General features: G+C 64.1%; 44 protein-coding genes, 3 tRNA genes and 1 other RNA gene (1 of these 48 only partly in view). 26 read left to right on the plus strand and 22 right to left on the minus strand.

The features are described 5' to 3' along the window. On the plus strand, positions 1–467 hold the final stretch of the coding sequence (gene dnaG, locus RHODMAR_RS13825) for a DNA primase (RefSeq protein WP_008715531.1). The gene continues 1,450 nt to the left of window position 1, outside the view; the window shows 467 of its 1,917 coding nt (coding positions 1,451–1,917); the start codon falls outside the window, past its left edge; the stop codon is at positions 465–467. On the opposite strand, the gene RHODMAR_RS13830 is transcribed toward dnaG, so the two are convergent. Further along, positions 464–709, minus strand: coding sequence for a hypothetical protein (locus RHODMAR_RS13830; RefSeq protein ID WP_042939211.1), 246 nt, complete (start codon positions 707–709; stop codon positions 464–466). The genes dnaG and RHODMAR_RS13830 overlap by 4 nt on opposite strands. A 138-nt stretch (positions 710–847) precedes the next feature. On the opposite strand from RHODMAR_RS13830, the gene RHODMAR_RS13835 reads away from it, so the two are divergent. Both RHODMAR_RS13835 and RHODMAR_RS13840 read left to right on the plus strand, forming a co-directional pair. Then, positions 848–920 (plus strand) — tRNA-Asn (locus tag RHODMAR_RS13835). 225 nt (positions 921–1,145) lie between these two features. Further along, positions 1,146–2,060: an AfsA-related hotdog domain-containing protein gene (locus RHODMAR_RS13840; protein WP_081605997.1), complete on the plus strand. Its 915-nt coding sequence runs from the start codon at positions 1,146–1,148 to the stop codon at positions 2,058–2,060. On the opposite strand, the gene RHODMAR_RS13845 is transcribed toward RHODMAR_RS13840, so the two are convergent. Further along, a complete protein-coding gene (locus tag RHODMAR_RS13845) occupies positions 2,038–2,679 on the minus strand; it encodes a ScbR family autoregulator-binding transcription factor (protein WP_008715539.1) in 642 nt (213 codons plus the stop codon). The two genes, RHODMAR_RS13840 and RHODMAR_RS13845, sit on opposite strands and share 23 nt — an antisense overlap. A 183-nt stretch (positions 2,680–2,862) precedes the next feature. Between RHODMAR_RS13845 and RHODMAR_RS13850 the strand changes: the two genes are divergently transcribed. Beyond that, complete coding sequence (locus tag RHODMAR_RS13850; RefSeq protein ID WP_008715542.1) at positions 2,863–3,453, plus strand: VOC family protein; 591 nt, start codon at positions 2,863–2,865, stop codon at positions 3,451–3,453. A 1-nt stretch (position 3,454) separates the two neighbouring features. Here the strand turns inward: RHODMAR_RS13850 and RHODMAR_RS13855 are convergent, their stop codons facing one another. Next, on the minus strand, positions 3,455–4,288 hold the full coding sequence (locus tag RHODMAR_RS13855) for an oxidoreductase (RefSeq protein ID WP_008715543.1): 834 nt from the start codon (positions 4,286–4,288) through the stop codon (positions 3,455–3,457). 98 nt (positions 4,289–4,386) lie between these two features. Between RHODMAR_RS13855 and RHODMAR_RS13860 the strand changes: the two genes are divergently transcribed. The 3 genes from RHODMAR_RS13860 to RHODMAR_RS13865 all read left to right on the plus strand — a co-directional run bounded on the left by RHODMAR_RS13860 (position 4,387) and on the right by RHODMAR_RS13865 (position 6,600). Then, positions 4,387–4,854 (plus strand): NUDIX domain-containing protein, encoded by a 468-nt coding sequence (locus RHODMAR_RS13860; RefSeq protein WP_008715545.1) that lies wholly within the window; start codon positions 4,387–4,389, stop codon positions 4,852–4,854. A gap of 74 nt (positions 4,855–4,928) precedes the next feature. Beyond that, on the plus strand, positions 4,929–5,078 hold the full coding sequence (locus RHODMAR_RS28280) for a hypothetical protein (RefSeq protein ID WP_157226100.1): 150 nt from the start codon (positions 4,929–4,931) through the stop codon (positions 5,076–5,078). A gap of 55 nt (positions 5,079–5,133) precedes the next feature. Further along, on the plus strand, positions 5,134–6,600 hold the full coding sequence (locus tag RHODMAR_RS13865) for an MFS transporter (RefSeq protein WP_008715549.1): 1,467 nt from the start codon (positions 5,134–5,136) through the stop codon (positions 6,598–6,600). Between the two features lie 26 nt (positions 6,601–6,626). Here the strand turns inward: RHODMAR_RS13865 and RHODMAR_RS13870 are convergent, their stop codons facing one another. Continuing rightward, positions 6,627–7,382 carry a GAF and ANTAR domain-containing protein gene (locus RHODMAR_RS13870; RefSeq protein WP_008715552.1) on the minus strand — a complete coding sequence of 252 codons (756 nt, stop codon included), beginning with the start codon at positions 7,380–7,382 and terminating at the stop codon, positions 6,627–6,629. A 116-nt stretch (positions 7,383–7,498) separates the two neighbouring features. On the opposite strand from RHODMAR_RS13870, the gene RHODMAR_RS13875 reads away from it, so the two are divergent. After that, positions 7,499–7,966 (plus strand): universal stress protein, encoded by a 468-nt coding sequence (locus tag RHODMAR_RS13875; protein ID WP_008715553.1) that lies wholly within the window; start codon positions 7,499–7,501, stop codon positions 7,964–7,966. Positions 7,967–7,985: 19 nt separating this feature from the next. Here the strand turns inward: RHODMAR_RS13875 and RHODMAR_RS29605 are convergent, their stop codons facing one another. Beyond that, complete coding sequence (locus tag RHODMAR_RS29605; RefSeq protein WP_081606001.1) at positions 7,986–8,186, minus strand: helix-turn-helix domain-containing protein; 201 nt, start codon at positions 8,184–8,186, stop codon at positions 7,986–7,988. Between RHODMAR_RS29605 and RHODMAR_RS29115 the strand changes: the two genes are divergently transcribed. Then, on the plus strand, positions 8,136–8,417 hold the full coding sequence (locus RHODMAR_RS29115; RefSeq protein ID WP_232433655.1) for a hypothetical protein: 282 nt from the start codon (positions 8,136–8,138) through the stop codon (positions 8,415–8,417). The genes RHODMAR_RS29605 and RHODMAR_RS29115 overlap by 51 nt on opposite strands. Positions 8,418–8,435: 18 nt before the next feature. Here RHODMAR_RS29115 and RHODMAR_RS13885 read toward each other — a convergent pair. Then, positions 8,436–8,509 (minus strand) — tRNA-Ile (locus tag RHODMAR_RS13885). A 69-nt stretch (positions 8,510–8,578) separates the two neighbouring features. Then, positions 8,579–10,714 carry a molybdopterin-dependent oxidoreductase gene (locus tag RHODMAR_RS13890; RefSeq protein WP_008715555.1) on the minus strand — a complete coding sequence of 712 codons (2,136 nt, stop codon included), beginning with the start codon at positions 10,712–10,714 and terminating at the stop codon, positions 8,579–8,581. An 85-nt stretch (positions 10,715–10,799) separates the two neighbouring features. Here RHODMAR_RS13890 and RHODMAR_RS13895 point away from each other — a divergent pair, with 85 nt between their 5' ends. From RHODMAR_RS13895 to RHODMAR_RS13905, 3 genes are all read left to right on the plus strand, one after another. Continuing rightward, a complete protein-coding gene (locus tag RHODMAR_RS13895; protein ID WP_008715558.1) occupies positions 10,800–11,603 on the plus strand; it encodes a serine hydrolase domain-containing protein in 804 nt (267 codons plus the stop codon). Between the two features lie 144 nt (positions 11,604–11,747). Further along, positions 11,748–12,260 (plus strand): DUF3145 domain-containing protein, encoded by a 513-nt coding sequence (locus tag RHODMAR_RS13900; protein WP_008715559.1) that lies wholly within the window; start codon positions 11,748–11,750, stop codon positions 12,258–12,260. Positions 12,261–12,350: 90 nt separating this feature from the next. Next, positions 12,351–12,800 (plus strand): cold-shock protein, encoded by a 450-nt coding sequence (locus RHODMAR_RS13905; protein WP_008715561.1) that lies wholly within the window; start codon positions 12,351–12,353, stop codon positions 12,798–12,800. A 108-nt stretch (positions 12,801–12,908) separates the two neighbouring features. Here the strand turns inward: RHODMAR_RS13905 and RHODMAR_RS13910 are convergent, their stop codons facing one another. From RHODMAR_RS13910 to aceE, 6 genes are all read right to left on the minus strand, one after another. Continuing rightward, entirely contained in the window at positions 12,909–14,342 is a 1,434-nt protein-coding gene (locus RHODMAR_RS13910; RefSeq protein WP_008715563.1) for an acyl-CoA carboxylase subunit beta, read from the minus strand. 130 nt (positions 14,343–14,472) lie between these two features. Beyond that, a complete protein-coding gene (locus RHODMAR_RS13915; protein ID WP_008715564.1) occupies positions 14,473–15,723 on the minus strand; it encodes a KasA/KasB family beta-ketoacyl-ACP synthase in 1,251 nt (416 codons plus the stop codon). Positions 15,724–15,731: 8 nt separating this feature from the next. Continuing rightward, a complete protein-coding gene (gene acpM / locus RHODMAR_RS13920) occupies positions 15,732–16,076 on the minus strand; it encodes a meromycolate extension acyl carrier protein AcpM (RefSeq protein ID WP_051048029.1) in 345 nt (114 codons plus the stop codon). 89 nt (positions 16,077–16,165) lie between these two features. Further along, positions 16,166–17,074: an ACP S-malonyltransferase gene (locus RHODMAR_RS13925; protein ID WP_008715568.1), complete on the minus strand. Its 909-nt coding sequence runs from the start codon at positions 17,072–17,074 to the stop codon at positions 16,166–16,168. A 128-nt stretch (positions 17,075–17,202) separates the two neighbouring features. After that, positions 17,203–18,612 (minus strand): PucR family transcriptional regulator, encoded by a 1,410-nt coding sequence (locus tag RHODMAR_RS13930; protein ID WP_008715571.1) that lies wholly within the window; start codon positions 18,610–18,612, stop codon positions 17,203–17,205. Positions 18,613–18,699: 87 nt separating this feature from the next. Further along, entirely contained in the window at positions 18,700–21,522 is a 2,823-nt protein-coding gene (gene aceE, locus RHODMAR_RS13935) for a pyruvate dehydrogenase (acetyl-transferring), homodimeric type (RefSeq protein ID WP_008715573.1), read from the minus strand. 258 nt (positions 21,523–21,780) lie between these two features. Here aceE and RHODMAR_RS13940 point away from each other — a divergent pair, with 258 nt between their 5' ends. The 4 genes from RHODMAR_RS13940 to RHODMAR_RS13955 all read left to right on the plus strand — a co-directional run bounded on the left by RHODMAR_RS13940 (position 21,781) and on the right by RHODMAR_RS13955 (position 23,751). After that, on the plus strand, positions 21,781–22,203 hold the full coding sequence (locus tag RHODMAR_RS13940; protein WP_008715575.1) for a DUF3052 domain-containing protein: 423 nt from the start codon (positions 21,781–21,783) through the stop codon (positions 22,201–22,203). A gap of 30 nt (positions 22,204–22,233) precedes the next feature. After that, positions 22,234–22,695, plus strand: coding sequence for a peroxiredoxin (locus RHODMAR_RS13945; protein ID WP_008715576.1), 462 nt, complete (start codon positions 22,234–22,236; stop codon positions 22,693–22,695). 87 nt (positions 22,696–22,782) lie between these two features. Then, positions 22,783–22,857 (plus strand) — tRNA-Val (locus tag RHODMAR_RS13950). Positions 22,858–23,079: 222 nt separating this feature from the next. Beyond that, on the plus strand, positions 23,080–23,751 hold the full coding sequence (locus RHODMAR_RS13955) for a nitroreductase (protein WP_008715578.1): 672 nt from the start codon (positions 23,080–23,082) through the stop codon (positions 23,749–23,751). 12 nt (positions 23,752–23,763) lie between these two features. On the opposite strand, the gene RHODMAR_RS13960 is transcribed toward RHODMAR_RS13955, so the two are convergent. Continuing rightward, positions 23,764–24,705 carry an NAD(P)/FAD-dependent oxidoreductase gene (locus RHODMAR_RS13960; protein WP_008715582.1) on the minus strand — a complete coding sequence of 314 codons (942 nt, stop codon included), beginning with the start codon at positions 24,703–24,705 and terminating at the stop codon, positions 23,764–23,766. A 106-nt stretch (positions 24,706–24,811) separates the two neighbouring features. Here RHODMAR_RS13960 and RHODMAR_RS13965 point away from each other — a divergent pair, with 106 nt between their 5' ends. After that, the gene (locus RHODMAR_RS13965) at positions 24,812–26,221 is read left to right on the plus strand and encodes an amino acid permease (protein WP_008715583.1); all 1,410 of its coding nucleotides are present in this window, start codon (positions 24,812–24,814) and stop codon (positions 26,219–26,221) included. Here RHODMAR_RS13965 and RHODMAR_RS13970 read toward each other — a convergent pair. Both RHODMAR_RS13970 and RHODMAR_RS13975 read right to left on the minus strand, forming a co-directional pair. After that, positions 26,218–27,384, minus strand: a complete 1,167-nt coding sequence (locus RHODMAR_RS13970; protein ID WP_008715585.1) for an iron-containing alcohol dehydrogenase — start codon at positions 27,382–27,384, stop codon at positions 26,218–26,220. The genes RHODMAR_RS13965 and RHODMAR_RS13970 overlap by 4 nt on opposite strands. Before the next feature lie 72 nt (positions 27,385–27,456). Then, on the minus strand, positions 27,457–28,950 hold the full coding sequence (locus tag RHODMAR_RS13975) for a CoA-acylating methylmalonate-semialdehyde dehydrogenase (RefSeq protein WP_008715586.1): 1,494 nt from the start codon (positions 28,948–28,950) through the stop codon (positions 27,457–27,459). 112 nt (positions 28,951–29,062) lie between these two features. On the opposite strand from RHODMAR_RS13975, the gene RHODMAR_RS13980 reads away from it, so the two are divergent. The 3 genes from RHODMAR_RS13980 to RHODMAR_RS13985 all read left to right on the plus strand — a co-directional run bounded on the left by RHODMAR_RS13980 (position 29,063) and on the right by RHODMAR_RS13985 (position 31,291). Then, positions 29,063–30,037 carry a LysR family transcriptional regulator gene (locus RHODMAR_RS13980; RefSeq protein WP_008715588.1) on the plus strand — a complete coding sequence of 325 codons (975 nt, stop codon included), beginning with the start codon at positions 29,063–29,065 and terminating at the stop codon, positions 30,035–30,037. A 113-nt stretch (positions 30,038–30,150) separates the two neighbouring features. Continuing rightward, the gene (locus tag RHODMAR_RS29415; RefSeq protein ID WP_269744627.1) at positions 30,151–30,276 is read left to right on the plus strand and encodes a hypothetical protein; all 126 of its coding nucleotides are present in this window, start codon (positions 30,151–30,153) and stop codon (positions 30,274–30,276) included. 46 nt (positions 30,277–30,322) lie between these two features. Next, entirely contained in the window at positions 30,323–31,291 is a 969-nt protein-coding gene (locus RHODMAR_RS13985) for a cobalamin biosynthesis protein (RefSeq protein ID WP_008715591.1), read from the plus strand. Here the strand turns inward: RHODMAR_RS13985 and RHODMAR_RS13990 are convergent. From RHODMAR_RS13990 to RHODMAR_RS14000, 3 genes are read right to left on the minus strand one after another with little or no spacing between them, the layout of a single operon-like run. Continuing rightward, on the minus strand, positions 31,232–32,155 hold the full coding sequence (locus RHODMAR_RS13990) for an SURF1 family cytochrome oxidase biogenesis protein (protein WP_042939158.1): 924 nt from the start codon (positions 32,153–32,155) through the stop codon (positions 31,232–31,234). The two genes, RHODMAR_RS13985 and RHODMAR_RS13990, sit on opposite strands and share 60 nt — an antisense overlap. A gap of 18 nt (positions 32,156–32,173) precedes the next feature. Beyond that, on the minus strand, positions 32,174–32,659 hold the full coding sequence (locus RHODMAR_RS13995; RefSeq protein WP_008715597.1) for a low molecular weight protein-tyrosine-phosphatase: 486 nt from the start codon (positions 32,657–32,659) through the stop codon (positions 32,174–32,176). Next, entirely contained in the window at positions 32,656–33,348 is a 693-nt protein-coding gene (locus tag RHODMAR_RS14000; RefSeq protein ID WP_008715599.1) for an HAD-IA family hydrolase, read from the minus strand. Before RHODMAR_RS14000 ends, RHODMAR_RS13995 begins: the two co-directional genes overlap by 4 nt. 42 nt (positions 33,349–33,390) lie before the next feature. On the opposite strand from RHODMAR_RS14000, the gene cobC reads away from it, so the two are divergent. The 4 genes from cobC to RHODMAR_RS14020 all read left to right on the plus strand — a co-directional run bounded on the left by cobC (position 33,391) and on the right by RHODMAR_RS14020 (position 37,538). Beyond that, positions 33,391–34,428, plus strand: coding sequence for an Rv2231c family pyridoxal phosphate-dependent protein CobC (cobC, locus tag RHODMAR_RS14005; protein WP_042939164.1), 1,038 nt, complete (start codon positions 33,391–33,393; stop codon positions 34,426–34,428). Between the two features lie 14 nt (positions 34,429–34,442). Further along, entirely contained in the window at positions 34,443–35,564 is a 1,122-nt protein-coding gene (locus RHODMAR_RS14010; RefSeq protein WP_008715603.1) for a Nif3-like dinuclear metal center hexameric protein, read from the plus strand. Positions 35,565–35,670: 106 nt separating this feature from the next. After that, on the plus strand, positions 35,671–36,408 hold the full coding sequence (locus tag RHODMAR_RS14015; RefSeq protein ID WP_008715606.1) for a zinc ribbon domain-containing protein: 738 nt from the start codon (positions 35,671–35,673) through the stop codon (positions 36,406–36,408). Between the two features lie 5 nt (positions 36,409–36,413). Beyond that, complete coding sequence (locus tag RHODMAR_RS14020; RefSeq protein WP_042939168.1) at positions 36,414–37,538, plus strand: bifunctional RNase H/acid phosphatase; 1,125 nt, start codon at positions 36,414–36,416, stop codon at positions 37,536–37,538. Between the two features lie 47 nt (positions 37,539–37,585). On the opposite strand, the gene RHODMAR_RS14025 is transcribed toward RHODMAR_RS14020, so the two are convergent. Beyond that, entirely contained in the window at positions 37,586–38,443 is an 858-nt protein-coding gene (locus RHODMAR_RS14025; RefSeq protein ID WP_081605998.1) for a helix-turn-helix domain-containing protein, read from the minus strand. Positions 38,444–38,562: 119 nt separating this feature from the next. Here RHODMAR_RS14025 and RHODMAR_RS14030 point away from each other — a divergent pair, with 119 nt between their 5' ends. Further along, on the plus strand, positions 38,563–39,261 hold the full coding sequence (locus tag RHODMAR_RS14030) for an SDR family NAD(P)-dependent oxidoreductase (protein ID WP_042939171.1): 699 nt from the start codon (positions 38,563–38,565) through the stop codon (positions 39,259–39,261). Positions 39,262–39,781: 520 nt separating this feature from the next. On the opposite strand, the gene RHODMAR_RS14035 is transcribed toward RHODMAR_RS14030, so the two are convergent. Both RHODMAR_RS14035 and RHODMAR_RS14040 read right to left on the minus strand, forming a co-directional pair. Next, complete coding sequence (locus RHODMAR_RS14035; protein WP_008715614.1) at positions 39,782–41,032, minus strand: ArsB/NhaD family transporter; 1,251 nt, start codon at positions 41,030–41,032, stop codon at positions 39,782–39,784. Further along, the gene (locus RHODMAR_RS14040) at positions 41,029–41,553 is read right to left on the minus strand and encodes a DUF1697 domain-containing protein (protein ID WP_008715616.1); all 525 of its coding nucleotides are present in this window, start codon (positions 41,551–41,553) and stop codon (positions 41,029–41,031) included. The genes RHODMAR_RS14035 and RHODMAR_RS14040 overlap by 4 nt, the downstream gene beginning before the upstream one ends. 168 nt (positions 41,554–41,721) lie before the next feature. On the opposite strand from RHODMAR_RS14040, the gene rnpB reads away from it, so the two are divergent. Then, an RNA gene (rnpB, locus tag RHODMAR_RS27025) (RNase P RNA component class A) lies at positions 41,722–42,162 on the plus strand. The last annotated feature ends 144 nt before the right edge of the window (positions 42,163–42,306 follow it).

Here is a 42,306-nt window from a genome sequence, read left to right on the forward strand (position 1 = left end):
CGCAGCGAGAAGCCCTCAAGGCGGTACTGCAGATGCCTGCGGTCGCGGGGACCGTGTTCGATTCACTTCCGCCGGAAAGCTTCCATCACCCGGCGTACTCGGCCGTGCGTGACGCGGTGGCCGCGGCCGGGGGCACTGTCGCAGGCTTGGGTGGAGGGGAGTGGGTGGATGCCGTGGCCAAACAGGCCAAGGACCCCGTGGTGGTGTCGTTGGTGACCGAGCTGGCCGTAGATCCGATGAGGGTGGCCGACGATGCCCTCACGCGCTACATCTCGGGCGTCCTGGCCCGACTGCAGGAAGTGTGGGTCGGCCAGCAGGTGGCCGAACTGAAGTCGAAGTTGCAGCGGATGTCGCCGGCCGAGAAGCCCGACGATTACAACGCGTTGTTCGGCGACCTCATCGCACTCGAGCAGTACCGCCGAAGTCTGCTCGAGCTCGCAGTCGGCAGTGTCGCCGAGGTCGGTTAGCGTCGGAGCTGATCGCGGGGAACGTAGACCTGGGTCTCGTCGTCGATCGGCTGCATCGGCTCCAGCCGCGGCTGGGTGTTGAGGGAGTCGGAGAGTTTCTGACGGCCGACGTCGATCGCCTTCTTGGTGGCCGGAGACGACGCGACGGCGCTGGCCGTCTTACGAATCTGCTCGTACCGGCCCCGGCCCGCCTTGGCACCGAGCACATATGCAGCTCCAGCCGCCAGTACCAAACGAATCATCAGTGGGTCCTTCCGTAGAGCGTGCGGCTGTTCGTCCATCTTGCCCGACGACGCTCGAGCAGGGCGATTTGGTAGTCACTAGGGGGTGTGCGCTATTGTTTCCAACGGCTCGCACGAGAGTGTGATGCCGCGAGGTAATCCCCCATAGCTCAATTGGCAGAGCATTCGACTGTTAATCGAAGGGTTCCTGGTTCGAGTCCAGGTGGGGGAGCGCAATCCCCGTCCGGTACGCCGGACGGGGATTTTTGTCTTTCGAGGGTGCGCTATCAGGCGTCCTGGTCGGTTATCAGTTCGCGACCGAGCTGGCTGTATATCGATTGAATGAATCCCTTCGGTGGATGCCAGTTTTGTCGGGGGTCCCCGGGATACTGAGCAAGCGATCCGGGTGGCTCAACAGTGCTATAAAAAACCGGTTCGGTCGGTTTTAAGGGGCTTCATGAGTTTGAGTTACGCAGCAACCGTGCCACGTCACCTCGTCCATCGGCGTTTGCCGGCAGACGTGTTGCTGACCGATTACGAAACCGTCGACGGTACTCACCGGGCGGCCGTGCAGTTGCAGACTTCGCATCGCATGTTCGCGCCGGTGCGCCGAACCCACGATTCGTTGATGGTGGCCGAGGCGCTGCGACAAGCAGTCAGTCTCTTCTGTCACGTCACCCACGGTGTGCCACTCGACCACGTCGTCTTCATCGAGCACTTTCGCTTCGAGATCCTGGAACCGTTGTCGGTCGACAACATCGACGATTCGCTTGTTGCCGAGTCGATCACGACCGATGTGACGTTCGACGACGCGTCGACGGACAACGTGAAGTTGTCGGCTCGGCTGCTCAACGGCACGCAACTCGTCGCGTTCGGTACGGCGTCCGTCCGGTCCATCGGTCCCGAGGTGTACTCGGCGTTTCGCACTGCGTCGATGGCCGACCCGCACTTCCGTTACCTGCCGGCCGGCACGGAAGTGGTCGAGGCCGCCGCCGTGGGACGTTTCGATCCGTCCGACGTCGTGCTGGCACGCCACACCTCGGATGGAACCCTCGTCGTCGCGCCCGATCCTCGCAACCTGGCGATGTTCGATCACTCGGTCGAGTACCTGCCGGGGGTGACGATGCTCGAAGCCGCCCGCCAGGCGTTGCGGCTGTCGACCGGAGTGCCGGAGCTGGATTTCACCTCGCTCGAGGTGAGGTTCATGGGTTTCGCCGAGTGGAGCAACCCATGCTCGGTGATAGTCGACACCGCGTCGAGGGACGGCGTGCACCGCATTCAATTCGAGCACAACGGAGCGGTGCTGTCGGCGATGTCGGTGACCGCGACATCGGAGCCGTGGCTGGCACCTACGGAGCGGTCCAGTCGATAAGTGGTCCCTCGACCAACGCCAGGACCCGAGGGAGCCGTCGGCGCGGTACCACCGACGGCAGCAGCAGCTGCCAGGTCTCGGCCATTCGCTGCTGTAGATCGGCCCGACCGGTGAGCATCTCGGACACGGTCTGCACACCGGTGAACGACGCCACGATCAGCCTCGCGAGCGCTGTGACGTCAACGCTGCCGGCGATGTCGCCTTCGCTCTGAGCGCGAGCGGTCAACTCCGCGATCATGTGGATCCAGAGGTCGAACGACTCAGCGTTCGGATTGTGCGCGGTGGTCGATTCCAGTGTCAGTCGCATACCGCCACGCGCGATCGATTCCGTTTGCAGCTGACGCGCCAGCTCCTTGGTGACGAGGACCAACGCGTCCAATGCCTTGGGGGTGCGCTCGATGATGACGGCAGTAGCCGTGGCCGCCATCGTCAACTGCGCATCGATCACCGCTTGCGCGAGCTCTTCCTTGGACGAAAAATGGAAGTACATCGCGCCCTTGCTGACCTTGGCGTGCTTGATGATGGTGCTCAAACTTGCTGTACCGTAACCGAACTTGTCGAAACTGGCCGCTGCTCCTTCGAGTACGGCCTGTCTGGTCGACGCTGCACGCTCTTGCATCGGTCGACCATAGCTGCTGGCTGGGTGCGTGGCACGGCGGCAGAAGGATGTTGGCGCTGAAAAATAGTCCTCGCCGGGTGCGTACTATCGGCGCAGTGTCTACAGCAAGATTCAAGGATCTGTGTATCGATGCAACGAATCTGGAGGCAATGGTGAGCTTCTGGTCGGCAACCATCGGACTCGATGTCGAGTCGTACGGGCTCGCCCGACATCGTGAAGCTCAGCGGGGTGGAGCCCACGCAGACCATCTGGATCAATCGGGTACCGGAGTTCAAGGCAGTCAAGAATCGTATCCGTCTGGACGTGCACGTGGCAATGACCGAACTTCCCGGTGCCACACCTGTTTCTGCCCCGGGCGAATTCGGTTGGCGCGTGATGGCCGATCCTGATGGAGGGGAGTTCTGCGCATTCGTCCGGCGGGAAGTCGGCCCCTACAGGATGTACGAACTAGTGGTCGACGCTCTCGACGCGAAGACTCTGGCCAGCTGGTGGGCACAGGTGCTCGGCGGAGCGACAGAGGTCAGCGAGGAAGGCTGGCACGCGATCGAGGGCGCTTCCGGAGTACCGTTCGAGTCGATAGTCTTCGCCCCGGTTCCCGAAGGCAAGACCGGCAAGAACCGTGTCCACTGGGATGTCGAGGTCGACTTCGTCGGCGCTGTCGCCGAACTGGAATCACTCGGCGCGCGGGTGCTACGGCGACCGGACTCGGACGTCGAGTGGACAGTCATGGCGGACCCGGAGGGAAACGAGTTCTGTGTGTTCGTGACTGTATGAGTCACCTGTAGTCGGTGTCGGAACCTACGGGGTGGACGTCGCGAACCTGATCAATTCGAGCCTGAAGATAGCTCTCGATCCACTCGAAGGACATCGAGCCCAGCGGTAGGCGCAGTGGGGGAGAGCCCGAGGAAATCGCCGCCAGGACGGCATCGGCTCCGCGGCGCGGGTCGCCCAGCTGCGTTCCATGAGTGGCCTCGAATACCGCTCTGGCCGGCCCGATCAGCGCGGCGTAGTCGTCCAACGGTGTTCCCCACTGCATCGACCGGCCACTGGCCTCGGTGCGAAACGGGCCCGGTTCAACGATCGTGACGCCGATACCGAGATGGCGCACCTCTGCGGCAAGGGCCTCGGAAAACCCTTCGAGCGCGAATTTGCTTCCAGCATATGCAGTTCCGCCTGGACCAGGTACCACTCCGATGACCGAAGACATCTGCACGATATGGCCGCTGCGGCGCGCCCGCATCGAGGGCAGCACTGCCCGAGTGACGGCCAACGCGCCGAAGAAGTTGACGTCGACGTTGTGGCGGAACCTGCGCTCGTCAATCTCCTCGAATGCGCCGAGCAGACCGTAACCGGCATTGTTGACCAGGACATCGATGCGTCCGAACCGGTCGAGAGCGTTAGCCACGGCAGAATCGATCGATTCCTGATCGGTCACGTCCAGCCGTGCGTGCAGCAACCGATCGCTCTCCGGACCTCCGAGATCGGTAGCGGTGCGGGCGGTGGCCACCACTCGATCACCCTGGTCGAGTGCTGCACGAACGAATTCGCGTCCGAATCCCGAGCTCGCTCCGGTAATCAACCAGACCCTGTCTGATCCCGTCCTGTTCATCACGGTCTCCTTCGAGAGGTGAAATCGGTTGTGAGGCGCGTTCACGTTAGTAATGACGAACCGCCACGAGCAAGCGATTTGATGGCACGCTGAAGGCCATGGTCGACACGAGTGCAGGAATTCTGTTGTATCGCGTCGGTGCCGACGGCCTCGATGTCCTGATCGCTCATCCCGGCGGACCGTTCTGGGCGCGCAAGGACGACGGCGCGTGGTCGATCGTCAAGGGGCTCTTCACCGACGGCGAGGATGCGTGGACGGCAGCCCGGCGGGAGTTTCGAGAAGAAACCGGTGCCGACGTGCCTGCCGGACCACGCGTGGAGCTCGGCTCGGTCACTCAGCGCGGTGGAAAGATCGTCACCGCGTTCGGCGTCGAAGCCGATCTCGATGTTTCGAATGCGGTGAGCAACACATTCGAGATCGAATGGCCGCCGAAATCCGGCCTCATGAAGTCGTTTCCCGAGGTAGACCGCATCGAGTGGTTTCCGTTGCAGCAGGCGAGAGAGAAGCTGCTGCCCTCGCAACTTCCGTTTCTCGACGCTGTGGAGGCGGTTGTCGATGCGAACTAGTTTCGTTGTGGCTTCCCGGGGTACCCAGCGGCAGGAAATTATGAGAGTCGCAGATGCAGGGTGGGAATCAAGCAATGACGCAAACGGACGCAACCGGCGCGAAGGCTGTAGCGGAGACGCCTCTTGTGGAGACACAGTGGGGCGGCCGCGTCGTCGCATCGTCGTTCGTGGTGCTGGCCACTGGGCTGTCGTGGGTGTTCGCCGCGACCGCGATGATCAACTAGTACCAGCAGACCGATTGGTCGGTACTGTTCAGCGACTACGACGAAGGGCCGCGCAGTGACCGACGGCATTGCCTCTACAACTCAGCCTGCGACCGAAGTACCCAAGCGTGCATGGCAGGCGCTCGTGGTTCTGCTGCTCGGCATGTTCATGGCGCTCCTCGACACCACGATCGTCAACGTGGCCTTGCCGACGATCCGCACCACCCTGGACGCGTCTGAGTCGGTTCTGTCGTGGATCATCTCGGGATACGCATTGGCGTTCGGGCTCGCCTTGATCCCGGCGGGCAAAGTGGGCGACCGCATAGGGCACAAGTGGGTGTTCTTCGCCGGGCTCGCGCTGTTCACCGTGGCGAGCTTTGCGTGTGGCCTGGCGCAGAACGATCTGCAGCTGGTTGTTGCCAGGGTGGTTCAGGGCCTGGCCGGCGGGATGTTCGTACCCGCAGTCACGGCGTTCATCCAGTTGCTGTTCCCGGGACCTGTGCGAGGTAAGGCCTTTGCCATCCTGGGTTCCGTCATCGGTGTGTCGACGGCGCTGGGCCCCATCATCGGAGGCTTGATCATTCAGGCATTCGGAGACGAGAACGGATGGCGTTTGGTCTTCTGGGTCAATCTGCCCATCGGAATAATCGGTCTCGTTGCAGCCGCAGTGCTCCTGCCGAAGAAAGACGAGTCTGCGCCGGCGGCTGTCCCCGGAATCGACTGGCTCGGACTGGTTCTCATATCGGGGGGCCTGATCGCTCTGCTCGTTCCGCTGATCGAAGGCCAGGAACTGGGCTGGCCGCTCTGGACCTACTTGACGATCGTGGCCGGACTGGGTCTGATTGCGCTGTTCGGCTGGTGGGAAGTGATCCATACCGGCCGTGGACACAATCCGCTCGTGCCACCTCGATTGTTCACCCACCCTGCATTCACCGGGGGCGTGATTCTCGCGCTCGTCTACTTCGCAGCCTTCACCAGCATCTTCTTCACCATTTCGTTGTTGTGGCAGACCGGACTCGGCAACACGGCACTATCGGCGGGACTGGTGTCGATACCGTTCGCGATCGGCAGCATCATCGCCTCCTCGCAGAGCAACAAGTTGACGGTCCGCCTCGGTCGCACCGTCCTGATCCTCGGCGCGGCACTTGTCGCCATCGGGCTGATCTGGCTGTGGATCATCCTGGCGACCAGCTCCGCCGAGACGATTTCGCATTGGACACTGCTGGTGCCACTGTTCGTGGCGGGCCTGGGCAACGGTGCGTTCATCGCACCCAACGCGCAGTTCATCGTCGCGACGGTGGACCCGAGCGACGCCGGCGCGGCAAGTGGGGTCATCTCGACCATGCAGCGCGTCGGTTCGGCGATCGGGATCGCCGTCATCGGCAGCGTGCTGTTCGGGTCTCTGAACATCACCGGCCCCGACACCGTCGGATCAGGCTTTCTGCACGGCGCGGCCATGGCGATGGCCGTCAGTGCTGCATTCAGTGTGGTGGCGCTGGCGTTGGTCTTCGCCCTCCCCAAGAAGGTTCAGGGCGCACACTGAGCCCTGTTGCCCAGCTCTTCAAGTGTTCAGCTCTTCAGGCCCTTGCTGTGTCGCTCGACGACGGTAGCCGCGAGGTCGGCAATCTTCACGTTCAAGTCCTGGGAGGACTTACGCAGCAACGCGAACGCCTCGTCGCCGGACACGTCGTGCAGCGCCATGATCAACCCGATCGCCTTGCCGATCTCCCGGTTGCTTTCGAGGCCGTCACGCAGCGTCGACGCTTCCTGTCCGTTCATCATCGCTGCGACCGCGACCGCTGTGAAGGCTGTCAGGATGATTGCTTTTTCGGCACTGTCGGAATCGAAGACGCCGGGAGTATCGGTGAACAGATTGAGCGCGCCCACCTTCTGCTCGTCGACCTTGAGCCGAAATCCCATTGCGCCGCGGACCGGAGTTCTGTTCAGCACGCCGCGAGCCATCGCAGGCCACTGAGTGGGCGTCCGTAAGTCTGCTTCGAGTTGCGCTGCTTCGTCGGTGATGGCGTCGAGACACGGACCTTCGCCGGTGGCGCGCTCGATGTCGTCGACGACTCGGGCAATGTCGTCCGAGGCCGCGACGGTGACGGCCTTGCCGTGCCGCATCAGCATCAAGCTCGCATGATCGCAGTGCGGCACCAGCAGGGTGGCCGCATTGCAGATGGCCGTGTAGACCTGCTCGGCGCTACTGCCGCCGTACACGATGTCGGCCAATGCGGCGAACACGGTGGCCGGGTCGGTCGTTGGGACAGGGTTTATGTCTGCGGGAACGACCGGAGTGGCGTCGAACTGCGAATCGTCGTTCATGTGCTGCTCCCGTCCAGGGTTTCGTCGTTCGAGTGACCGGGACTCGAGGTGTACCAACCGTACCGGTTGCCAGGTGGGGCGCTCGGACGGGCGGGTACCGGCAGTAGCCTCGACTCGTGAGCGATGCGCAGGAGTCCACCGGTTTCGAGTACGGACACGACGGGCCGAAGTCGATCGTGGTGGGGGTCGACGGTTCCGATTCGTCCTGGCGCGCTGCCGCCTACGCCGCAGGACTCGCCCGCAGACAACGATCGCTGCTGGTGCTCGTGTACGTGCAACCCATTGCGACGGCGTCCTGGGGCCAGGCCGGTATCTCGATGGTGGAAACCGGCAAGCAGATCGCCGACGAGCTACTCGACTACATCAGAACCTCGGCCGCCCGGTTCGGGGATCGGGAACAGGTGCGCTGGCAGTTCCGCACCGCGCAGGGCGATCCGTACAACGGTCTGATCGCCGTGGCTGAACAGTTGCGCACCGACGCCGTCGTCGTGGGAGCGTCCGAAAATGCTGGGCATCGAATCGCCGGCTCGGTGGCGGTGCGGTTGGTCAAAGCAGGACGCTGGCCGGTGACCGTCGTGCCCTGAGTGAGGCGGAACCGGGCTTTCAGGAGGTCGGGTCCGAAACAGCCGAGCGACGATAGTTGTCCGGCGAGACGCCGATGACACGTTTGAATGCCACCGAAAGGGCGCTGTCGGATCCGTACCCGACCTCGCGGGCAATCCTTGTCAGTGGTTCGTTGCCGACTCGCAGCTTGTGAGCGACCAGTTCCATGCGCCACGCCGTGCGGTAGGTCGACGGACCCATGCCGACGACGTCATTGCGCAGCTTTACTCGAAGACCCTCGCCGAAGGTGCCGCGCCGAGCGTGCTGCTCGCCGCATCGCCGCTCACCGAGGGAGTGACCGGTCGGTACTTCGAGGACAATCAGCCGGCCCCGACTGTCCGCTCCGGGCAGCGCGGAGTGGCGCAACACGCCGTTGATCCGGTTGCTGCACAACGACTGTGGGGAATGGCCGAAGCCGCGACAAGAAAGTAGAGGCCGACGACTTCTCGGTGGGGCGGGCGGGGCTCGAACCCGCGACCAATGGATTATGAGTCCACGGCTCTAACCGACTGAGCTACCGCCCCAATCCCGTACCAGGCACGGGCCAGCAGAATCGTACAGAATCCCGGCTTCGACGCGGTGCATCGGGGCGGCTATTTGGCCCGGACCTGCACCGGGACGCCGTTGAGGATCGCGTTGGCCGAGACGGCGTCGACGCGGCCGGGGTCGGTGATGTCGTTGACACTCGGCCCCGGGACCGTCGTCGCCACCGACAACTGCACACCGGGGCGTTGATGTCCGAAACCGTGCGGCATGCTCACCACGCCCGGCATCATCTTCTCGGACGCCGCTACCTCGATATCGACGGTTCCGGCGGCGGAGGTGACCGACACCAACGATCCGTCCTCGATCCCGCGCTGGGCAAGATCGTCCGGATGGGCCAGAAGCTGATGTCGCGCTTTGCCTTTGGTGAGCCTGGCGGTGTTGTGCATCCAGGAGTTGTTGCTGCGCAGGTGTCGCCGACCGATCAGCAGCAACTCGTCACCGCTCGGAACAGCACTGGAATTCATCAGATCCACCAACGCGGGAAGTTCGGAAACCACGACATCCTGGATCAACTGGACGCGCTTGTCGCGCGTCTTCAGCTTCTGCGGAAAGCCCGGACGCAACGGACCGAGATCGATCCCGTGCGGATTGGCGCGAAGCCGCCTCAGCGAGAGCCCTTTTCGCCGACTACGGAGCAGGATGTCCAGGGTACGTGCGGGGGACAGGCGCAGGCGGGCCTCGCCGATGATGTTCTTCGGGCTCAGGCGAGATTTCAGCCGATCGACCGTCGAACCGGCCAGTGCACTCTTGTAGCGCAGTGACAGGTCTCGGAAGATCTCCCAATCATGCTTGGCGTGAGCCTTCTTGGGTAGAACCGCGGGCGAGTATTTCGCGGTGTTGTGTACTGCGAAGGAACTGAAGATCAGGTCGTAGTGGTCGCGTTCGAGTGACATCGTCGGCGGCAGAATCACGTGCGCGTGACGCGAGGTCTCGTTGATGTAGAAATCGAAGGACACCATGAAATCCAGGTTCGCGAACGCGTCGTTCAGGGTGCTGCCGCCGGGCATCGACAACACCGGGTTGCCGGACAGCACCGCCATCGCACGAATCTGGTCCTTGCCCTCGGTGGTGATCTCGTCGACCAGCGTCGAACAGGGGTATTCGCCAGCGAACTCGGGCAGGTCGCGAACGCGACTGCGCCACTTGTCGAAATGGCCACGGCTGACGATGCCCTGTGAGATCAGATCGACAGCAGGATCGGTCACCATGGCACCACCCGGGCGATCGAGATTGCCCGTCACGATGTTCAATATCTGAATTGCCCACTGGCAGACCGTGCCGAACTGCTGGGTGGAGACCCCCATTCGCCCGTACGCCACCGCTGATTTCGCTGCGGCGAAATCATGGGCCAGGGTGGAGATCTCGTCCGCCGAGATACCCACGACAGGGGCCACGGACTCCGGGGTGAAATCGGCAACGAGATCTGCGAGTCGATCGGCCCCGTCGATGTAGTCGGCCACCCGAGAAGTGCCGTCGGCGACGATCGTGTGAATCATCGCGAGCAACAACAGCGCGTCGCTGCCGGGACGAACGAAGAAGTGGGTGTCGGCAATATCTGCGGTCTCCGTCTTGCGTGGATCGACCACGACCAGCCGGCCGCCCCGTTTACGCAGTGCCCGCGCTCTTTTGGCGAAATCGGGCACGGTCATCATGCTGCCGTTGGAGGCCATCGGGTTGCCGCCGAGAACGAGAAAGAAGTCGGTTCGATCGATATCGGGAATCGGCAGCAACAGCTGATGGCCGTAGAGGAGATGGTCGACGAGCTGATGCGGCAACTGATCCAGTGAGGTGGCCGAGTAGCGATTGCGCGTCCTGAGCAACGACGTGAACGGAATGCCGTGAGTCATCGCGCCCATCGAGTGAACGTTCGGATTTCCCTGGTAGAGACCGACTGCATTGCGGCCGTACTTCTTGCGCGTCGAGATCAGACCGTCGACGACGAGGTCGTACGCCTCGTCCCAGCCGATCTCGAGCCACTTCTCACCCACCCGCTTGACCGGCCTTGTGAGCCGATCGGTATCGGCGTGCAGATCGATCAGCGACAGTGCCTTGGGGCAGATGTGCCCGCGCGAAAGCGGGTCCTTCTCGTCGCCGCGGATCGACACCACCGCGTCGTTCTCCACGGTGAACTCGAGCCCACATATTGCCTCGCACAGATTGCACGATCCGAACACAACCGACATCGCATGTCTCCCATCCCTGTGGACCGAGAGTAGCCCGGCGGGGGACCGGGCCACGCCGTTCGAGCGACAATTAGGCTCTGCAGTCGTGCCTACCCTCGATCTCACCGCCTCGTGGCCCGTCGACCATGTCAGTGCCGCCGTCGTCACCGACTCCGGCGTTCGTGAGCAAGTCGGCGACACCGAGCGCGTCTACGAACTCGCATCGGTCACCAAGCTACTGAGCGCATACGCGGTGCTCGTTGCCCTCGAGGAGGGTGCGGTGGAGCTCGATCAGCCTGCAGGGCCGGAAGGGTCGACGGTGCGTCATCTGCTGGCACACGCGTCGGGATTGGCGTTCGCGGATCGGACGGTGCAAGCGCCGGCCGGCACCAAGCGAATTTATTCGAGCGCCGGGTTCGAGGTGTTGGCGGAGTTGATCGAAGCCGAAGCGGGAATTGCCTTTCCCGATTACCTCGACGAGGCCGTGTGCCGCCCGCTGCAGATGACGAACACCTCGCTCCCGGGATCGGCAGGGCATGGCGCGAGCTCGACGCTCGCAGACTTGCAGCGGTTCGCCTCGGAGTTGCTCGCGCCGACGCTTGTCGCGCCGCAAACGTCGGCGTCGGCGACAGCTGTTCAGTTTCCAGGTCTCAACGGAATCGTGCCCGGGTACGGATCCCACAAGCCCTGCGACTGGGGACTCGGGTTCGAGCTGCGTGGTGAGAAGACCCCGCACTGGACCGGAAGCAAGAACTCCTCGGCAACTTTCGGCCACTTCGGGCAGGCCGGAACGTTCCTCTGGGTGGATCCCACCGTGCAGACGGCGTGCGTGGTGTTGACCGATCGGGCGTTCGGAGACTGGGCGAAACCGCTGTGGCCCGAACTGTCCGACGCAGTGCTCGCAGAGTAAATCCCATCTGTCTACAGATTGCACTGGCGCAACAGGGGCAACTCGGGGCACACTAGTACACATACGCATTGATTCACTGCAGCCAGTCGAAGCATGTCGAGGTCGTTGGGGAAGACGTCCCTCGTCGAAGCTGGAGGTAGTGCAATGCGTGGATCGAATCAATTCGCAGAAGCGACGTCGGGTGTTGTGTACATCCACTCGTCGCCCGCTGCGCTGTGTCCGCATGTCGAATGGGCGTTGACCGACGCTCTCGACTGCCGGGCGAACTTGAAGTGGTCTGCGCAGCCCGCCTCCGATGGGCAGCTGCGCGCCACCACCGACTGGGTCGGCCCGGTCGGAACCGGAGCGAACCTCGCCGGCATTCTGCGCTCGTGGCAGATGCTGCGGTTCGAGGTGACCGAGGACGCCAGTGAAGGCGTCGACGGCGAACGGTTCTCACACGTGCCCGGGTTGGGCCTGTGGCGCGGAACGACGAGCGCCAACGGAGACGTGGTGCTCGGCGAGATGCGACTGCGCGCCCTGATGGAGAACAACCAGGGCAACTTCACCGCGGCCGTGGAGCACGCTCTCGGCTCGGACTGGGATGCGGCCCTCGAGCCGTACCGAACCGGCGGTGCCGGCGCAGAAGTGACGTGGCTGAGCCGTAACGTCGGCTAGACGTAGGGGTTGCTGGGGGTTGTCCATCGCGGTAGTTTCGCGAGCGTGCCTGGGTAGGCATGTGGGAACGACCGTGGAGTGGTGAGTTCGATGTTGTCGACCGGAAAAGTGATTCGATTCGACGAGTTCAAGGGGTACGGATTCGTAGCGCCGGACGAGGGCGGCGAGGACGTGTTCATTCACGTCAACGATCTGGACTTCGACAAACGTCTGTTGGCACCGGGGGTTCGAGTCGAATACGTCGCCGTCGAAGGCGATCGAGGCCTCAAGGCCACCCAGGTGCAAATCATCGACGGTCCGGCATCGACCGAACTGGTCACCCGGCACAAGCCGGACGTGCCGTATCGCAACACCGTTCCGGTCACCGAGCACCAGCAGTTCGAGGACGTCCTCTGTGACGTGCTGTCCGAAACGGACTTCACCGCCGAGCTGACCGACGCTCTCCTGACGTCCAACGGCAGCTTGACTGCGACGCAGATCCTCGACGTCCGATCAACGATGCTGCGACTGGCTCACGAACACAAGTGGATCGAGACCTGACCGGACTACTGTCGCCCGCCCCGGTCCGGATGAATGTGGCTTTGTTGCACTCTGAGCGCCTGAAAGCCACATTGATCCCAACGGGGGCGGGCGGTCGGAGCTCGACGATCAGAGCGGGATGTTCTTGTGGTTTCCGCGTGCCGCGGGAGCCGCTGCGAGAGCCTTCGCAACGGTGCTGCGAGTCTTGCTCGGCTCGATGACCTCGTCGACGACACCGATGGCCACGGCGCGCTCGACGCCGCCGGCGATGCTTTCGTGCTCGACGGTGAGGCGATCGTGCAAGGCCTCACGATCTTCCTCGGGCGCGGCTGCCAGAGCTTTCTTGTGCAGGATGCCGACGGCTGCCTTCGCGCCCATCACGGCGACCTCGGAACCGGGCCAGGCGTACACGGCGGTGGCACCGAGTGCGCGCGCATTCATGGCGATGTACGCACCGCCGTAGATCTTGCGCGTCACCAGCGTGACCCGGGGGACGGTGGCTTCGGCGAAGGCGTGCAGCAGTTTTGCTCCGCGACGGACGACGCCTTCCCATTCCATGCTGACGCCGGGCAGATATCCGGGCACATCGACGACCACGATGAGCGGGATTCCGAACGCGTCGCACAGCCGCACGAACCGCGCTGCCTTCTCGGCACTTTCGGAGTTGAGGCAGCCGCCGAGGCGGATCGGGTTGTTGGCGATGACGCCGACGGTGCGGCCGCTGATGCGTCCGAGACCGATGACGATGCTGCGGGCCCAGCCGCCCTGGAACTCCTCGAACGTCGATTCTCCTTCGACGTTGTCGAGCAGTTCGTGCACGATCGGGTGGACGTCGTATGCGCGACGGTTCGATTCGGGCATCAACGCTCGCAGGTCGGTATCGCCGTGCTCGGCGGCGGCGATGTCGAATTCGCCTTGCTCGCAGAACATGGACACCAGACGGCGGGCGCGGGTGAAGGCGTCCATTTCACTGTCGGCGACGATGTGGCACACGCCGGACTTCTTGTGGTGAGTGTCGGGGCCGCCGAGCGAGGCCATGTCGACCTGCTCACCGGTGACGCTGCGGACGACGTCGGGGCCGGTGACGAACACGCGACCCTCGGGAGCCATGATGACGACGTCGGTCAACGCAGGACCGTAGGCGGCGCCGCCGGCTGCGAAGCCGAGGACGACGGAAATTTGGGGGACGAGGCCGGACGCTCGGACCATGGCCTCGAAGACGAGTCCGACGGCATGGAGAGCTTCGACGCCCTCGGCGAGGCGAGCGCCACCGGAATGCCAGACGCCGACGATCGGAGCGCGCTGCTCGATTGCGGTGTCGATGGCGGCGACGATGTGCTTGCATCCGTCGACACCCATGGCACCGCCCATGACGGTGGCGTCGGAACAGTAGGCGATGGTGTGGACGCCGTCGATCTCACCGGAGGCCGCGAGGATTCCGGATTTGTCCCGAGTATGGAGGGGAACAGTGGTTCCGGTATCGAAGAGATTCTCGAGACGGGCGAGAGGATCGCGGGGATCGGTGGAGGTACCGGATCGTGTGACGGGGGCCAGAATTGTCATCGCTTGTCCTTCTTCAGGGCCCCTGTTGGGGGCGAGGCCCGAGCCGGGGCCGTTCCCTGGCGAACGGCCCCAACTCGGATCATGCACTGCGAGAGCGAGATTCGCTGAGTCGAAAGATCGACTCAGTGCATCACGCCTTTCCGAAGGCGAGCGCTACGTTGTGCCCACCGAATCCGAACGAGTTGTTGATCGCGTAATCGATCTGTCCGACGCGGGGCTCGCCCTTGACGACGTCGAGATCGATTTCGGGATCCTGATTCTCCAAATTCAGTGTGGGAGGGATGATTCCCTCACGCACTGCCAGCACCGTCAGTACCGACTCGAGGGCACCGACGGCACCGATCGAGTGGCCCAGAGCGGATTTCGGTGCGTACACCGCTGCGTGATTTCCGACGGCCTGGTTGATCGCCAGCGCCTCGGCGGTGTCTCCGATAGGAGTTGCCGTTGCGTGAGCGTTCACGTGGGTGATGTCGGACTTCTGCAGGCCTGCGGTCTCGATCGCACGCTTCATGGCGCGAGCGGCACCCTTGCCCTCCGGATCGGGAGCCACGAGGTGGAAACCGTCGGAGGTGATTCCAGCACCGAGCAGTCGGGCGTGAATCGTTGCGCCGCGTGCCTTGGCATGCTCTTCGGTCTCGATGACCATGAGCGCGCCCGCTTCACCGAAGACGAAACCGTCACGGTCCTTGTCGAACGGACGTGACGCACCCTTCGGGTCGTCGTTGTTGGTGCTCATCGCCCGCATCATGGAGAAGCTGGCGATCGGAACCGCATCGATGTATCCCTCGACGCCGCCGGTGACGACCATGTCCGCGTCGCCCATCACGATCATCCGCCATGCGTGTGCGATGGCTTCCGATCCCGAGGAGCAGGCGGAGACGGGGGTGATGACGCCGGCCTGTGCTTTGAGCTCGAGTCCGACGACCGCTGCTGGGCCGTTCGGCATGACCATCTGAACGGCGAGCGGGGACACCTTGCGGTAACCGCCGGCCTTCATCTTGTCGTTGGCATCGATCAGCGCGTCGCCGCCACCGAGCCCGGTGCCGATCGACACGCCGAGGCGAAGCGGATCGACGTCGGGCGTGCCGGCGTTCTTCCATACCTCACGACCGAGCACGGTGGCCAGCTGCTCCACGTAGCTCAGGCGACGGATCTCGACCCGTGAGAGCAGGCTCTGCGGCTTCACCGCGAGGTGCCCGCCGATCCGCACGGGCAGACCGAACTCGGAGACGAAATCGTCTTCCAGAGTGTGGATACCGCTGTCGCCGTTCAGCAGACCCTTCCACGTGGCATCGACGTCACCCGCAAGTGACGTGGTCGCAGCGAGGCTGGTGACGACGACACTGGGGAAGCGTCCGTTGGCGGTGGATGGGTTGGTCATGGGTCGATTCACTCGCTCGCGGAGTCGTCGAGCTTGGCCTTGATAGCTTCTGCGGCTTCGGGGTTCTCCGCTTCGAGCTTCTGGATGTAGTTGACGGCGTCGCCGACGGTGCGCAGACCTGCGAGGTCCTCGTCGGGGATCTTCACGCCGTACTTGTCCTCGGTCTGCACTGCGATCTCGACCATGGAGAGCGAGTCGATATCGAGGTCGTCCACGAAGGACTTCTCGACGGTCACCTCGGACGGTTCGATGCCCGTGACCTCTTCGATGATCTCTGCAAGTCCGGCGATGAGGTCTTCCTGGCTGGCCACTGTTGTGGGTCCCTTCTCTTCTGTGTCGAACGCCGAAGTCATGTGCTTCGAGACGCGGTTGTGCATTTCTGCCACTCGGGGAGTGGAAGCTGAGCCCGCAGTGCCGAGACTGCGGGGTTGGTGTTACCGAGCTAACCGAGCTCGGCCAGTGCGGAAATGTCCGCCGGTGTCTTCAGGCCGAGGTTGGCGACGCCGCGCAGTTCACGCTTGGCGATGCCGACCAGTGCACCTGCCGGGGGCAGTTCCACAAGTCCGGTGACCTGGGCGGTGCGCAGGTAGGCAGTGCACAGATCCCATCGCACGGGGCGAGTGACCTGAGCGGCAAGCTTTGTCAGTGCGTCGGCACCCGAGGTGACCGGCTGGCCGTCCGAGTTGGACAGCAGAGTCCGCGTCGGCTCCGACGCAGTGATGGCGGCGGCGGCGGCGGAAACGCTGTCGCCTGCGGACGCCATGTACTTGGTGTGGAACGCTCCGGCTACCGGCAGGGCGCGAACGCGTGCCTTCTCGGGCGCGCTCTCGGCCAGTTCGGCAAGCTTGGTCAGTAGGCCGGCTGCGACGATCTGGCCTGCGGCGTTGACGTTCGCCGGGGTGAGATCGAGCTCTTCGAGCCGGGCGAGAACTGCGGCCTCGTCGCCGCCCAACACCGCAGACATGCCGGTCGGCTCGAGCGCGCAGGCTTTGGCCATCGCGGCACCGCGCACCGCGGCGAGCGACACTGCCTCGTCGGACGAGATGACGCCGGCAATCGCGGCTGCGGCGAGTTCGCCGACGGAGTGGCCGGCGACGACGGCGTCCTCGGGGAACAGGCCACGCGTTGCGATCTCCTCGAAGGCGAGCAACGCCGAAGCCACGACCAGCGGCTGGGTCACCGCAGTGTCGGTGATTTCTTCGGCGGTGGCAGTGGTGCCGAGGCGGACGAGGTCCAGGCCGGAAGCCTTCGACCACAGCGCCAGCCGATCTGCCGCGCCGGGCAGTTCGAGCCATGGCAGCAGCATGCCGGGAGTCTGGGAGCCCTGTCCGGGCGCAAGCAACGCAATCACAGGACTAAGGGAACACCGTCGGACCCGGTATCAGTGATGTCGCGCCCGATGAACTCTCGACAAGCAATTTGTGGGAACCCTACAAATTGCCTCGTGGAGATCCGCTATCGCCGCACGGTGGCTCAGCGTTACGTAACGACTTCGCCGAAAGTGACCTGTGTGACATATGGGGCAGAATGGGACGGTTCGTGATGTGTTCGAGCCAACCTACCTACCGTTGCCGCGACCCGGAGCACGTACGCATCGCGTGGGTTGGTGGGATCGCGACCGGTAACTTCAGCAATGCGCTTGAGGCGATAACGGACCGTATTTGGATGAACAAACAGCTGCCTCGAGCAGGTTTCCACTGCACCGCCGCAATCCAGATATGCGTCGAGTGTCTCGGCCAAACTGGACCCCGCCGCAGCCAACGGAACGACCACGTGATCGTTGAGCGCGGCGATCGCCGCACCGTCGTTCAACAGCGCACGCTCGGGTAGCAACTCGCCCGCGTGCACTGGACGCGGCGCACCTCGCCAACCGGCCACGGCCTGCATCCCCGCGAACGCCTCGACGGCACTGGAGTGCGCTGCGCCGAGAGTGCGGGTGGTCGGGCCGATGACGACCGGTCCGTCGGAGAAGTTCTGCAGCATGTCGTCGACGAATGCGTGGTGCGCAGTCGAATCGGTGAGCTGGCCGCTGACCACCATGACCAGTCTCGTTCCCTGAACCACCGCAAGCGCGGCGCGGCCGTGCTTCTGCGCTACGGCATGCACGGTGCCGACGACCGACACGCCCCGGTCGTCCGGGGGAGTACCGACCAACACCGTTGCCGGCGCGGTGGCGTCCCAGTTCAACGTGGCGGCGCGCGAGAGCATGTCCGAGCCGGTGTCGCCGCGCACCACGGCGTCGACCACGAGGGCCTCGAGGCGGGTGTCCCAGGCTCCGCGGGATTCGGCGGCGCTGGCGTAGACGGACGCGGCCGCGAAACCGAGCTCGCGCCCGTACCGCAACACGGCCTCGGTCAGGGCCACCAACTGCTGATCGTTACGTGCCAGCGCCGGGAGCCATTGCTCGAAGAACTCCATCGCGACCCGGACCATGTCGACCGTCTGGCGCAGTGTGAGGCGTCGGGCAAGGTCTTGTGGGATGACCTGGAATGCATCGAGAGAGAAGCGAATGTCGCTGTTGGGGTTCTTCAACCACTCGAGGAAGTTGTCGACGGCGGTCTGAATCAACAGTTGGACACTGGCACGTTGGGCCGCATCCAGATCACCGAAGAAGGGCAGCTGACCCTGCATCGTCGTAACGGCCTCGGTCGAGAGTCGGCCGGAGAACTGTTTGACGCGTCGCAGCAGGGCGTCGGGCAGGGGATCGCGCTTCTGGCGAGAGGGTGCAAGCGAGGCGACCGGAAGGTGTACTTCGTTGTCCGAGGTCAGTGAATCGCGCGTCGAGGAATCGCGGGTCAACGAATCTCGCAACGCTTCACGGTAGGCGTCGCGTCGGGACACATCACGCGCAGACGCGCTGCCCGGTGAATCGGGTTTCGCATCGGACATAAGGAGAACCTACGCCCGACCCCCGCCCACATCGCGACGGACGTGCTTCGCGACATGGGACGGGGGTCGGCCGAACAGGGGTGGAACCTACGCCGAACCGGTATCGGCGAACGACGTCGGTGCTGCGGTGACGTCGTCGATCTTGTACTTCTCCGCGGCCTCGACGGCCTTGGACTTGTCGATCTCACCGGATGCCGCGAGAGCGGACAACGTGGCGACGACGATCGACTCGGCGTCGACGTTGAACACTCGGCGAGCGGCCGGACGGGTATCGGAGAACCCGAAGCCGTCGGTGCCGAGGGTGACGTAATCGCCCGGAACCCACTGACGGATCTGGTCCGGAACGGCGCGCATCCAATCCGAGGACGCGATGACGGGCCCGTTGGCCTCGGCCAGAGCCGAGGTGACGAACGGCACGCGCTTGTCGGCACCGGGGTTGCGCAGAGAATCGCGCTCGGCGTCGACGCCGTCGCGGCGCAGCTCGCCCCAGGACGTCACCGACCAGACAGCGGCGCGCACGCCCCACTCCTCGAACAGCAGCTCCCGGGCCTTGCGGGCCGAGACCATACCGACGCCCGACGCGAGCAGCTGCGCCTCGGGTCCGTCACCCTCCTGCGGAGCGAGGAACCGGTAGATGCCCTTGAGGAGACCCTCGATGTCGAGGTTCTCCGGCTCCGCCGGCTGTACGTACGGCTCGTTGTACAGGGTGATGTAGTAGTAAATGTTCTCGCCGCCGAAGCCCTCGACTCCTTCGGTGCCGCCGTACATGCGACGCAGGCCGTCCTTGACGATGTGCGCGATCTCGTACGAGAACGCCGGGTCGTAGGCGACAGCCGCCGGGTTGGTCGACGCGAGAAGCAGCGAGTGCCCGTCGGCGTGCTGCAGGCCCTCACCGGTCAGCGTGGTGCGGCCTGCGGTGGCACCGAGGACGAATCCACGAGCCATCTGGTCGGCCGCAGCCCACAGTCCGTCGCCGGTGCGCTGGAAACCGAACATCGAGTAGAAGATGTACAGCGGGATCATGACCTCGCCGTGCGTGGCGTACGAGGTGCCGACCGCGGTGAACGACGCCGTCGAACCGGCCTCGTTGATGCCCTCGTGCAAGATCTGGCCGACCGAGCTCTCCTTGTAGGCGAGCATCAGCTCCGAGTCCACCGAGGTGTACAGCTGGCCGTTGCGGTTGTAGATCTTCAGCGACGGGAACCACGAGTCCATCCCGAACGTGCGGGCCTCGTCGGGAATGATCGGCACGATTCGATGGCCGATCTCCTTGTCTCGCAGCAGCTCCTTCATCACGCGCACGAGCGCCATTGTGGTGGCGACTTCCTGCTTGCCGGAGCCCTTACGGAGCGTCTTGTACGTGTCGTCGCCCGGCTGCGGCAGCGGCTTGACGTCGACGCGCCGCTCGGGGACGAATCCGCCGAGTTTCTGACGCCGATCGAGCATGTACTGGATCTCGGGAGCGTCCGCACCGGGGTGGTAGTACGGCGGCATGTACGGATCCTTCTCGAGCTCCTCGTCGGAGATCGGGATGTGCTGCAGGTCTCGGAAGGTCTTGAGATCGTCGAGCGTCAGCTTCTTCATCTGGTGCGTGGCATTGCGGCCCTCGAAGTGCTTTCCGAGGGTGTAGCCCTTGATGGTGTGCGCCAGGATGACCGTCGGCTGGCCCTTGTGGGACATCGCCGCCGCGTAGGCCGCGTGCACCTTGCGGTAGTCGTGGCCACCACGCTTGAGGTTCCAGATCTCACCGTCGGAGAGATCCTTGACCAGCTCCTTGGTGCGCGGGTCGCGGCCGAAGAAGTGATCGCGGACGTAGCTTCCGTCGTTGGCCTTGTACGTCTGGAAGTCGCCGTCGGGGGTGGTGTTCATCAGGTTGACCAGCGCGCCGTCGCGGTCCTTGTGCAGCAGTGAATCCCACTCGCGGCCCCACACGACCTTGATGACGTTCCAACCGGCACCACGGAAGAACGACTCCAGTTCCTGGATGATCTTGCCGTTGCCGCGGACCGGGCCGTCGAGACGCTGCAGGTTGCAGTTGACGACGAAAGTCAGATTGTCCAGACCCTCGGTAGCGGCCACATGAGCGAGTCCGCGCGATTCCGGCTCGTCCATCTCGCCGTCACCCAAATATGCCCAGACGTGCTGATCGGTGGTGTCCTTGATGCCGCGGTCGTTGAGGTAGTGATTGAAGCGAGCCTGGTAGATGGCGTTCATCGGGCCCAAGCCCATCGACACCGTCGGGAACTCCCAGAAATCCTGCATCAGACGCGGGTGCGGGTACGACGGCAGTCCGCCGCCCTCGCTCTCGTGGCTCGCTTCCTGGCGGAAGCCGTCCATGCGCTCGGCCGGAATGCGGCCCTCGAGGAAGGCGCGGGCATAGATGCCGGGGGAGGCGTGACCCTGGATGAAGATGTGGTCGCCGCCGCCGGGGTGGTCCTTGCCGCGGAAGAAGTGGTTGAAGCCCACCTCGTAGAGAGCTGCCGAGGACGCGTACGTGGAGATGTGGCCGCCGACGCCGACGCCGGGACGCTGCGCGCGATGCACCATGATGGCCGCGTTCCAGCGGATCCAGGCGCGGTAGCGGCGTTCCATCGACTCGTCGCCGGGGAACCACGGCTCGTTCTCGGTGGGGATTGTGTTGACGTAGTCCGTCGATGTCAGCGACGGCAGCGCAACGCGGCGCTCACCGGCGCGCTCGAGCAACCTGAGCATCAGGTAGCGAGCGCGGTTGGGTCCGGATCTCTCCAACAAGCCGTCGAACGATTCGATCCATTCGTTGGTCTCGTCGTTGTCGATATCGGGCAGGTACGACGCGACACCCTCACGGATGACGCGGACCCGGCCGTCCGAACTTGCTGTTTTACCTGCAGACGATGTGTTCTGCCGTTCGCCGCTGTTCTCTTCGGACAACGTGTGCACTCCTCAATGTGGAGGACGCTCGGTGTGGCGCCCAATCCCGGTAGGCCCGCCCCTGTGACGGCGGTCTACTTTCCTCGTTCTCGTGATTCCTCCCCAATCCTGCCGCATCTCGTGGGTTCTGGTAGTACAGAGGTCCAATACCCACCAGTAGAAATTTATGTACGCAATTTCGGCGCGGTCAGCTTGCGCGAATGGCTTCGACCCTGTTCGCTTTGACTACTGCACCCACAATTCAAGGAGGTCACCACCGTGGTCGCCGCGGCGGACGCTCAGAACTACGCTCAGAAACTTGGCATCACTCGCGACACTGTCGTTCAAGAGCTGGGCTGGGACGAGGACACCGACGATGATCTGCGCGCCGACGTAGAAGATGCGATCGGTGGGGAGACCCTCGACGAGGATTCCGACGAGGTGATCGACGTTGTGCTGCTGTGGTGGCGCGACGGAGACGGTGACCTGGTCGATGCACTCATGGATGCCATCGGTCCGCTCTCGGACGACGGCATCGTGTGGGTCCTCAGCCCCAAGACCGGCATGTCCGGTCATGTGGAGCCCAGCGAGATCGCCGAATCCGCTCCGACCGCAGGATTGACGCAGACCTCTGCGGCAAACCTCGGTGACTGGATCGGAAGTCGCCTGGTCCAACCCAAGACCCCTACCACCAAGCGGTAGGCCGTGCTCGACACAGGAAGACGGTTCTAGATGCCGATCGAGGTTGGCGCGATCGCGCCCGACTTCACCCTCAAAGACCAGAACAACCAACTGGTCACGCTGTCGTCGTACCGGGACGTGAAAAACGTTCTGCTCGTGTTCTATCCACTGGCCTTCACCGGCACGTGCCAGGGCGAGCTGTGCAAGGTACGCGACGAGTTGCCGACCTTCGAGAACGACGACACCGCGGTGTTGGCGATCTCGGTGGGCCCACCTCCGACCCACAAGATCTGGGCGGCAGAACAGGGCTACACCTTTCCGCTGCTGTCCGACTTCTGGCCACACGGTGAAGTAGCCCAGGCTTACGGCGTGTTCAACGACGATGCCGGCTTCGCCAATCGCGGCACGTTCGTGGTCGACAAATCCGGAATCATCAGATTCGCCGAAATGAACGGACCCGGCGAGGCACGTGACAGTTCGTCATGGGCCGAGGCACTGTCGCAAGTGTCCTGACCTGCGGAATTGTAGTTAGAGACGAGACAAGATAAATTTCTCCAAGCGTTCCGGTGGCCCGGGGTTGTACCCAGGCCACCGGTACTCGGGCGTATAGCTCAGCGGTAGAGCTCTGGTTTTACACACCAGCGGTCGGGGGTTCGAACCCCTCTGCGCCCACCACTACAACGATTGTCGAATCGAATGAAAACTCTTTCGGCGCGTGTCAGTACTGTGCTGCCGGCCACTCTTGCCCACGATATTGTGTCACTGTGCCCGCCAAAATCTTGGTGCGATGTGTACCTGTTCTGTGACTCGGCCGGACAGCCGACTGCTATCCGTCGAGCAGACGCGTGAGTGCTACGTTCGGTCGGACTTCGACATCGATGACGTGAGGCGGACGATGTGACCCGGTACGACGCACTGACAGAACTGCTCGACGAGAGGTATTCGTGTCGGCAGTTTCTGCCGAAGCAGGTCTCGCGCGAGGTACTCGAACAGCTACTGTCTGCTGCCCGCCGAACACCGTCGTGGTCCAACACCCAGTCCTGGCAGGTGATCATCACCGAAGGCGACGCCACCCGTAAGTTCTCCGACGCGCTCGTGGAGCACGTGGCGTCCGGCGTCCCGCAACCGGACTTTCCGTTCCCCGCCAACTACAACGCTCTGCACCGTGCGCGGCGACGCGAATGCGGTGGCTCTCTGTACGAGAGCATCGGGGTGGTCAAGTCCGACACCGAGGCCACGACGCGTCAGTTCATCCGCAACTATGAGCTGTTCGATGCCCCGCACGCAGCTATTATCACCACCGACGCCGATCTGGGCGTGTATGGCGCAGTCGATTGCGGGTTGTATCTGCAGACCTTCTTGCTCGCTGCTCAAAGTCTCGGACTCGGTGCGATTGCACAGGCCGCACTCGCTGCCTATTCACCGTTCATGCACGAGTGGTTCGACATTCCGGACGACCGGCGAGTGGTCGCCGGAATTTCTTTCGGCTACCCCGACGAGACACACCCGATCAACGGATTCCGCACCAACCGAGCGCCGCTCGACGAAACGGTGAGGTTCGTCAGCTGATCTATACGGTTCTCAGAGCGAGAGGCGCTGCACGAGTGCTGTGCCCAGGTCCGTCCCCGAACGCCATGCGCTCTCCACCCTGGGCACACCGGCGTCACACCACTGGTCGCCTGCCAACCCGACGAAACGCCCGTCGCGCTCGTCGAGGGCGAAGTTGGAATCGTGTTGCGCTGCAGGCTTTGCGAAGGTCCAGCGATGGGCGTGCGTCCATGCAGGCTGCGTTGTGATCACGGACAACTCGCGCAGAGCGTCGAGAACCGGTGCAATTGCGCCGTCCGGATCGTCGAGATGCTGCCGTGCTCGCTCGGACGTGGTGTGCACCACCAGAACGGGTGCACCGTCACCGCGTCGGGCACCGTCGTCGACGACGAAGTCGATATCGGGATGATCGTTGACGAAGGCCGCATCTCGGAAAGGGATGTCCAACCCGTCGAACCCGCATGCCACCGCGATGACCGCGTCGTAGTCGACGGCGTCGGGAACCGAAGTCAGTCGCGTCGCCTGCGGATCGGGCATCGCCACGACGACGTGGCCGTCGGGCAATTCGGTCAGCTCGGTGGAATCTTCGATCTCGAAGCCGTCCAACATGTTTCGTACCAATGAGCGAAGCCCGTTCGGGGTGGCCCAGCGGACCGGGCCGGTTGTGGTGCACGGCGCCGTCTCGGGCTTGAGGATGCCGAACGTGTTGGCCCACTGCCGCGCAAGGCCTTTCGACTCCCAGTCGGCCACGACCGTCGTGAAATCTTGATCTCGAACAGTGAAATAGCCGGCACCGAGATCGACGCGACGTCCGTGCAACTCGGGGGAGGACATCCGCCCACCGGGAGCACGTCCTCTGTCGACGATGCGGAACGGCACGTTCGCCTCGTGGAAAACCCGGGCACACGCTGCGCCGGCTATACCGGCACCGACGATGGTGACCGGCTCGATAGTGGAGTCCGCATCGGAGTTCATAGGTCCAGTATGCCGGGATTTGCGCGCCGAAAGTTCTGTATCACTGGTCGTCTGGACATTTCGGTCAACGACGGCGACGGCGTCTACTGTGTGATCGACTACAACGATGTCAATCACGGACAAGCCGGAAACCGGTGAACAAGGACTCGGCACCAGCCTCAAGCCACGGCACGTGACGATGATCTCGATAGCCGGCGTCATCGGGGCAGGGCTGTTCGTCGGCTCTGCCAACGCCATCGCCACCGCGGGCCCGGCGGTACTGATCGCGTACCTCCTCGCCGGAATTTTGGTGATCCTGGTGATGCGCATGCTGGGAGAGATGGCGACAGCCAACCCGGACACCGGATCGTTCTCCACGTATGCCACACGAGCACTGGGCCATTGGGCCGGATTCTCGGTGGGATGGCTCTACTGGTGGTTCTGGGTGCTGGTCATCCCCGTCGAGGCCACCGCCGCGGCAGCCATTCTCACCAACTGGCTGGGCGGAGCCCAGTGGATGTGGGCGCTGATCATCGTTGTTGCACTCACCGCGACCAATCTGATCAGTGTCGGCAACTACGGTGAGTTCGAGTTCTGGTTCGCGCTGGTGAAAGTGGTGGCCATCGTCGCCTTCATCGGCCTCGGCATCGCGGCCATCATGGGATGGCTGCCGAACTCCGAAGTCAGTGGTGTGGATCAACTCTGGGCCTCCGGCGGCTTCATGCCACTCGGCTTCGGAGCCGTCATCGCGGCGATGCTCACGACGATGTTCTCGTTCATGGGCGCGGAGATCGTCACGATCGCCGCGGCCGAATCCAAGGATCCTGCGAAAGGAATCACCCGCGCGACGAACTCGGTGATCTGGAGAATCTCGATCTTCTACTTCGGATCGATCTTCATCATCGTCGCGCTGGTGCCCTGGAACGAACTGGACCCCACGACCGGTTCTTATCAGTACGTGCTGTCGAAGATGGGGATTCCGCACGCCGAGACGATCATGGACATCGTCATCCTGACCGCCGTCGCGTCGTGCCTGAATTCGGCTCTCTACACGGCGTCGCGCATGCTGTACTCGCTCGGCGATCGTGGCGATGCGCCGCGCGCAGTCAAGAAGATCACCTCGAACGGAGTGCCGTGGGTTGCGGTGATCGCGTCGATGGTGCTCGGGTTCCTCGCCGTCATCGGCAACTACATCCTGCCCGAGAAGCTCTTCACCTACCTGCTCGCGACCACGGGTGCCGTGGCGCTGTTCGTCTACCTCGCCATTGCCAGCAGCCAACTGGTGCTGCGGCGTCAACTCGACCGAGACGGCGAACGCCCCGCCGTGCTGATGTGGCTGTACCCGTGGTTGACCTACCTGGCCATCGGCTTCATCGTCTTCGTGTTGGTGATGATGGTGGTGCGTCCGGAGCAGCGGTCTGCCATTGCACTGTCGGCCGTGCTGGCGGCGGTCACGGTGGTCGGCGGAATCCTGGTACAACGCCGAAATGCGCGGCGCGACACTGTTGCCGCCCGCGCATCCGGTGATTCCGACTAGCTACCCGCGTACACCTGCTGATACAGATCGACGATCTGCTCGGCTGTCGGCACGACGGGATTGTTGCCCGGGCTGCCCGAGGCGAGGGCCTGCTCTGCCATCAGCGGCAACAGGCCGTCCCACGTCGTCTTGTCGATACCGAAGGTCTCCGGCGTCGGAACTTCGACCTCACGGCACAGGGTGACGATCGCGTCCTGCAACTTACCGCCCGCAACCTGATCCGAATCGCTCTCCGACGCCGCACCGAGCGCACGGGCGCAGTCGGCGTAACGCGCCTGCGCCCCCACGATCGAGAACGCGGTGACGGCGGGCAACAACATCGCGTTGGACAGCCCGTGTGCCACATGGAAATGCGCACCGATCGGCCGACTCATCCCGTGCACCAAGCAGACGCTCGCATTGGAGAACGCCATTCCGGCCTGCGTCGAGGCGTGCATCATCGCCTCTCGAGCCTGCTGATCGTCGCCGTCCCGGTATGCCCGAAGCAACGACGTTCCGATCGTGCGAATCGCACTGAGCGCCAAACCGTCGGAAATGGGATTGGCCTTCTTGCTGACGTACGCCTCGATGGCGTGCGTCAGTGCATCGACACCGGTATCGGCGGTCAGGCGCGCCGGCATCGACCTTGTCAGCTCGAAGTCGATGATCGATGCGATCGGCAGAAAGGACAGGCCGGGGCACAGCATCTTCTCGTCCGAGTCCACATCGGTGATGATGGTGAACTGCGTTGCCTCCGAACCGCTCCCGGCGGTCGTGGGAATGGCGATGATCGGCAGGGCCGGACCGGTGGAGAGCACGGGAGCCTTGAAGTCCCGCATCGTGCCGCCCTGCACCGCGAGAATTGCCAGCGCCTTGGCCGTGTCCATCGGACTGCCACCGCCGAACCCGATGATCGAATCGGCCGAATGCTGCTGCACCGCTTCGAGACCGGCGACCAGCGAATCCGTAGTCGGATCCGGGACGGTGCCCGAGAACAGCGCGGGCGTTTTACCGGCCTCGGTCATGATCGTCATCAAACGATCGGCGGAGCCGTTTCCCGCCATGAACGCGTCGGTGACCAGCAACGGCCGCGAGACATTCAGGTCGGTCAGAACAGTCCCCAGCTCCTCGACTGCACCGCCGCCCAGCTTGAGGAACCGAGGAAACGAGATGTTGGCAACCATGGGGTGCTCCTAGCGGTGTCGATTGATGTGCACGGAACTTCGTAGTGGGCTACGAAGTTCCGTGCACATGGGTTAGTTGTTCTCAGGGAAGCCGAGGTTGATGCCGCCGTGGCTGGGGTCGAGCCAGCGGCTGGTGACGGCTTTGCCGCGGGTGAAGAATTGCACGCCCTCGGTGCCGTGGGCATGACTGTCGCCGAACAGGCTGCTCTTCCAGCCGCCGAAGCTGTAGTAGGCCATGGGGACCGGGATCGGTACGTTGATGCCGATCATGCCGACCTCGACTTCGTTCTGGAAGCGCCGGGCCGCACCGCCATCGTTGGTGAAGATGGCGGTCCCGTTGCCGTACGGGTTGTCGTTGATCAACCGCAGAGCGTCGTCGTAGGTGTCGACGCGGACGACCGAAAGCACGGGCCCGAAAATTTCGTCGGTGTAGATGCTCATGTCTGGGGTGACGTTGTCGATGAGGGTGGGGCCGAGCCAGAACCCGGCGGCACCTCCGTTGGGCTCGACAGTACGTCCGTCGACGACGAGGGTGGCTCCGGCGGCTTCGCCTGCATCGACGTAGGAGGCGACTTTGTCTCGGTGGGCCTTGGTGACCAGCGGGCCCATGTCCGCGCCTCTGGTGCCGTCGCCGGTGACCAACGGGGTGGTGCGTTCGGCGATCTTGGCGACGATTTCGTCGGCAATGTTTCCGACGGCAACGAGGGCGGAGATGGCCATGCATCGTTCGCCTGCCGAGCCGAAGCCGGCGTTCACCATGGCGTCGGCGGCCAGGTCCAGATCGGCGTCGGGGAGGACGACGGCGTGGTTCTTGGCCCCGCCGAGTGCTTGGACGCGCTTTCCGTTGGCGGTGCCGGTGGAGTACACGTACTGGGCGATGGGGGTCGAGCCGACGAAGGAGACCGATTTGATCTTCTTGTTCTCGAGGAGTTCGTCGACGGCGACCTTGTCACCCTGCAGGACGTTGAACACACCGTCGGGCAGGCCGGCCTCGGCCCACAGCTCGGCCAGCCAGATGCTGGCACTCGGGTCTTTCTCGGAGGGCTTGAGGACGACGGTGTTGCCGGCCGCGATGGCGACGGGGAAGAACCACATCGGGACCATGGCGGGGAAGTTGAAGGGGGAGATGATCGCTACCGGCCCGAGCGGCTGACGGATGGAGTAGGCGTCGACGCCGGTCGATGCGTTCTCGGTGTAGCCGCCTTTGAGTAGGTGGGCTATGCCGCAGGCGAACTCGACGACTTCCTGCCCGCGGGAGATTTCGCCGAGAGCGTCGGACAGCACCTTTCCGTGCTCGGCGGTGATGATCTCTGCCAGCTCGTTCTTCTTGGCGTTCAACAGCTCTCGGAATGCGAACAGGACGGAGGTGCGCTTGGCGAGGGAGGTGTCTCGCCAGGCCGGGAATGCGGCGGCGGCCGCGTCGATGACCGCGCGGGCGTCGTCGGTGTCGGCAAGTGCGAGGCTGCCGGTGATCTCACCGGTGGCGGGGTTGGTGACGGGGGAAGTCCGGTCGGACTTGCCGGAGTATCTCTTCCCATCGATCCAGTGCGCAATGACGTCGGTCAACGTTCGATCCCTTCCATCGGTGTGTCTCGAGTCTCACTGGTATGGATGCACATGTCAAAGGTCAAATCCGCAGATTGCCGTGCACAAATGCACAGGAGGATAGGCTGGGGGAGTGTTCAATCCAGACCACCTTCGCTACTTCCTCGAAGTGTCGCGGACGGGCCGTTTGACCGACGCGTCGCACACGCTCGGCGTGGACCACACCACCGTCGGCAGGCGCATCACGGCGCTCGAAAAGTCGGCTGGGCAACGTCTTTTCGATAGAACTCCGTCGGGTTGGCGCCTGACCGAGGCGGGCCGTCGACTCGTCGGGTACGCGGAAACTGTCGAGTCGACGCTCATCGCTGCCTTCGAGGATCAGACGTCCGACACCGGTTCTCTGCGCGGTACCGTCCGCATCGCGGCGCCGGACGGCTTCGGTGCTTTCGTCCTGACGCCCGAACTGGGGGTGCTCAGAGACAAGCACCCGGATCTCGACATCGAATTGGTTACCGCCACCGAACACAATTCGCTGGCCACCAGGGAGTTCGATATCGCGATCACACTGGAACGGCCGTCGCCGAGATTGGTGGTGACCCGCAGATTGGCGACATATTCGCTGGGGCTCTACGCGACCGAATCGTATCTCGCCGCGAGGCCTCCCATTCGGAGCGTCGAAGATCTGAGAGAACACACCCTCATTTCCTACGTCGACGCTCTGCTCGACGTCGCGCCGCTGCGAATCCTGGACTCCATCCTTCCCGATGGCCGCGCCCGGATACAGACCAACAACATCACCGGGCAGTGGATCGCTGCGAGATCCGGTGTGGGAATTGCGCCGTTGCCCGGTTATATCGGTGAACCGGACGACGCCCTCGTTCCGGTGCTGCCCGGCGTGGTCTCCGTCGAGAGGACGTACTGGACGGTGGTGCCGAGAGAGCTGACGGGTTTGGCGCGAGTGAAGACCATCGACGAATTCCTTCGATCGGTCGTGACCGACGGACAGCATCTGTTTCCTGTGGAGCAGTACGGACAGGAGGACCGCACAGAGCGAGATCGCCGGTGGCCGTTGAATTTTGGACGTTCGAATGAGACGGCCGTCTCGTGACGACGGACACACGTGACGGCGACCTCAAAAGTGTGGGAATCGGCCTACCCACGGGTAACAATCGTGCTAGCCAAGTTCCGCACTGCGGATCCACACGAGATTCTGGGGGAATCATGACAATGTTCGTAATGGCAGCCGTCGGCTTCGTAGGCATGGCAATTGCTCTGCTCAACGATGGCAGCGACATCGATTTCCGAAGCCGTCAGCTGGCCGGCGCATACCGCTACCGCACGGCCTGACACACCGCTGTCCGACCCTGGTTGTGCAGTTGGCAAGATTCGAGGAATGTGGACACACCCCCGAGCGATCGGCCTACTGGTCGGCTACAGCCTCGATCGCGTGTTCGCAGACCCTCGACACTGGCATCCGGTCGCAGGATTCGGTACCACGGCACTCCGTGTCGAACGAGCTCTCTACCGTGACAGCAAAGTTTTCGGTGTCGTTCATTCGTTGACGCTCATCGGCTCCGTCACTGCTCTCGGTATCGGCTCGAGCCGCGTGGCAACTCGTCTGGGTGGCCCAGCGGACGCTGCGCTTGTCGCAGCCGCCACGTGGGCTGCGCTGGGTGGAACATCGCTGTCCCGAGTGGGGCGGCAGATGGCGGATCACCTCGATGGCGACGACCTGGACAGCGCGCGCGCCCTGCTGCCATCGCTGTGTGGGCGAGATCCGGATTCACTCGATTCCGACGGGCTGGCGCGGGCTGCACTCGAGTCCATTGCCGAGAACACCTCCGACGCCACAGTGGGGGTGCTGGTGTGGGGAGCGCTGGCCGGGGCACCAGGAATTCTGGCCTACCGCGCGAGCAACACGCTCGACGCGATGGTCGGCTACCGGTCTCCGAAATACCAGCGCTTCGGTTGGGCCGCAGCTCGAATAGACGACGTCCTCAACCTGGTGCCGGCCCGTGTCACCGGTCTTGCGACAGTACTGGCAGCGCCGCTGGTGCAGGGGTCAGCAGGCCAAGCGTGGAAGATGTGGCGACGGGACGCCTCGCAGCACCCCAGCCCCAACGCGGGTGTCGCGGAAGCCGCAGCCGCAGGCGCGTTGGGCCTGCAGTTGGGAGGCCGGACTCAGTACCGGCACGGAATCGAGATCAGGCCGACCCTCGGCGATGGACCGGCACCGACGGCACGCGATCTTCGTCGTGCGGTCGGCCTGTCGACCCGGGTACAGGAACTGTCGGCGGTCGCGTCAGCGATTCTTGCCGTAGCGATCTGCCAAACGAGGGTCCGACGGCACCGTCGGGCGTGACGCCGCCCGCGCTCTGGCCCGCTTCTCGCGTCGAGTGGGGAGCGTGAACTCTTCCTCGTCCTCATCGTCAGGACCGGCCACGTCGTCGGGCATCGGTTCTGGTTCGCCGGACATCGCGTCGGCCAGTTCGGCGCGAGATGCGCGTCGTTCCCTCAACTCGGCGCGAACGAAGTACGCCAGGCCGAGTGGGGCCATGATGCCGAATGCCAGCCACTGCAGACCATAGGAGAGATACGGACCCGCATCCGTTTGCGGCAGATCGATCAAGCCGAGCCCGCCCGGCTGATTGTCGTCCAGCTGCAGGTAGCCGTCGATGGCGTCGACTCCGACTGCTGTGCCGATCTGCTCGGGGTTGATGTTGTACACCTGCAGTTGGCCGTCCTCCCGGATCGGCTCGCGCGAGGTGCCCTCGGCTTGGCGCACACGCGCGTTCAGCGTCACCTCGCCGGACGGTGCAGCCGCGAAATCGGGTGCGCTGGTTCCCTCCACCGGCAACACGTACCCGCGGTTGACGAGCACGGTGGGCCCGCCGTCGATGACGAACAAGGTGATCACCTCGTACGCCGGCTTTTCACGGATACTGCGCAGTCGGACCAGCGCGTCGGAATCGGCGACGTAGGAGCCGGTGGCGATGACCCGACGCCATTCGTCGTCGGCCGCAAAACCGTTGGCGGTGAGGACGTTGGCGATCGGTACCGGATCTGCGTCGACCGACCGGGTGATCAGATCGTTGCGTGCAGACGTCGTGGTGTTCTTGCCCAGCTGCCACGGAGCGAGCACGCTGAAACACAGAAATGCGAAGGCCAGCGCGACGGCGGCCAGCACCAACCACTTCGGACGCAGCAAGAACCCTAACTTCTCCACCCCACCACGGTAGCCGGGTCAGCTGGAGAGGCGGGACCGTGCCCAATCCAACAGACCAGGCACGGCACTTTCGATCTGCTCGCGCACCTCGGTGAATGCGGCATCGGACGAGTAGTACGGGTCGGCGACCGACGAGTCGTCGGCGTCGGGATCGAACGACCGCAGCAGCGCTACGCGCTCGGCCGGCGCACCGAGCTTCAGCAGGGCCCGTGCGTGACCGGAATCGAGAGCGACTATCAAATCAGCCGCCAGGTGATCCGCCCCGACCTGCGCCGCCTCGTGCTCGCTGTCGTAGCCGTGGGCTTCGAGCTCGGCGACTGTTCGGGGATCTGCGCCGTCGCCCACATGCCAGCCGCCGGTTCCCGCGCTCGATACCCGCACGGCATCGCCGAGACCCGCATCACGAAGATGCGCGGCGACGACCTTCTCGGCCATCGGCGAACGGCAGATGTTGCCGGTGCAGACGAATGTCACATGCACGGGGTTCGAGGCTCGAGCGCTCACTGCGCCGCCACCGTGTTCTGCTCCAACACCGAGGCCAGCTCGTCCATGCTCGATGCGGTGAACGCGGCGTCGGCGCTTTCGCCCTCGATTCCATACCCCCACTCGACGTAGACCGTCGGAATGCCGAATCGCGCAGCGCCGTGCACGTCGTGGTCACGATCGCCGATCATCAACACCCCACCGGTGCCGCCGTCCGCGTGTTCGACCGGCTCGATGCCGAGGTTGGTCAACGCGTGCGCTATGACATCCGATTTTGCCCGTCGGGTGCCGTCGTTGCTGGCACCACCGATGAAGTCGAAGTACCCCGACAGACCGAAGTGGTCCAGAATCCGAACCGCGAAGCGTTCGGACTTGGACGTCGCGACTCCCAGGCGTACGCCTCGATCCCGCAATCGCGTCAGCACAGTCTCGACGCCCTCGAATGCGGTGTTCTCGGCCCATCCCCGCTCGTCGTAGCGCTGGAAGTACGCCGCCAGTGCGCGCTGCGCCGCATCCTCGTCGAGGCCGAGACCCCGAAGAGTGTCGATCAACGGTGGCCCGACAACCAACGACAGCTGTTCTTCGGTCGGCTCGGGGGCCTGCACCGACGCCAACGCATGGCGAAAACCGGCGTGAATTCCCGGTGCGGAATCGGTCAACGTCCCATCGAGATCGAACAGGACAACGGACGCGGGGGGAACGGCAGACATGTCTCGAGCGTATCGGGAACGGCGGCGGCTACGCTCGTCGCGATGTCCGACACCGCTGCCGAACCCGACGCGCTCCTCCGTCACCATGGTGATGTAGAGGTGGATTCCGGTTTCGTCGACTTCGCCGTCAACGTGCGGGGCGACGGCCCGCCCGCATGGCTTCGTGAGCGGCTGGCCGCAGCACTGAGCTCACTGGGTTCCTACCCGAGCGCCGCGGCCGAGAGTGCGGCACGAGAGCAGGTGGCCGCACACCACGGCCGTTCCCCGAACGAGGTTCTCTTGCTCAGCGGTGGGGCCGAGGGGTTTTCGATGCTGCCGCGCCTGGAGCCACGCTTGGCGGCAACGATTCATCCGTCGTTCACCGAACCCGACTGGGTGCTGGAGCAGGCCGGTGTACCGGTCCACCGAGTGATCCTGCCGCCGCCGTTCGAGCTCGATCCGACGCTCGTGCCCGACGCTGCGGACATGGTGATCATCGGCAACCCGACCAATCCGACATCGGTACTGCACCCACGCGAGACGGTCCTGCGTCTACGACGCCCCGGCCGCACGGTGGTGATCGACGAGGCCTTCGCCGACGCCGTGCTCGGTGCCGGAGAATCGGCTGCGTCGCAGAGCCTCGACGACGTACTGGTCCTGAGGAGCCTGACGAAGACGTGGGCGTTGGCGGGATTGCGTTGTGGCTACGCGCTGGGTCACCCCGACGTTCTCGCGCGATTGCAGCACGGCCGCGCGCATTGGCCGCTGGGGAGCCTGCAACTCGAGGCGATCCGCGCCTGCACAGAACCGTTCGCGGTGCGGCAGGCGCGGTCCGAATCCGAGCGCATCGATCGCGAACGAACCGCGATGATCCCGAGACTGACCGACCTGGGCCTCGAGGTCACCGGCCAGGCCCGGGCACCGTTTCTGCTGCTGCGTGTCGACGATGCCGATCTGGTACGAGAACGTTTGCGCAGGATGGGTATTGCGATTCGGCGGGGCGACACGTTCCCGGGGCTGGACCGCCGCTATGTGCGCGTCGCGGTACGGGACTCGCAGCAGGTCGACATACTGGTGGATGCGTTGAACACCGTTCTGTGAGGAGAGCAGCGAACATGGCAGTGACACTGGCGGATGTCATCGAGGTTCTCGACGGCGCGTACCCACCGCGTCTGGCCGAGAGCTGGGACTCGGTGGGACTGGTGTGCGGAGATCCGAAAGCTGTTGTGCAGCAAGTTCTCTACACCGTCGATGTCACGGCGGCCGTCGTCGACGATGCCATCGCGTGGGGTGCGGACCTGATCGTTGCGCATCACCCCTTGCTGCTCAGGGGAGTGGATACGGTCGCCGCCGACACCGCCAAGGGCTCGGTGATTCATCGCCTCATCAAAGCCGACTGCGCACTGTTCACCGCCCACACCAACGCCGATTCTGCTGATCCGGGTGTCTCCGACGCACTCGCGTCCGCGCTGGGTGTGATCGACACCAAGCCGCTGGACCCCATCGACGCTCCTGCACACGACAAGTGGGTGGTCTTCGTGCCGGCCACCGATTCGTCCGCGGTGCGGCAGGCCCTGTTCGACGCCGGAGCCGGACAGATCGGCAACTACAGCGAAGCGAGCTGGCAGGCGGCTGGTCTGGGCCAGTTCCGTCCCGGCTCGGGTGCCCACCCGACTCTCGGTGTCCGCGGTGAGGTGCACACCGTGACGGAGGATCGTGTCGAAGTGGTTGCCCCCAAAGCCGAACGCGCTCGGATGCTTTCGGCCCTGCGCCACGCACACCCCTACGAGGAGCCCGCGTTCGACGTCTTCGAATCCGCGGCTCTACCGTCGTGCACCGGCTTGGGTCGGATCGGACGCCTGCCGAATCCCATGACGCTCGCCGAGTTCACCGACGTGGTGCGGGACGCGTTGCCGGCCACCAGCTGGGGCGTCCGAGCTGCGGGCGACCCCACCTCCACGATCTCGGTGGTCGCGATGTGCGGGGGAGCAGGAGACTCGTTCCTGTCGGCGGTAGCGCGCACCGACGCCGATGTCTACGTCACCTCGGATCTGCGGCACCACCCTGTCGACGAACACCTGCGCGCGGGCGGACCCGCGGTGATCGACACCGCGCACTGGGCCTCGGAGTTTCCGTGGTGCGCGCAGGCGCGCAGCATCGTCGACGCGGAGTTCGGGGACACGGACGGGTGGAGCAGCAAGGTCACCGAGGTGCGTACCGACCCGTGGACACTGTGACGATGAACCCCGCGACCGACGGGTGGTGCGGATCCGGCTCGCCCGCTTTCGCGCAGCCGGTAGGGTGATCTCCAATCAACTTCCATAGTCGCAGGAGTCATCAAGCGTGAACGTCGATCCCAAAGTCCAGGCCTCGCTGCTCGAATTGGCCGGTGTGGATACCGAACTCTCGCAGATCGCCCACCGCCGCAAGAGCCTCCCCGAGCAGCAGGAGGTGGACAAGCTCGAGACCGAGCGGACCACCCGCAAGGACGCCGCGGTGACGGTGCAGATATCGATGGACGACCTCGATCGCGACATTCGCAAACTGGAGGGCGAGGTCGACGCGGTCCGTCAGCGCGAGGCCCGCGACAAGAAGATGCTCGAGAGCGGCACCATCGCGCCGAAGCAGATGACCGAGTTGCAGCACGAACTCGGCAGCCTCGAGCGTCGTCAGGGCATCCTCGAGGAGGAATTGCTCGAGGTCATGGAGCAGCGTGAAGCCAGTGAGCGGGACTACGAGCACGCCGGTGCGCAGCTGACTCAGATCGAGGACGAACTCGTCGATGCCGGTCGCCGCCGAGACGACGCCGTCGCAGACCTCGACGCCGCCGAGAAGCGCAGCGCCGAGCGCCGCGATGCCCTGGCTTCCGGGCAGCCCGCGGACCTGCTGGCGCTCTACGAGAAGCAGCGAGCGCTCACCGGCCGCGGTGCAGCCCTGCTGCAGGCTCGCCGTTGTGGGGCATGCCGCATCGAACTCGATCGCAACGAGATCGCGAGTATCGCGAACCAGCCGGCCGATGCTTTGATCCGTTGCTCCGAGTGCAACGCAATCCTGGTGCGCACCAAGGAATCAGGGATTTGAGTCAGGTGACGAGGGTCGTCGCCGAGGCCGACGGGGGATCGCGTGGAAACCCGGGGCCGGCCGGCTACGGAGCAGTGGTGTTCTCTGCCGATCGCAGCGAGGTCCTCGCCGAGCGGCGAGCGGCACTGGGTATCGCGACCAACAACGTCGCCGAATACAACGGCCTGATCGCTGCACTGACGGCAGCCGCCGACGTCGGTGCCCGCGAGGTCGATGTTCGGATGGACTCGAAGCTCGTCGTCGAGCAGATGTCGGGGCGCTGGAAAGTCAAGCACCCCGACATGATTCCGCTGCAGCGAAAGGCGGCCGAACTGGCTCGCCGATTCGATTCCGTCACCTACGAGTGGATTCCGCGAGCGAAGAACTCGCACGCCGACGCATTGGCCAACGAAGCGATGGACGCCGCGGCCGAGGGCGTCGACCTGGAACCGAAGACCGATACGGTCGCGACTGCACCCGCTGCCGCCACGACGCAGACGGCGTCTCCGGGGTGGACCGGTGCGGTGGGGGAGCCAACGCGCCTGCTGCTGTTGCGTCACGGGCAGACCGCCATGTCGGTCGACCGGCGATACTCCGGCCGAGGCAATCCGGATCTGACCGAACTGGGACGGCGTCAAGCTCATTCTGCGGCCTCGGTTCTGGGCTCGCGCACCGATATCGATGCCATCGTGGCCTCGCCGCTCGCGCGCGCCCAGCAGACCGCCGCAGCGACTGCCGGCAGCCTCGGATTGCCCGTCACCACCGTGGACGGTCTCATCGAAACCGACTTCGGTGACTGGGAGGGCCTGACGTTCGGCGAGGCGAAAGAGCGATATCCAGAGCAGCATCAGGCCTGGCTCGGGAACACGTCGGTCGCGCCGCCGAAGGGTGAGAGCTTCGATGCGGTGCGCCTGCGTATCGAAGCGACTCGAGATCAGTTGCTCACCGAGTTCGCCGGTAAAACCGTTCTGGTGGTCACCCACGTCACCCCGATCAAGATGCTGCTGCAACTCGCACTCGACGTCGGCCCGTCGCTGCTGTACCGACTGCACCTCGACCTCGCGTCGCTGAGCATCGCCGAGTTCTACCCGGACGGCGGGGCATCGGTGAAATTGGTGAACGACACCTCGCACTTGGCGTCGCTGGCCTGAATCGACGCCCCTGTTTCGGTCTCGGATGTGATCGTGCCCGCGCGGTTTCAGTCGTGCTTCTGTGCACTGGATCCGGGCGACAACAGCGACAACAGTCTGGACTCATCTCGTGAGCCAGGTGCTGCGGTGTAGACGATCACCCGCACGTCGGAGCCGGCAGGCTGGAACACGTCCCCATCGAGGACCATCGACCCCACCAGGGGATGGTCGATGTTCTTGCGTGCTCCCCGGTAGGCGGCCGGTCGCGCACTGTGCCAACGGGCGGAGAATTCGTTGCTACGAGCTCGCAGGTCTCTGACCATGGCGTCGAGTTCCGCGTCGTCGGGATGCGAAATCTGTGCCACTCGGAGGTCGCCGACCAGGGCGTCCCGATACTGCTCGCGTTGTCGGGGGTCGATCCACATTGCCGAAGTGTCCTCGGTCATCTCGTACCAGACCTGGTTGCGTGAATGTCCGGACAAGTCCATCGGATCGCCCATCAGAGCGGACCATGCCGCGTTCCATCTCAGCAGCCACCAATCGGCCGCGTACACCGCAGTAGGCCAGTTGTCGGCTCGAGCCAGCAATCGATCGACGCTGCCCGGTACCGATCGATCGACGGCCGACGACGGTGCCGCGAGTCCGGCAGATCGATACAACACTTCGGCATCGGCGAGGTCGAGGCCCAAGGCCCGAACCAGAGCGGCGACCACCGCCGCCGACGGGTTCGACGCGCGCCCCTGCTCCAGTTGGACCAGATAGTCCACCGAGATTCCGGCGAGTGTGGCGAGTTCTTCGCGGCGTAGACCAGACGATCGTCTAGGCCTTGCGGCCGAGTCGGAAGGGACGGGTGCGCTGCGGTCACGCCAGCCACGGAGCACCGACGAGAAACCCGCCGGTCGGCGTCCCTGCTGTTCCAAGGTCATCTCACCACTGTGCCACCTGGGCCACGGGCGTCTTTTCGATGAAGGCGTGGGTGGTACCGGCAGACCTACCGACAATCGGCATCTTCTCCATTGGATCGCCGCGCCTTAGCGTCGACGTCATGAGCGATATCACGATGATCACCGGCGGCAACAAGGGAATCGGCCACGAGACAGCTCGGCGCTTACAGCGTGCCGGCCACACCGTCGTCATCGGTGCCCGCAACCGTGAGCTGGGTAGTGCTGCTGCCGCCGAACTCGGCGTCACCTTCGTCCAACTGGACGTCACCGATCAGAGCAGCGTCGACGCTGCTGCGTGCCAGGTGCGTGCGGACCATGGACGCCTCGACGTTCTGATCAACAACGCCGGCATAACCGGCGCGTTCGTTCCGCTCGAACAGGGATCGGCCGATGACGCACGAGATGTTTTCGACACCAACGTCTTCGGTGTCATTCGAGTGACCAACGCATTCGTGCCGTTGCTGAAGATCTCGAAGCATGCACGAATAGTCAACATCTCCTCGGGTGTCGGATCCATTCAGGACACCATCGAACACGACTACTTCGACTGGCAGGTGGTGCCGCCGATATACGCCTCGTCCAAGACCGCACTCAACATGCTCACGGTGAAGTACGCGCGCGCTCTCCCGACGATGCGAGTCAATGCTGCCGACCCCGGGTACACCCGCACCGATCTGAACGCCGGCAAGGGTGCACACGACGTCGCTCAGGGCACCGACGAAATCGTCCGACTCGCCACGATTGCCGACGACGGACCTACCGGCACCGTAGGAAACAGTCAGGGTCTCCTCCGCTGGTGAGTCATCTACCGACAAGGCACGGTGCCGCGGCTCGCCGCAATCGGTCGTCACCGCGGCAGGGCAAACGAGCGGCCGGGCGCGCTCACGTCGGCCCCACTCGTGGCGGGAAGCGCCGTAGGTGCGAGGGCAGCGTGGTGGACAAGGAACAGGCCTCCTGAAATTCGAGTCAGGAAGGTCGCGGAGCCACGGCCATTGTCGGAGGTGCCGGCAGCGATCGCAACAATGCTGTCCGAGTGACCGCCGCCAGAGCGCATCCCGAACTGCTGTCTGTGGAGCAGTGGTGCGCGCTGGGTGAAGACGGAGATTACGCATTGTTGGATTGTCGATCCGGATGCAGCCACGCTCACGACGCTGGACCTGAGTCCGCACGGATACGTCGAGAAGTTTCCTCGAGGGCGATGCGTCATCGAAGCTCCGGTACCAGTGACGACGATCTCGACGCCGCAATGAATTGGCACGACGGCCTCACCGGGCGGCTGTCGGGACTCGCCTGTTCGATTCACGAGCCGCACAGCGAGGGTCAGATCTGGAGCGCAAGCCACAGGCCTGCTACCGCACCGACGATCGTCAGCGGCGTCGTGATGACGCCCAGAACGGTGAAGGTGCGCAGGTCTGCCGGCTCGTCGTTGGCCGATGCGACGCGTCGCCACAGCATGATTGCCAGCGACCCGACATAGGTGAGGTTGGGGCCGAGATTCACCCCGATCACCATGGCCAACAACAGCGCCGGTGGAGCGTCGGTGCCGAACGCGGCCAGTAGCAGCAGCGTCGCCGGCAGGTTGTTGACGATGTTCGACGCCACCGCCGCGATGGCCGCCGCTGCCAGTAGTGACGCGAAGGTGGTGTCGGACGGCAGGATTCGCGTCAGCCAGTCGCCGATAGGGCCCGTCGTCACCCCGAGAACGACGATGCCGAGCAGGAAGACGAAGCCACAGAACGGCAGATCGGCACCGCGCAGAATGGCGCGGGGCGTCGTGCGCCGCGCTCGCAGTGCCGGGATCGCCAGCGCGACCGATCCCACGGCCGCTACCCAGAACGGTTCGATATCGAACAGACCCGCCACTGCGAAGCCGGCGAGTGTCACGCCGAGGATGACGAGCGTGGTCCGCGGTGCGGGTACGTCGTCGGCGCACTGTGCGGTCGAATTGCCCGGTGGTGTCGCCGTGCGGGTCAGATCCCTGCGGAAGAAGATCAGGAACACCGCCAGCTCGATGGCGACCGCGAAAATCCACGGCAGCGCCATCAAGGCGGTGAAGTGCAGAAAGGTCAGGCCCGTCGCGGCGAAGGCCAGCAGGTTGGTCAGATTCGAAACCGGGAGCAGCGTCGACGCCGAATTGGACAGGTGCGCAGTGGCGTAACTGTGCGGGCGCGCCGACATTCCCAGAATCCGAGCCGCGCCGATGATCGCCGGTGTCAACAGAACCACGGTGGCGTCGAGACTGAGCACCGCCGTGGTCGACGCGGCGGCCGCGAACACGAGGGTCAGCAGTCTGCGGGGGCTGCCCTTGGATCCACGGCGTAGTTTCGCCGCGATCCAGGTGAACACACCGAGGGCATCCGACAGATGCGCCAGGATCAGGATGAACGCCAGAAACACTACGGTAGGAGCGAGTTCGAGCACCTGCTCGCGCGCGGCGTCGAGACTCGCGAGGCCGACGAGCAGCACCAGCACTGCTGCTGGAAGTGCGGCGACGATCTCTGGTAGTCCGCGAGGGCGAACGATGGCGAAGACGAGAACCGCTGCGACCAAGGCCGCGGCGAGAACGGTCACGCGAGAACCTTCACGAGCGTCCGCAGATTGCGGGTGGTGGTCGTCGCCTTGTACTTGGCCTTCGCCGTGGCTTTCCCGAACACGCTGTCGGTGGTGCTGCCCTTGCGTACCTCCCAGTACAAGACGCTGTTCCCCTCGGCGACTCGTTCGAGATCGGGATCGAGCTCGGTGGCGAGAGCGGATAATTCGGTCAGATGCTCGTCGTTGCTCCCGAACACCACGTAGGGGTGCCAGCCTTCGCGTTCGGCATCGAACGGATAGGCATCGACGATCGAGTGGAGCGTCGCCACGTCCGACACGATCACCCAGGCCTGGTATCCGAATGCCTCGGCGAGCACGCTCTCGACCGTCGACTTCAGTGCGTCGGAACTCAGTGGCGATTCCAACACGACATTGCCGGTTGCCAGTATCGTGCGAACGTGTCCGAATCCGGAGGCCTGCAGGGCCTCCCGAAGATCGACCATCTTGATGTTGATGCCGCCGACATTGATGCCGCGCAGCAACACGACCCATTCACTCATGACGAGAACTGTAGTTCCATCTCTGGGCCTGATGTTCGGGGTAAACGCTCGGTAATCGCGCACCCATAGTCGGGGTTACCCAAGTCCCACGCTCGGCGCGAAATGCAGCGTTCGGTGTCACCGCGGCCGAGACCGCAACCCGAGCCGGGTAGAGTACGCAACCGCGAACGAGTTGGCCGGACGGCTGCGGCTCGGAGGACCGGCGGATCAGTTCCGTCGCGCTTCGGGCCGAGGAAAGTCCGGACTCCACAGAGCAGGGCGGTTGTTAACGGCAACCCGAGGTGACTCGCGGGACAGTGCCACAGAAAACAGACCGCCTGCGGATCGGTTTCTCGAAACCGAACTGCAGGTCAGGGTGAAACGGTGCGGTAAGAGCGCACCAGCACCCCAGGTGACTGGGGTGGCTAGGTAAACCCCGCCCGGAGCAAGGTCGAAGGCTGCACCGCGCAAGGGGTGCAGCTGCGCAGGTGCTCGAGGGCTGCTCGCCCGAGCCTGCGGGTGGACTGCTCGAGGTACCCGGCGACGGTGTGCCCAGATGGATGGTCGTCTATTCGAGCCTGCGCAAGCGGGCGAGATGGACAGGATCCGGCTTACAGGCCGACTCGTTCGCACATACAGTTCTCGCGCAGTTGTCCTGCGTTGTCGCTCCATGGGGCACACTGGAAGTCATGACCGAAGACGACAGCTCCTGGTACTACGACATCAGCACCAAGCAGGTTGTACAGGGCAAGGAGACCAACGCTCTCGACCGCA

It is taken from the genome of Rhodococcus sp. AW25M09, assembly GCF_000333955.1.
GTDB lineage: Bacteria > Actinomycetota > Actinomycetes > Mycobacteriales > Mycobacteriaceae > Rhodococcoides.

Bases quoted from the DNA above. Each gene is read 5' to 3' on its own strand.
- RHODMAR_RS13830 (WP_042939211.1), bottom strand. From the start codon at position 709: ATGATTCGTTTGGTACTGGCGGCTGGAGCTGCATATGTGCTCGGTGCC.
- RHODMAR_RS13840 (WP_081605997.1), top strand. From the start codon at position 1,146: ATGAGTTTGAGTTACGCAGCAACCGTGCCACGTCACCTCGTCCATCGG.
- RHODMAR_RS13845 (WP_008715539.1), bottom strand. From the start codon at position 2,679: ATGCAAGAGCGTGCAGCGTCGACCAGACAGGCCGTACTCGAAGGAGCA.
- RHODMAR_RS13850 (WP_008715542.1), top strand. From the start codon at position 2,863: ATGTCGAGTCGTACGGGCTCGCCCGACATCGTGAAGCTCAGCGGGGTG.
- RHODMAR_RS13855 (WP_008715543.1), bottom strand. From the start codon at position 4,288: ATGAACAGGACGGGATCAGACAGGGTCTGGTTGATTACCGGAGCGAGC.
- RHODMAR_RS13860 (WP_008715545.1), top strand. From the start codon at position 4,387: ATGGTCGACACGAGTGCAGGAATTCTGTTGTATCGCGTCGGTGCCGAC.
- RHODMAR_RS28280 (WP_157226100.1), top strand. From the start codon at position 4,929: ATGACGCAAACGGACGCAACCGGCGCGAAGGCTGTAGCGGAGACGCCT.
- RHODMAR_RS13870 (WP_008715552.1), bottom strand. From the start codon at position 7,382: ATGAACGACGATTCGCAGTTCGACGCCACTCCGGTCGTTCCCGCAGAC.
- RHODMAR_RS29605 (WP_081606001.1), bottom strand. From the start codon at position 8,186: ATGGGTCCGTCGACCTACCGCACGGCGTGGCGCATGGAACTGGTCGCT.
- RHODMAR_RS13890 (WP_008715555.1), bottom strand. From the start codon at position 10,714: ATGTCGGTTGTGTTCGGATCGTGCAATCTGTGCGAGGCAATATGTGGG.
- RHODMAR_RS13900 (WP_008715559.1), top strand. From the start codon at position 11,748: ATGCGTGGATCGAATCAATTCGCAGAAGCGACGTCGGGTGTTGTGTAC.
- RHODMAR_RS13905 (WP_008715561.1), top strand. From the start codon at position 12,351: ATGTTGTCGACCGGAAAAGTGATTCGATTCGACGAGTTCAAGGGGTAC.
- RHODMAR_RS13910 (WP_008715563.1), bottom strand. From the start codon at position 14,342: ATGACAATTCTGGCCCCCGTCACACGATCCGGTACCTCCACCGATCCC.
- RHODMAR_RS13915 (WP_008715564.1), bottom strand. From the start codon at position 15,723: ATGACCAACCCATCCACCGCCAACGGACGCTTCCCCAGTGTCGTCGTC.
- acpM (WP_051048029.1), bottom strand. From the start codon at position 16,076: ATGACTTCGGCGTTCGACACAGAAGAGAAGGGACCCACAACAGTGGCC.
- RHODMAR_RS13930 (WP_008715571.1), bottom strand. From the start codon at position 18,612: ATGTCCGATGCGAAACCCGATTCACCGGGCAGCGCGTCTGCGCGTGAT.
- RHODMAR_RS13945 (WP_008715576.1), top strand. From the start codon at position 22,234: ATGCCGATCGAGGTTGGCGCGATCGCGCCCGACTTCACCCTCAAAGAC.
- RHODMAR_RS13960 (WP_008715582.1), bottom strand. From the start codon at position 24,705: ATGAACTCCGATGCGGACTCCACTATCGAGCCGGTCACCATCGTCGGT.
- RHODMAR_RS13965 (WP_008715583.1), top strand. From the start codon at position 24,812: ATGTCAATCACGGACAAGCCGGAAACCGGTGAACAAGGACTCGGCACC.
- RHODMAR_RS13970 (WP_008715585.1), bottom strand. From the start codon at position 27,384: ATGGTTGCCAACATCTCGTTTCCTCGGTTCCTCAAGCTGGGCGGCGGT.
- RHODMAR_RS29415 (WP_269744627.1), top strand. From the start codon at position 30,151: ATGACAATGTTCGTAATGGCAGCCGTCGGCTTCGTAGGCATGGCAATT.
- RHODMAR_RS13985 (WP_008715591.1), top strand. From the start codon at position 30,323: ATGTGGACACACCCCCGAGCGATCGGCCTACTGGTCGGCTACAGCCTC.
- RHODMAR_RS14000 (WP_008715599.1), bottom strand. From the start codon at position 33,348: ATGTCTGCCGTTCCCCCCGCGTCCGTTGTCCTGTTCGATCTCGATGGG.
- cobC (WP_042939164.1), top strand. From the start codon at position 33,391: ATGTCCGACACCGCTGCCGAACCCGACGCGCTCCTCCGTCACCATGGT.
- RHODMAR_RS14010 (WP_008715603.1), top strand. From the start codon at position 34,443: ATGGCAGTGACACTGGCGGATGTCATCGAGGTTCTCGACGGCGCGTAC.
- RHODMAR_RS14025 (WP_081605998.1), bottom strand. From the start codon at position 38,443: ATGACCTTGGAACAGCAGGGACGCCGACCGGCGGGTTTCTCGTCGGTG.
- RHODMAR_RS14030 (WP_042939171.1), top strand. From the start codon at position 38,563: ATGAGCGATATCACGATGATCACCGGCGGCAACAAGGGAATCGGCCAC.
- RHODMAR_RS14040 (WP_008715616.1), bottom strand. From the start codon at position 41,553: ATGAGTGAATGGGTCGTGTTGCTGCGCGGCATCAATGTCGGCGGCATC.